Source organism: Enterococcus sp. AZ103 (assembly GCF_051714685.1).
Classification (GTDB): domain Bacteria; phylum Bacillota; class Bacilli; order Lactobacillales; family Enterococcaceae; genus Enterococcus_A; species Enterococcus_A alishanensis.
On the sequence record NZ_JBIOSI010000001.1, the window covers coordinates 346,029 to 403,699 of the forward strand.

The 57,671-nt window shown below is 37.9% G+C and carries 59 protein-coding genes, 2 tRNA genes, 1 pseudogene and 1 other annotated feature (2 of these 63 cut by a window edge); of the genes and pseudogenes, 5 read left to right on the forward strand and 57 right to left on the reverse strand.

All coding sequences use genetic code 11. From position 1 onward, the window contains the following. The 14 genes and pseudogenes from pstA to ID741_RS01760 all read right to left on the reverse strand — a co-directional run. Nucleotides 1–442, reverse strand: partial view of a phosphate ABC transporter permease PstA gene (gene pstA / locus ID741_RS01695; RefSeq protein WP_218324201.1) — the 5' end (the start) only. It extends 446 nt beyond the left edge of the window; only the first 442 of its 888 coding nucleotides appear in the window; it begins with the start codon at nucleotides 440–442; the stop codon falls past the left edge of the window. After that, entirely contained in the window at nucleotides 435–1,367 is a 933-nt protein-coding gene (pstC, locus tag ID741_RS01700; RefSeq protein ID WP_218324200.1) for a phosphate ABC transporter permease subunit PstC, read from the reverse strand. Before pstC ends, pstA begins: the two co-directional genes overlap by 8 nt. Nucleotides 1,368–1,529: 162 nt before the next feature. Further along, a complete protein-coding gene (locus ID741_RS01705) occupies nucleotides 1,530–2,384 on the reverse strand; it encodes a phosphate ABC transporter substrate-binding protein PstS (protein WP_438718866.1) in 855 nt (284 codons plus the stop codon). A 72-nt stretch (nucleotides 2,385–2,456) separates the two neighbouring features. Beyond that, nucleotides 2,457–3,905, reverse strand: a complete 1,449-nt coding sequence (gene cls, locus ID741_RS01710) for a cardiolipin synthase (RefSeq protein ID WP_218324198.1) — start codon at nucleotides 3,903–3,905, stop codon at nucleotides 2,457–2,459. 62 nt (nucleotides 3,906–3,967) lie between these two features. Next, the gene (locus ID741_RS01715; protein ID WP_218324197.1) at nucleotides 3,968–4,288 is read right to left on the reverse strand and encodes a DMT family transporter; all 321 of its coding nucleotides are present in this window, start codon (nucleotides 4,286–4,288) and stop codon (nucleotides 3,968–3,970) included. 220 nt (nucleotides 4,289–4,508) lie between these two features. Next, nucleotides 4,509–5,393, reverse strand: a complete 885-nt coding sequence (ftsX, locus tag ID741_RS01720) for a permease-like cell division protein FtsX (RefSeq protein ID WP_218324196.1) — start codon at nucleotides 5,391–5,393, stop codon at nucleotides 4,509–4,511. Beyond that, complete coding sequence (gene ftsE / locus ID741_RS01725; RefSeq protein ID WP_218324195.1) at nucleotides 5,386–6,075, reverse strand: cell division ATP-binding protein FtsE; 690 nt, start codon at nucleotides 6,073–6,075, stop codon at nucleotides 5,386–5,388. The genes ftsX and ftsE overlap by 8 nt, the downstream gene beginning before the upstream one ends. Before the next feature lie 93 nt (nucleotides 6,076–6,168). Beyond that, nucleotides 6,169–7,282, reverse strand: a protein-coding gene (gene prfB, locus ID741_RS01730; protein ID WP_218324194.1) for a peptide chain release factor 2 whose coding sequence is annotated in 2 segments (ribosomal slippage) — nucleotides 6,169–7,209 and nucleotides 7,211–7,282 — 1,113 coding nt in all. Because the reading frame shifts where the segments join, the coding sequence is not laid out codon by codon here. A 76-nt stretch (nucleotides 7,283–7,358) separates the two neighbouring features. Beyond that, complete coding sequence (locus ID741_RS01735) at nucleotides 7,359–7,451, reverse strand: SEC-C metal-binding domain-containing protein (RefSeq protein WP_425514592.1); 93 nt, start codon at nucleotides 7,449–7,451, stop codon at nucleotides 7,359–7,361. A 98-nt stretch (nucleotides 7,452–7,549) separates the two neighbouring features. Then, nucleotides 7,550–9,923: pseudogene (gene secA, locus ID741_RS01740) on the reverse strand (preprotein translocase subunit SecA); the annotation flags it as partial. A 191-nt stretch (nucleotides 9,924–10,114) separates the two neighbouring features. Then, nucleotides 10,115–10,663: a ribosome hibernation-promoting factor, HPF/YfiA family gene (gene hpf / locus ID741_RS01745; RefSeq protein WP_218324192.1), complete on the reverse strand. Its 549-nt coding sequence runs from the start codon at nucleotides 10,661–10,663 to the stop codon at nucleotides 10,115–10,117. A 140-nt stretch (nucleotides 10,664–10,803) separates the two neighbouring features. Continuing rightward, entirely contained in the window at nucleotides 10,804–11,472 is a 669-nt protein-coding gene (locus ID741_RS01750) for a ComF family protein (protein WP_218324191.1), read from the reverse strand. Further along, nucleotides 11,462–12,763 (reverse strand): helicase-related protein, encoded by a 1,302-nt coding sequence (locus ID741_RS01755; protein WP_438718867.1) that lies wholly within the window; start codon nucleotides 12,761–12,763, stop codon nucleotides 11,462–11,464. The genes ID741_RS01750 and ID741_RS01755 overlap by 11 nt, the downstream gene beginning before the upstream one ends. Nucleotides 12,764–12,853: 90 nt before the next feature. Continuing rightward, complete coding sequence (locus ID741_RS01760) at nucleotides 12,854–13,135, reverse strand: DUF7662 domain-containing protein (protein WP_218324189.1); 282 nt, start codon at nucleotides 13,133–13,135, stop codon at nucleotides 12,854–12,856. A 37-nt stretch (nucleotides 13,136–13,172) separates the two neighbouring features. Here ID741_RS01760 and ID741_RS01765 point away from each other — a divergent pair, with 37 nt between their 5' ends. After that, nucleotides 13,173–13,811: a YigZ family protein gene (locus tag ID741_RS01765; RefSeq protein ID WP_438718868.1), complete on the forward strand. Its 639-nt coding sequence runs from the start codon at nucleotides 13,173–13,175 to the stop codon at nucleotides 13,809–13,811. Here ID741_RS01765 and ID741_RS01770 read toward each other — a convergent pair whose 3' ends face one another. Further along, nucleotides 13,812–14,516: a GntR family transcriptional regulator gene (locus tag ID741_RS01770; protein ID WP_218324187.1), complete on the reverse strand. Its 705-nt coding sequence runs from the start codon at nucleotides 14,514–14,516 to the stop codon at nucleotides 13,812–13,814. It lies immediately after the preceding gene. 132 nt (nucleotides 14,517–14,648) lie between these two features. Continuing rightward, nucleotides 14,649–18,893 carry a 2-hydroxyacyl-CoA dehydratase gene (locus ID741_RS01775; RefSeq protein ID WP_218324186.1) on the reverse strand — a complete coding sequence of 1,415 codons (4,245 nt, stop codon included), beginning with the start codon at nucleotides 18,891–18,893 and terminating at the stop codon, nucleotides 14,649–14,651. A gap of 175 nt (nucleotides 18,894–19,068) precedes the next feature. Here ID741_RS01775 and ID741_RS01780 point away from each other — a divergent pair, with 175 nt between their 5' ends. After that, on the forward strand, nucleotides 19,069–19,677 hold the full coding sequence (locus tag ID741_RS01780) for a TetR/AcrR family transcriptional regulator (protein WP_218324185.1): 609 nt from the start codon (nucleotides 19,069–19,071) through the stop codon (nucleotides 19,675–19,677). Between the two features lie 36 nt (nucleotides 19,678–19,713). On the opposite strand, the gene ID741_RS01785 is transcribed toward ID741_RS01780, so the two are convergent. The 34 genes from ID741_RS01785 to ID741_RS01950 form a co-directional block, all read right to left on the reverse strand. Then, the gene (locus ID741_RS01785; protein WP_218324184.1) at nucleotides 19,714–19,887 is read right to left on the reverse strand and encodes a hypothetical protein; all 174 of its coding nucleotides are present in this window, start codon (nucleotides 19,885–19,887) and stop codon (nucleotides 19,714–19,716) included. Between the two features lie 114 nt (nucleotides 19,888–20,001). Next, nucleotides 20,002–20,073: transfer RNA gene (locus ID741_RS01790), tRNA-Gln, on the reverse strand. A 1-nt stretch (nucleotide 20,074) separates the two neighbouring features. Further along, nucleotides 20,075–20,158, reverse strand: a tRNA-Tyr gene (locus ID741_RS01795). A gap of 78 nt (nucleotides 20,159–20,236) precedes the next feature. Further along, nucleotides 20,237–20,464 carry a DUF2969 family protein gene (locus tag ID741_RS01800; protein WP_218324183.1) on the reverse strand — a complete coding sequence of 76 codons (228 nt, stop codon included), beginning with the start codon at nucleotides 20,462–20,464 and terminating at the stop codon, nucleotides 20,237–20,239. Nucleotides 20,465–20,548: 84 nt separating this feature from the next. Next, complete coding sequence (locus ID741_RS01805; protein WP_438718869.1) at nucleotides 20,549–21,193, reverse strand: CBS domain-containing protein; 645 nt, start codon at nucleotides 21,191–21,193, stop codon at nucleotides 20,549–20,551. A gap of 3 nt (nucleotides 21,194–21,196) precedes the next feature. Beyond that, nucleotides 21,197–21,898, reverse strand: a complete 702-nt coding sequence (locus tag ID741_RS01810) for an ABC transporter ATP-binding protein (RefSeq protein ID WP_218324181.1) — start codon at nucleotides 21,896–21,898, stop codon at nucleotides 21,197–21,199. Between the two features lies 1 nt (nucleotide 21,899). Further along, nucleotides 21,900–22,664 (reverse strand): ABC transporter ATP-binding protein, encoded by a 765-nt coding sequence (locus tag ID741_RS01815; RefSeq protein WP_218324180.1) that lies wholly within the window; start codon nucleotides 22,662–22,664, stop codon nucleotides 21,900–21,902. Beyond that, nucleotides 22,645–23,619, reverse strand: coding sequence for a branched-chain amino acid ABC transporter permease (locus ID741_RS01820; RefSeq protein ID WP_218324179.1), 975 nt, complete (start codon nucleotides 23,617–23,619; stop codon nucleotides 22,645–22,647). Before ID741_RS01820 ends, ID741_RS01815 begins: the two co-directional genes overlap by 20 nt. A 9-nt stretch (nucleotides 23,620–23,628) precedes the next feature. Further along, nucleotides 23,629–24,507, reverse strand: a complete 879-nt coding sequence (locus ID741_RS01825) for a branched-chain amino acid ABC transporter permease (protein WP_218324178.1) — start codon at nucleotides 24,505–24,507, stop codon at nucleotides 23,629–23,631. A gap of 69 nt (nucleotides 24,508–24,576) precedes the next feature. Continuing rightward, nucleotides 24,577–25,755, reverse strand: a complete 1,179-nt coding sequence (locus tag ID741_RS01830; protein WP_218324177.1) for an ABC transporter substrate-binding protein — start codon at nucleotides 25,753–25,755, stop codon at nucleotides 24,577–24,579. Nucleotides 25,756–25,943: 188 nt separating this feature from the next. Continuing rightward, nucleotides 25,944–26,399, reverse strand: a complete 456-nt coding sequence (locus ID741_RS01835) for a GNAT family N-acetyltransferase (RefSeq protein WP_218324176.1) — start codon at nucleotides 26,397–26,399, stop codon at nucleotides 25,944–25,946. Continuing rightward, nucleotides 26,386–26,664, reverse strand: coding sequence for a membrane protein insertion efficiency factor YidD (gene yidD / locus ID741_RS01840; protein ID WP_218324175.1), 279 nt, complete (start codon nucleotides 26,662–26,664; stop codon nucleotides 26,386–26,388). The genes ID741_RS01835 and yidD overlap by 14 nt, the downstream gene beginning before the upstream one ends. A gap of 52 nt (nucleotides 26,665–26,716) precedes the next feature. Next, complete coding sequence (locus ID741_RS01845; RefSeq protein WP_218324174.1) at nucleotides 26,717–26,893, reverse strand: DNA-directed RNA polymerase subunit beta; 177 nt, start codon at nucleotides 26,891–26,893, stop codon at nucleotides 26,717–26,719. 11 nt (nucleotides 26,894–26,904) lie between these two features. Next, nucleotides 26,905–28,206 (reverse strand): UDP-N-acetylglucosamine 1-carboxyvinyltransferase, encoded by a 1,302-nt coding sequence (murA, locus tag ID741_RS01850; RefSeq protein ID WP_218324173.1) that lies wholly within the window; start codon nucleotides 28,204–28,206, stop codon nucleotides 26,905–26,907. Between the two features lie 45 nt (nucleotides 28,207–28,251). Then, entirely contained in the window at nucleotides 28,252–28,485 is a 234-nt protein-coding gene (locus ID741_RS01855) for a DUF1146 family protein (protein ID WP_218324172.1), read from the reverse strand. Between the two features lie 168 nt (nucleotides 28,486–28,653). After that, a complete protein-coding gene (locus ID741_RS01860; RefSeq protein WP_218324171.1) occupies nucleotides 28,654–29,085 on the reverse strand; it encodes a F0F1 ATP synthase subunit epsilon in 432 nt (143 codons plus the stop codon). Between the two features lie 13 nt (nucleotides 29,086–29,098). Further along, nucleotides 29,099–30,499, reverse strand: a complete 1,401-nt coding sequence (atpD, locus tag ID741_RS01865; RefSeq protein ID WP_218324170.1) for a F0F1 ATP synthase subunit beta — start codon at nucleotides 30,497–30,499, stop codon at nucleotides 29,099–29,101. 22 nt (nucleotides 30,500–30,521) lie between these two features. Continuing rightward, nucleotides 30,522–31,424 (reverse strand): F0F1 ATP synthase subunit gamma, encoded by a 903-nt coding sequence (locus ID741_RS01870; protein WP_438718871.1) that lies wholly within the window; start codon nucleotides 31,422–31,424, stop codon nucleotides 30,522–30,524. 15 nt (nucleotides 31,425–31,439) lie between these two features. Continuing rightward, a complete protein-coding gene (gene atpA / locus ID741_RS01875; RefSeq protein ID WP_218324168.1) occupies nucleotides 31,440–32,966 on the reverse strand; it encodes a F0F1 ATP synthase subunit alpha in 1,527 nt (508 codons plus the stop codon). Nucleotides 32,967–32,982: 16 nt separating this feature from the next. Continuing rightward, entirely contained in the window at nucleotides 32,983–33,525 is a 543-nt protein-coding gene (gene atpH / locus ID741_RS01880) for an ATP synthase F1 subunit delta (RefSeq protein ID WP_218324167.1), read from the reverse strand. Next, complete coding sequence (gene atpF, locus ID741_RS01885; protein ID WP_438718872.1) at nucleotides 33,515–34,036, reverse strand: F0F1 ATP synthase subunit B; 522 nt, start codon at nucleotides 34,034–34,036, stop codon at nucleotides 33,515–33,517. Before atpF ends, atpH begins: the two co-directional genes overlap by 11 nt. 66 nt (nucleotides 34,037–34,102) lie before the next feature. Then, entirely contained in the window at nucleotides 34,103–34,315 is a 213-nt protein-coding gene (atpE, locus tag ID741_RS01890; protein ID WP_218324165.1) for an ATP synthase F0 subunit C, read from the reverse strand. A 28-nt stretch (nucleotides 34,316–34,343) separates the two neighbouring features. After that, nucleotides 34,344–35,063, reverse strand: coding sequence for a F0F1 ATP synthase subunit A (atpB, locus tag ID741_RS01895; protein WP_218324164.1), 720 nt, complete (start codon nucleotides 35,061–35,063; stop codon nucleotides 34,344–34,346). A gap of 286 nt (nucleotides 35,064–35,349) precedes the next feature. Then, complete coding sequence (smpB, locus tag ID741_RS01900; protein ID WP_218324163.1) at nucleotides 35,350–35,814, reverse strand: SsrA-binding protein SmpB; 465 nt, start codon at nucleotides 35,812–35,814, stop codon at nucleotides 35,350–35,352. Nucleotide 35,815: 1 nt separating this feature from the next. After that, nucleotides 35,816–38,179, reverse strand: a complete 2,364-nt coding sequence (rnr, locus tag ID741_RS01905) for a ribonuclease R (protein WP_218324162.1) — start codon at nucleotides 38,177–38,179, stop codon at nucleotides 35,816–35,818. Then, a complete protein-coding gene (locus tag ID741_RS01910; protein WP_218324161.1) occupies nucleotides 38,179–38,916 on the reverse strand; it encodes an alpha/beta hydrolase in 738 nt (245 codons plus the stop codon). Before ID741_RS01910 ends, rnr begins: the two co-directional genes overlap by 1 nt. 100 nt (nucleotides 38,917–39,016) lie before the next feature. Continuing rightward, complete coding sequence (secG, locus tag ID741_RS01915) at nucleotides 39,017–39,256, reverse strand: preprotein translocase subunit SecG (protein WP_218324160.1); 240 nt, start codon at nucleotides 39,254–39,256, stop codon at nucleotides 39,017–39,019. An 81-nt stretch (nucleotides 39,257–39,337) separates the two neighbouring features. Then, nucleotides 39,338–39,613: a GNAT family N-acetyltransferase gene (locus ID741_RS01920; RefSeq protein WP_218324159.1), complete on the reverse strand. Its 276-nt coding sequence runs from the start codon at nucleotides 39,611–39,613 to the stop codon at nucleotides 39,338–39,340. An 8-nt stretch (nucleotides 39,614–39,621) separates the two neighbouring features. After that, entirely contained in the window at nucleotides 39,622–39,885 is a 264-nt protein-coding gene (locus ID741_RS01925) for a (4Fe-4S)-binding protein (protein ID WP_218324158.1), read from the reverse strand. A 127-nt stretch (nucleotides 39,886–40,012) separates the two neighbouring features. Beyond that, nucleotides 40,013–40,504 carry a gamma carbonic anhydrase family protein gene (locus tag ID741_RS01930; protein ID WP_218324157.1) on the reverse strand — a complete coding sequence of 164 codons (492 nt, stop codon included), beginning with the start codon at nucleotides 40,502–40,504 and terminating at the stop codon, nucleotides 40,013–40,015. A 159-nt stretch (nucleotides 40,505–40,663) separates the two neighbouring features. Continuing rightward, nucleotides 40,664–41,893 (reverse strand): aminopeptidase, encoded by a 1,230-nt coding sequence (locus ID741_RS01935; RefSeq protein WP_438718873.1) that lies wholly within the window; start codon nucleotides 41,891–41,893, stop codon nucleotides 40,664–40,666. 11 nt (nucleotides 41,894–41,904) lie between these two features. Beyond that, complete coding sequence (gene yjeM, locus ID741_RS01940) at nucleotides 41,905–43,407, reverse strand: glutamate/gamma-aminobutyrate family transporter YjeM (protein WP_218324155.1); 1,503 nt, start codon at nucleotides 43,405–43,407, stop codon at nucleotides 41,905–41,907. Between the two features lie 459 nt (nucleotides 43,408–43,866). Further along, nucleotides 43,867–45,621 (reverse strand): ABC transporter ATP-binding protein, encoded by a 1,755-nt coding sequence (locus tag ID741_RS01945; RefSeq protein ID WP_438718874.1) that lies wholly within the window; start codon nucleotides 45,619–45,621, stop codon nucleotides 43,867–43,869. Then, a complete protein-coding gene (locus ID741_RS01950; protein ID WP_218324153.1) occupies nucleotides 45,618–47,348 on the reverse strand; it encodes an ABC transporter ATP-binding protein in 1,731 nt (576 codons plus the stop codon). The genes ID741_RS01945 and ID741_RS01950 overlap by 4 nt, the downstream gene beginning before the upstream one ends. A gap of 434 nt (nucleotides 47,349–47,782) precedes the next feature. Here ID741_RS01950 and ID741_RS01955 point away from each other — a divergent pair, with 434 nt between their 5' ends. The 3 genes from ID741_RS01955 (at nucleotide 47,783) to ID741_RS01965 (ending at nucleotide 50,471) form a co-directional block, all read left to right on the forward strand. After that, entirely contained in the window at nucleotides 47,783–47,995 is a 213-nt protein-coding gene (locus ID741_RS01955) for a DNA-directed RNA polymerase subunit epsilon (RefSeq protein WP_218324152.1), read from the forward strand. 2 nt (nucleotides 47,996–47,997) lie between these two features. After that, on the forward strand, nucleotides 47,998–49,671 hold the full coding sequence (gene rnjA, locus ID741_RS01960; RefSeq protein ID WP_438718877.1) for a ribonuclease J1: 1,674 nt from the start codon (nucleotides 47,998–48,000) through the stop codon (nucleotides 49,669–49,671). 287 nt (nucleotides 49,672–49,958) lie between these two features. Next, on the forward strand, nucleotides 49,959–50,471 hold the full coding sequence (locus tag ID741_RS01965; RefSeq protein WP_218324150.1) for a TetR/AcrR family transcriptional regulator: 513 nt from the start codon (nucleotides 49,959–49,961) through the stop codon (nucleotides 50,469–50,471). 43 nt (nucleotides 50,472–50,514) lie between these two features. On the opposite strand, the gene ID741_RS01970 is transcribed toward ID741_RS01965, so the two are convergent. From ID741_RS01970 to thiI, 7 genes are all read right to left on the reverse strand, one after another. Then, a complete protein-coding gene (locus ID741_RS01970; protein WP_218324149.1) occupies nucleotides 50,515–50,715 on the reverse strand; it encodes a cold-shock protein in 201 nt (66 codons plus the stop codon). Nucleotides 50,716–50,872: 157 nt separating this feature from the next. Further along, complete coding sequence (gene radC / locus ID741_RS01975; RefSeq protein ID WP_218324148.1) at nucleotides 50,873–51,559, reverse strand: RadC family protein; 687 nt, start codon at nucleotides 51,557–51,559, stop codon at nucleotides 50,873–50,875. A 49-nt stretch (nucleotides 51,560–51,608) separates the two neighbouring features. After that, nucleotides 51,609–52,268, reverse strand: a complete 660-nt coding sequence (locus tag ID741_RS01980) for an HAD family hydrolase (protein ID WP_218324147.1) — start codon at nucleotides 52,266–52,268, stop codon at nucleotides 51,609–51,611. Continuing rightward, the gene (locus ID741_RS01985) at nucleotides 52,255–53,571 is read right to left on the reverse strand and encodes a bifunctional folylpolyglutamate synthase/dihydrofolate synthase (RefSeq protein WP_438718878.1); all 1,317 of its coding nucleotides are present in this window, start codon (nucleotides 53,569–53,571) and stop codon (nucleotides 52,255–52,257) included. The genes ID741_RS01980 and ID741_RS01985 overlap by 14 nt, the downstream gene beginning before the upstream one ends. A gap of 77 nt (nucleotides 53,572–53,648) precedes the next feature. Next, nucleotides 53,649–56,294 (reverse strand): valine--tRNA ligase, encoded by a 2,646-nt coding sequence (locus tag ID741_RS01990; RefSeq protein ID WP_438718879.1) that lies wholly within the window; start codon nucleotides 56,292–56,294, stop codon nucleotides 53,649–53,651. 54 nt (nucleotides 56,295–56,348) lie between these two features. Next, nucleotides 56,349–56,553, reverse strand: a binding site (T-box leader). 37 nt (nucleotides 56,554–56,590) lie between these two features. Then, nucleotides 56,591–57,238 (reverse strand): redox-sensing transcriptional repressor Rex, encoded by a 648-nt coding sequence (locus ID741_RS01995; protein WP_218324144.1) that lies wholly within the window; start codon nucleotides 57,236–57,238, stop codon nucleotides 56,591–56,593. 119 nt (nucleotides 57,239–57,357) lie between these two features. Beyond that, nucleotides 57,358–57,671: the final stretch of a tRNA uracil 4-sulfurtransferase ThiI gene (gene thiI / locus ID741_RS02000; protein WP_438718880.1), read on the reverse strand. It continues 901 nt past the right edge of the window; 314 of the gene's 1,215 nt are visible here — the last part of the coding sequence; its start codon lies beyond the right edge, outside the window — the gene reads right to left on this strand; the stop codon is at nucleotides 57,358–57,360.

Below are 57,671 nucleotides of genomic sequence, written 5' to 3' on the forward strand. Positions count from 1 at the left end.
ACGGTAGGTTGAACAGCGTTAACGCTAAAGCCCCTGATAAAATCGAGAAGCCATAGCCAAATTGAATAACAAAAATCAAGAAACCGAACAAACCAACTACTACTGAAGGTAACGAACTTAAAATTTCAATTGATGTCCGAATGACATTCGTGATCCAGTTTTTCTTGGCGTACTCAGATAAATAAATCCCAGCACCTAAAGAAATTGGAAAACTAATCACCATGGTAACCAATAATAAATAGATTGAGTTAAATAATTGAATCCCAATCCCGCCACCGGCTTCATAAGCTTTTGACGGTGAAGTCAAGAAGCTTAGTGAGATATTCGGTAAGCCTCGAACTAAGATATATAATAGTAGGAAAGCCAAAATACAAACGATTAGGCCAGAAATAAAATAAAGGACTCCCGTCGCAATTTTGTCTGCGCGTTTTGCTTTATCCATTTGTTATTTCCCCCTTTTTTCCAATGTAGCGAATCAAAATATTAAAGACTAATGACATGAATAATAGAATCAATGCCAATGACCATAAGACATTATTTTCAACAGTACCCATAATAGTATTTCCGATACCCATAGTTAAGATTGAAGTTAAAGTTGAAGCTGGGGTAATTAAACTTGTTGGCATCAATGCGGCATTCCCGATGACCATTTGAATAGCCAAAGCTTCACCGAAAGCTCGCGCCATACCGAAAACAACAGCTGTTAAAATCCCAGGAATCGCTGCCCGCAACACCACTTTATAAATGGTTTGCCAACGTGTCGCTCCTAAAGCTAGAGAAGCTTCACGATAATATCGTGGCACTGATTTTAACGTATCGACGGTCATTGTGGTAACTGTTGGTAAAATCATTACAAACAAGACGAAGGTTCCAGATAAAATCCCAAAACCAGTCCCACCAAATACTGAACGAATCATTGGAACAATTACTGATAAACCAATAAAACCGTATACTACTGAAGGAATTCCTACTAATAGTTCAATGACTGGTTGTAAAAAGCGTTGACCTTTATTAGGTGAAATCTCAGTCATAAATACAGCCGCACCAATCGCAAATGGTGTTGCCACAATCGCCGACATGAAAGTAACGACAAAAGAGCCGACAATCATGGGTAAAGCCCCTACCATTGGTTTGCCATCAGGACCAGTGGCACTTGGATTCCAATCAGTTCCAAATAAGAAATCCATTACGTTTATTTTATCTACAAAAAATGTTGCTAAACCTTTGCTGGCAACAAAATAAAAAATCGCTGCTACCACAAAAACAATTAGTGCAATACAAGCAAAACTAATCAGGCGCCCCCGTTGTTCAATTCTTGCACGTTTAGATTTTGTTGTGAGTGCTTTTTTCACATCTTCATTATTCATTTCTTTACTCCCTCAAAAAAAATAATCTAACACCGCTATTTTACAAGGCGAAAATCAATTTCTCTTTAACCTTCTATGTTGTTTTTGTAACAATTGTAAATTTTGTGTAAATATGTAAATAAATAAAAAATCCAGTGAAATTTCATTCACTGGAAATCATTTTTATAATTCAGTTGTATCGCCGGCGGCATTGCGTTCGACTTTCATTTGAGAAATCGAAATATAACCTAATTTTGAAACAATCGTTTCTTGAACATGCTCAGAAACCATATAATCAAGAAATTCTTTGGTTAATTTTGTTGGTTCACCTTTAGTATACATATGTTCATACGCCCAGATTTTCCAAGCATTATTCGCCACATTTTCATCCGTTGGTTCAACATTATCAATACTTAATGTTTGCACATCATCTGTCACATAAGAAAAAGCAGTATAGCTGATTGCGCCTGGTGTATCTGTAACAATTTGTCGCACCATGCCGCTGGAATCTTGTTCTTGTGCTTGAATCGCAGTTTGTCCATCCAATACCCATTTTTCAAAAGTCGAACGGGTTCCACTTCCAGATGCACGGTTTAAAATGACAATCTCTTGATCCTTGCCGCCAACATCCTTCCAGTTCGTGATTTCACCTAAAAAGATTTTACGTAAATTATTTAGACTGATATTTTTTACGCCAACTTTTTTATTTACAATGGGTGTGATACCTACTACCGCTACCCGATGATCAACTAATTTAGAGGCATCGATGCCATCTTTTTCTTCAGCAAACAAATCTGAATTCCCAATATCGACCGCACCAGATTGGACTTGGCTCAGACCAGTCCCACTTCCTCCCCCTTGAACATTGATAAATTCGCCGGGATGATCGTTTTGATATTCATCAGCAACTGTTTCTACAAGCGGTTGTAACGCCGAAGATCCCACCGCTGTAATCGATTCTCCGCGGTCAATCCATTTTGCACAACCAGATAATATAAGGACTGTACCTAATAAAATAGGCAGTAACCATTTTTTCATAATATTCTCCTTTGACAAAAAAATAAGCTAGTTCATTTTAACATGAACCAGCCAAACTGAAAATTAAAAGTTTTATAACAATGGTGAAATCAGACGAGCGATTCCTTCTTTGAATTTTATCAACAGTCCTCGCTCTTGATAAATCTTTTTTGTCAGCAAGTGAGATTTCTCTGAATCCTCAAAAAATGCATCTCGAACTTGCTTAGCAAAACCACTATCGTAAATAATCGTATTAACTTCAAAGTCCAATCTAAAAGAACGAACATCGATATTGGCTGAGCCAACAGAGGCGATCCCTTCATCAATAATCATTGTTTTAGCATGAATAAATCCTGCTTCATAAGTCTCAATAATTGCCCCATAATCCAATAATTCTGCCGCAAAAGAATAGGTCGCCCAATAGACCAAAATATGATCTGGCTTATTAGGAATCTGCAAACGAACTTTTACACCTGACAATAATGCCAACTTAAGCGCCTCATGAATCGAAGCATCTGGAATATAATACGGCGTCTGAATCAAAATTTCTTTTTTTGCCAAATTAATCATTTTTAAATAAGTCATCTTAATCTGTTCATGTTCACTATCAGGACCACTAGAGACGACTTGACTAGCATAATGACCAATCGAATAGTTTTCCGGGAAATATTTTACATCATAAGCTACTTCATGCTTATGCTGAGAGTTCCAATCCATCATAAAACGATTTTGCAAAGTGTAAACCGCATCACCGACTATCCGCAAATGATTGTCCCGCCAATAGCCAAAAGTCGAAACCAAACCTAAATATTCATTTCCTACGTTAAAACCGCCAGTGTAGCCTATCGTTCCATCAATCACAACAATCTTGCGGTGATTGCGATAATTCATCCGCGGATTTAAGTAAGGGACAAATAATGGGAAGAAAAACTCCACCAAACCACCAGCTTCAATCAGCGGCGCAAAAAACTTATTATTTACTTGAGTGGATCCCCATGCATCTAAGAGTAATAAGACTTTCACACCACGTTTAGCAGCTTCAGTCAAGGCATCCCGCACTTCAATCCCCAGTGCATCACTCCGATATATATAATATTCCATATGAATATGAGATTTTGCTTGATGGATATCAGCGATCAGAGCGTCAAACTTTTCACGTCCATCCGTATACAGCTTGATATCATTATTCATCGTATAAAGAGAGCTTTCAAACATCGTTAACATATAAATCAATTGCTGAGAATCTACCAAATTCGTATTCGGCTTCGGAAAAAGTCCCCGCTCTAGCGCACGTTGCTGATCAGCAATCTCAATATTTAACCCTAATTTATTTTGCATCCGCAAATCAAAAATCTTTTCTTTGGAAATCCCCTTACCAATAAATATATATAAAACAAATCCCAAAACAGGAATAAAGGTCAAAATTAATAACCAAGCCCACGTGTGGACCGTATCTTTACGTTCACGAAACACAATAATCAACGATAAGATTGTATTAATCACTAAAAAAATTGTCCCAATATTGTTCCACACAAACCCCACACGCCTCACCCCTTAGAGTTAAGCATAGCAAAAAGCCGCCACTGGGTAAATATAAAAAACAATTAATGCCCGCTAGTCACCTTAATTCCGATGATGCCTATAATCAATAAAGCCACAAAAAATTCTGTCCACAAAGATAAATGATCCTTGAAAAAAAAGATCCCAATCAAAATCGAACCCACGGCTCCTATCCCTGTCCAAATAGGGTAAGCCAAGCTCATGGGCATAACCTTAATAGCTTTCGCCAAAAAATAAAAACTGGCGATCATTCCGACAATTGTTAAGACCGAAAAGCTTAACTTACTAAAACCATGACTCAACTTCATCGTCGTCGCCCAAAAAACTTCAAACACACCTGCAATAATTAATTCAATCCACGCCATCAAAAATCCCTCCTAAAAAAATACAAAAAGAGAGCCACCAATTTCTTCATCGACCTAACGAAATTGGCACTCTCTTAACTACTCGGTAGCAGTTTTTTATTTACTTAGCTATTTTAGTCCTAGATTTTTTTAAAGGCAAGCTCTGTAAAAAAATTCTTACAATTTACACCAGCATTTCTTACAAAAAAAGACTGGAACAAAAGATTCCAGTCTAAAACTTTTATATTTTTAAGAAACGGCGCATTGACATCACTGAGCCTAATGAACCAATCAAATAGCCTGTTGCTACCATCGCGACATCTAACTGCCAGACAATCTGACTTGGTCGCAATAAATCTAAACCAGATTGCACCAAGTATTGAGCAGCTAATTGATAGACTTGTTCGTAACCATAAGTGACAATCAGAACTGGGATAATGGCACCGATTAAGCCAATCCAACCACCTTCTAAGAAGAATGGCCAACGGATGTAACCATTTTTAGCACCTACTAAACGCATAATTTGAATTTCTTGTTTACGGGATAAAATCGTAATTCGAATCGTGTTGGAAATCAGGAAGACTGCTACAAAGACCAGCAATAATGCTGCTCCTAAGCCCCACGTTCGCACGACTCTTGCGATACGAATTAATTGATCTGCCGAGGCACCGCCATAATCGGCTCGATAGACATTGGCTAAATCACCTGCATCATTGGCAACTGAGCGCACATATTCGGCGTCGGTCGTTTGTACCACATATACATCAAACAATGGGTTGTCATCGCCACTGAATAGGCTCCAAGCATCACCATATTGTTTCTTGATATTTTCTAGCTGATCTTCTTTACTAGAGAAGGTTACTTTGTCTACATGATTTAAATCACGTAATTGGCTGGCTAGCTCATCACGGTCATCCTTACTGGTTTCAACGTCAACAAATACTGTTACATCAACATCGCCTTCTGCATCTTGTGCCAGTTTGGCTGCATTTAAGATAACTGCTAAAAAGACACCTGCTAAGGTTAAAGTAATGGTAACTGCTGAAACAGAAGCAATCGTCATCCAACCATTGCGTTTAATATTCTTAATACTTTCCCACCAATGCCGGAAAAAATTTCTAATCATCAAACTCGTATTCTCCTTCCGCTTCGTCACGTACAATCAAGCCATTTTCAATACCAATAACCCGATGACGCATCGTATCTACGATGGTTTTATTATGGGTTGCCATAACGATTGTCGTGCCTTGTTGATTAATACGATCTAACAATTTCATAATTTCCCAAGAAGTATCAGGATCTAAGTTACCAGTTGGTTCATCAGCGATTAAAACTTTAGGCGTGTTCACAATTGCTCGGGCAATCGACACCCGTTGTTGTTCCCCACCAGATAGTTGATTAGGAAAAACTCGGACTTTGTGTTTTAAGCCAACTAAGTCTAGCACTTCCATCACTCGTTTTTTGATATCTCGCGGTTTACGTCCAATAACTTGCATGGCATAAGCGACATTTTCGTAAACTGTCTTACGAGGCAACAATTTAAAATCTTGGAAAACGACACCGACATCGCGGCGCAAATAAGGGACTTCTTTGTTTTTGATTTTCAATAAATTATGACCAGCAACTTCTAATTTATTACCAGAAGTAGCTTTTTCTTCACGATACATTAATTTGATAAAAGTTGATTTCCCACTACCAGAAGGACCGACAACATAAACAAATTCACCGCGGTCGATGTTTACTGAAATACCACGAACAGCGGTTGTTTTATTAGGATATTTCTTTACTACATCCTGCATTTCAATCATGGTTATCTCTCCAAATTCTCTATAAAATTCTTTGCTATTATAACACGCTAACATTGCAAGTGGCTTTCATAAGGTTACATTTTCATTTCATTTTTAATTGTTGCCTTGAGCTAAGTGCCATTTTAAGTAGGCATCAATGAATGGATCTAGGTCTCCGTCCATCACTGCTTGAACATTTCCGGTTTCATAATTGGTTCGGTGATCTTTCACCATTGAATAAGGATGGAAGACATAAGAACGAATTTGTGAACCCCAACCGATGTCCATTTGATCGCCACGTAAAGCCGCCGCTTCTTGTTCTTTTTTCTCTAATTCTAACTGATACAGTTTTGCCTTTAACATATTCATAGCTGTTTCACGGTTATGAAATTGGGAACGTTGGGCTTGGCTAGCCACGACTGTTCCAGTGGGTAAATGAGTAATCCGTACTGCCGAAGAAGTCTTATTAATATGCTGACCACCAGCACCACTTGCCCGATATACATCCACCTTTAAATCATCTGGGTTAATTTCAATATCAATATTATCATCCAGCTCTGGCATGACATCTAAAGAACAAAAAGAAGTATGGCGACGGTTAGCCGAATCAAAGGGAGAAATTCGTACCAAGCGGTGAACGCCTTTTTCAGATCGCAAGTAGCCGTATGCATTAAGACCTTTAATCATTAAAGTCACGCTTTTAATTCCAGCTTCATCACCCGCTTGATAATCAATCGTTTCAACAGAAAATTGATGTTGCTCTGCCCAGCGAGTATACATTCTTAGTAGCATCGAACCCCAATCTTGCGACTCGGTACCACCAGCGCCAGGATGAATTTCGATAATGGCATTGTTTTTGTCATAGGGACCATCCAACAAGAGCGCCAATTCAAAACTTGCCACTTGGCTGTTGATTTCTTTTAGCCGTTCTTCTAATTCAGTCTGCATCAAAGGATCAAATTCTTCCTGCTGCATGTCCATCATTAGATTTAATTCTTCTACTTCCTCACTCAAATGGGTGAATTGGTCGTAGGTAGCTTTATCGGAATTATTTTGATTGATTAAGGTTTGGGCTGATTCTTGATCATCCCAAAAATCTGGTTCTGACATCTTTTGTTCTGCTTCAGCAATCGCTTCTTCTAGCTGATCGAGGTCAAAGGGACCCCCTAAAGCTGACTACTTGTTCCTGCAGTTGGTCAAGCATGTTACGAATTTCTGCATTTTCCAAAAGGTTTCCTTCTTTCTTTAAAAAAGAACCGGAACACCGTTATTCACAGTGCGCCGGGTTCTAGAGCTTCTTTAGCTTATACTTCTTTGCCGTGGCAATTTTTGAATTTTTTACCGCTGCCGCAAGGACATGGATCATTTCTGCCAGCATGTTTGAATTGTTCAATCATTTCTGGTGTTAGATTTGTTGGTGGCACGCCACGCGTTTGGCTGTTTGCAGGTGGTACTTGATCACCGTCTGCTTCAACTGGATGCGTTTCTTGGGTTTCACCGACTTGTTCCCGTTGAACATTTTGGCGGATTTCAGCTTTCATGAATAGACGAGTTACTTCATATTCAATCGCGCCGACCATGTCTTCAAACATTTTGTAGCCTTCTGTTTGATATTCAACCAATGGATTATTTTGACCATATGCCCGCAAGCCAACTGATTGACGTAATTGATCCATCGCATCGATGTGATCGGTCCATTTAGTATCTACTACTCGTAGAATAACTACTTTTTCAAATTCCAATAATTGTTCTGGGCTTTGTAGCTGTTCGACTTTCATATCAAAAATTTCTTTTGCTCGTTCAAACAAGTAATCTTTGATTTCTTGAGGTTTCTTACCTTCTAAGTCACTAACGGCAATCTTGTCTTCATGGACTAACGCATTACCAGCAAAATCTTTAATTCCTTCAAGATTCCAATCCTTTTGTTCCCCTTGGGTATGTCCATCAACTACCCGCGAGATTGAGCGGCGAACCATATTTAATAATTGTGGCGATAAATCTTGTTCCGCCATAATGACATCTTGTCTTTGTTTGTAAATAACTTCCCGTTGTTCCCGCATTACATCATCGTATTGCAAGACATTTTTACGTGTATCGTAGTTATTACCTTCTACCCGTTTTTGTGCTGATTCAACTTGACGAGTTAACATTTTACTTTGAATAACTGCATCTTCATCTTCAACATTTAAGCGATCTAAGAAAGCTTTGATTCGTTCTGAACCAAAACGTTTCATCAAGTCATCTTCCAATGATAGATAAAATTGTGAAACCCCTGGGTCACCTTGACGACCAGAACGTCCCCGTAGCTGATTATCAATCCGGCGTGATTCGTGACGTTCAGTACCAATAACGGCTAAACCGCCAACTTCGATAACACCTAAGCCTAATTTAATATCGGTTCCCCGACCGGCCATATTGGTAGCGATGGTTACCGCGCCTTTTTGACCAGCATTCATAATAATTTCAGCTTCTTTAAAGTGATTCTTCGCATTTAACACTTCATGAGGAATGCCATCTTCATTTAACATGTTAGAAAGTAATTCAGAAGTTTCAACGGCAACAGTACCGACTAGTAATGGTTGACCTTTGCGATGGCGTTCTTTGATATCTTGTACCACAGCATGAAATTTACTTTCCAAAGTTGGGTAAAGTAAATCTGGATGGTCTTCCCGTATAACTGGTTTGTTGGTTGGGATTTGAATAACTTCGATATTATAAATTTCACGGAATTCTTCTTCTTCGGTTTTCGCCGTACCGGTCATCCCAGATAATTTCTTGTACATCCGGAAGTAGTTCTGGAAAGTGATGGTTGCCATTGTTTTGGTTTCATCTTCAATTTCCACGCCTTCTTTGGCTTCAATCGCTTGGTGTAAACCGTCAGAATAACGACGACCATCCATGATCCGACCAGTAAATTGGTCAACGATTAAAACTTTGCCTTCTTGAACCACATAATCAATGTCTCGCAACATAATGTAGTTTGCTCGTAAAGCCTGATCCATATGGTGAGTCAAGGCAGTATTTTCGATATCATATAAGTTTTCTAAGTTAAAATTCTTTTCAGCTTTGGCAATTCCTTGTTCCGTTAAGCCAATTGTTTTTGATTGGACATCGATCTTATAATCATCTTCTTCTACCAATCGTTTGACAAAGTTATCTGTCCGATTGTATAGCGCTGTTGATTTTTCAGCTGCACCAGAAATAATCAATGGTGTCCGAGCTTCATCGATTAAGATTGAGTCGGTTTCATCGACGATGGCATAATTTAATGGTCGTTGTACCATTTGGTTACGGTAAACTACCATGTTGTCCCGCAAGTAGTCAAAGCCTAATTCATTATTGGTACTATAAGTAATATCACAGTTGTAAGCTTCACGCTTTTCATCACTGCTCTTAGAGTTAATATTTAAACCAACTGTTAAACCTAAGAAATTATACAGTTCACCCATCTCAGTTGAGTCACGGGTTGCTAAATATTCATTCACGGTAACTACGTGAACCCCTTGACCAGTGATCGCATTTAAATAAACTGGCATAGTCGCTGTTAAAGTCTTACCTTCACCTGTTTTCATTTCAGGGATATTGCCATCATGCAATACGATCCCACCCATTAATTGGACGTGGTAAGGGTATAAGCCTAAAACGCGTTTTGCTGCTTCACGAACTGTCGCAAAAGCTTCGGGTAATAACTCATCTAAAGTTTCTCCCGCTTGATAGCGTTGTTTGAATTCGTCAGTTTTTCCTCGCAGTTGTTCATCTGATAATTTTGCCATGTCTTCGGAAAATTCTTCAATCTTGTTTGCAATGCCATCTAAACGTTTTAATTCTTTTTTATCATTTTCGATTAATCTTTTAAGCACGTTCGCCATTTTTTACAGTACTCCTTTAGCCTCATTCGTTTATACGTATAAACTCGCTAGTATATTCTATCATTAGTTCCCTTGAAAAGAAACTTTTGATTCATAAAATCAGCTATCTTTTAGAAATACTAAGGATTTTTTCTTGAAAATAAAAAAAGACCTGTCAAAAAATCAAAAGATTTTCTAACAGGCCCAATTTTTTAGTCTACATCTGTTTCAATTAATCCGTATTTGCCATCTTTACGACGGTATACGATGCTAGTGCCATTTGTTTCAGCATCTTCAAAGATAAAGAAGTTATGACCTAACATATTCATTTGTAATACGGCTTCTTCGCTACCCATTGGTTTTAAAGAAAGTCGTTTTGTACGAACGATTTCTAATTCAGCATCGTCAGTTTCTTCTTCCATCAAAACAGCAACTTCGCGATCTGGTAATGATGTTTCTCGTGCTTTGCGGTTAATTTTTGTTTTGAACTTGCGGATTTGACGTTCTAATTTATCCACAACCAAATCAATACTTGCATATAAATCTGGTGAAGTTTCTTCGGCACGAAGCACTAAGTATGGAAGTGGGATTGTCACTTCTACTTTTGCAGTTTTTTCAGTGTAAACCTTCAAGTTTACATGCGCTGTTGCATCCGGCACATCAGTAAAGTAGCGTTCTAATTTACCTACTTTTTTTTCTACATAGTCACGGATTGCTTCAGTAACTTCGATGTTTTCTCCTCGAACGTTATATCTAAACATACAAATTGCCCCTTTCATCTAACCAACTGAAGATTTCGGAAAGGACCACTCTTTCCATCTCTTCTTAATTTCATTATACCTAATTCTAATCTCTTTGGAAAGTGAATCGCTAACAAAATTCAATAAATGTAACCCTTTTCCTAGCGAGCGAAAGTGAAACTTGTCACGCTTTTTGCACCGTTTTTCAGTAATAATTCCGCCCCATGATACAGGGTTCTGCCGGTAGTATAGACATCATCGATGAGAATAATTTTTTTGTTTTTTATTTTTTCTGAGGAAACTCTCATAACAAAGGGTTGTGGTAATTTTAACCGAGCTAATCGTTTTTTATTGGCTTGCGGCAAATCATTGGTTGGCCGCAGTAACAATTCTTGATAGTCTATTTTTGCTGCTGCGAGACAGCCACTCACTTGATTAAACCCTCGGGACTCAAAACGTTCGGGACTGATTGGCAAAGGACAGATGATGGTCTGCTTGACCTGTTTCAACTGATAATGAATTTCTCTAGCAAAGGCACTTTTCAAACGATAATCACCTTTATATTTATAATCTTCAATCCACTGGGCAAAACCGTCATCATAATGAAACAATGCTCGATTTCCAATTAAAAAGCCTAATTGTGCTTGCCATTGTTGACAGTCTTTACAAATTTTTTCGGAAGTTTCTCGACCACAACCAAGGCAGCATTGACGATTTTTAATTGGTCGAAACAATTGCTGACAACGAAAACAGCGTCCCCTAAATGAACTAAAAAAATCTATTAAGGTCAAAGTCTCACAATATTCCTCATGGCAGCAGCTACATTTCATTTAACAGTCCTCGTGTAAAAGCCAATTGATTATTTTCTTTAATTTCTGCCAATGCTTTTTTTATCGTCAGAGTCATTTCGCTAGTAACAAACACAACCTCTGCCTCATGAAAATCCCCTTTACGATCTGCCCGTCCAGCAATTTGCACCAAAGCAGCTTGATTAAATACCCGATGGCTGGCTTCTAAGACAACGACGGAGACTTTTTCAAAGGTGACTCCCCGTTCTAAAATAGTAGTCGTTATCAGCAGTTGATATTTTCCTTGGCGCATCCCGTCTACTTTCATTGCCCGCTCTTGGTCTTGTGCATGAACGGTGGTCATTTGACAATCTGGAAATGCCTTTTGTAAGAATTGTGCAACGGCTAATAGGCTGCCGACACTAGGACAAAACAGCAAGACATCATTTTTCCCCAACCGCGCCAATAATCGGCTTAAAACTTTTTGTGGCAACCGCCCACGGTACATTTTTTTTGCTAAAGTAACAGCAAGTAAAATTTCCGGGACTGGTAAAGGACGGCGATGAAATCGTGCAGGCAAACGATAGCAAAAATCTACGGCTTTCTTCAATTCAGCATTCGGTGTGGCACTTAAATAGACCCGCTTGCCAGATCTAACTTGTGCTTTTTCGACCGTTGCTTGCAATAAAGGATTATTCGCATAGGGAAAAGCATCTACTTCATCGACTATCATCAAATCAAAATAATCTCGGTAACGTAACAATTGATGGACGGTACAAATAACGAATTGACCCGCGCCTTCGATTCTTTTTTGCCCATGATATAAATTAATTTCTTCTTTAGGAAAAGCCTGAAGCATTCGTAGATGGAGCTCATTACAGACATCCACACGCGGACTTGTTAAACAAACTCGGTTGCCGACGGCTAGATTTCTTTGAATCAGTTGAAACAACATTTCGGTTTTGCCTGCTCCTGTTACTGCCCACAGTAAAAAGGATGCGCCTTTTTTTTGGTCTGCTTGTAATTGTTCCGCTATTTCTTGTTGACTTATCGACAGAGTTTTATCCCAGTTTAAAAAAATTTCTCGTGACTTTTTTTCAGGAACAGGAAAAAAATAAAGATCTTTTTGGCTGGTCATTCGCCCTAAAGTTATGCACTGATAACAATAAAAAAAGCCCGCTGGTACTTGCTCCTGACAAATGGAGCCGCAACGGTTACATCGATAAGAATCAACTGAAATCTGATTCATCGCTGGCAGTTGATGCGCCTGTTCCAGTGAGACTTTCGGATAAAAAGTTTGCCATTCTTCCAATGCTAAATACTGACCCCACATTTTGTTCACCTCATTAAATAAATACGTAAAAAAAGACCACGTCATTTTGACGCAGTCACTAAAATCAACGAAATATTTTTTCATGCATGTTTATATCAACCAACTGGATTTGACTAATTTATTGAAAACAATGAATTCTTTTGCTAAGTTTATAGAAACGACTTCATAACTGGCATTCAGCCAACCGTAGGCGCCTTTTTCGGGATGACGATAATCATTGGCCCACCAATCTTTTTCTGTTCGTGCCGTCTTAGGTAAGCCAGAGCTGGGAAACAATAGCTCGTCAATCTGAGTAAAAGTCAAGGTCACTTGTGAGCCACCGTTGGTTTTTAAATAATGGGTGATTACATCATATTTTTTAGTTTGTGCCATGTGCCATCTACTCCTATCCTAACAATGAGGTGAAACGATGTTAGCTACTTATCGAACGATTCAATCAGACAGTATTCATGAAACGGAGATCAAAAAATCTCGCTTTATTTGCCATTTAAAACGGATCACTTCTGAAGCAGAAGCCAAAGAATTTATCAATCAAATTAAAAAGGAACATTGGAAAGCCAATCACAATTGCAGTGCCTTCGTTTTAGGCGAACAAAACGAGATTCAACGCAGCTCTGATGATGGTGAACCTAGCGGAACCGCTGGTGTTCCAATGTTGGAAGTCTTGAAAAAAAATAATTTAATTAATGTTTGCGCTGTTGTTACTCGCTATTTTGGTGGCACAAAACTAGGTGCCGGCGGTTTAATTCGCGCTTATTCTGGAGCTGTCGCTAATGGCATCGCCGAGACTGGTATCGTTGAAGGCCGTCTACAACAAGAAATTTCAGTGACGATTCCTTACAATCATTGGGGGAAACTAGAAAAATTTCTGGAGACCCAAAAAATTGTAGTAAAAGATACCTTGTTTACCCATGAGGTCACTGCGATATGCTTTGTTGATGAAGATCAAGTCGCCAATTTCGAAGCCCAAGTCACCGATTTATTAAGCGGTCAAGCGACTTTTGTTGCTGGAGAAACCAGTTATTCCGAACAATTAATCGAAGAATGATTATTTCTCTAAATAAAACTCGAAACGACTGCCGACGTATTGAGTCCGGACATATTCAAAAGGACGCTCGTCAACCAAATAAGAAAGTTGACGTAGCCGCAAGATTGCTTCGCCACGTTTGATTTCTAAATAATCAGCAATTTGTTCAGAAGCCAACACTGCAGAAACCGTTTGATTGGCATGACCGATCTCCATACCTCGTTCTTGTAGAGAATGATAAAAAGATTCGGTAATCTCTTCTTTACTGAAGCCTTCTACCAATTTTGCCGGAATACTAGCGACTTCAAAGCAAATAGGTACATTGTCAGCATAACGAATCCGTTCCATTCTTAAGACTCGTTCTCCTTTAGTCAAGTTTAAATTTTCAATCTCACTTGAGCTGGCGGGGGAATTAAAATAAGAAATAGTTTTGCTGGAAGGGACTTTGTTTAAAGATTCCATAATATCAGTGAAACTGGTGGTTCCAGTCATTTTTTCTTGGACTTTTTCGTTGGCGACATAGGTTCCTGAGCCGATTTTTCTTTCTAAAATCCCTTCATCTGCTAAAGTTTGGATGGCTTGTCGTAAAGTCATTCGACTCACGCCAAAGGTCACCGCTAATTCTCTTTCAGAAGGCAAGCGGTCGCCCACTTTCCAGACGCCTGTTTCGATTTGATTTTTTATTTGGTCATGAATCTGAATATACACGGGCACTTGATTTGCCATCTTGAATGCCTACTTTCTTATAATCTAAAAAAAGCTCTTGTTTTCTTTCCATTATAACTGGTATATACCTCCGCGACAATCAAAAAGTAGACCATTTCGGAAAAAATGGTCTACTTACTTGTGATTACTTGTTTAATTTGTTCTTACCTCTTCGTCCAACATTTTATTGGCTGTTGCCATCATTAGTCGGATTCGGTTTAATTGATTGACAATGGAAACACCTGGATCATAATCAATCGCTGCAATATTGGCTTTCGGATATTGATGGCGTAATTCTTTGATCACACCTTTACCCACCACATGATTTGGCAGACAGCCAAACGGTTGCATGCAGACAATATTATTTACGTCACTCTTCAATAAATCAATCATTTCACCAGTTAAGAACCAGCCTTCACCTGTATGATTACCGATAGAAAGAACTTTGCTGGCATCCTCAGCCAATTGATAAATTGAATGAATGCCGTCAAACCGATCAGAAGCCCGTAGTGCTTTATCCATCGGTTTTTCAACCATTTCGATTAGTTTAATCACAAATTCTGCCATGGTTTTATTTTTCTTCGGCATCCCCAAATTATCATATTTCCAAATTTGGTTATACAAGGAATAATTCATAAAACCGATTAAATCTGGCACAACAGCTTCTGCACCTTCTTCTTCTAATAAACGAACGATGTCATTGTTGGCAGTTGGTGAATATTTCACCAAAATCTCGCCTACTACCCCAACTTTGGGTTTGACTTCATCAGATAATGGCACCGTATCGAAATCTTTAACGATTTTTTTCATGTTGCGATTAAATTGCGTCAATGAACCATTACGCACATTATTAGCAACTTTTGCCAACCAATCTTGGTGCATTTGATCAATCTGACCTTTTTCTAATTCATAAGGTCGCGTCCGATAGACTAAACGTTCAAATAAATCACCATACAGAACTGCTACAACAATCCGTTTCACCATTGGCAAAGTAAATTTAAACCCAGGATTACTTTCGACCCCTTTATTTCCCAGTGACACTGAAACGACTGGAACTTGCGGGAAGCCAGCATCATTTAAGGCTTTGCGCAACAGTGGAATATAGTTGGTTGCCCGACAGCCACCACCAGTTTGACTCATCATAACACTGACATTGTTTAAATCATATTTGCCACTTTGTAAAGCTTCCACAAGCTGTCCAATTGAAATAATCGCTGGATAACAAGAGTCGTTATTCACATATTTCAAACCAACATTAGTGGCTTCTTTATCCATCGCTGGTAAGCAGACAACATTGTAGCCAGAAGCTTCTAAAGCTAAATCGAACAAACCCGATTGGTGAATTGGACTCAACATTGGTAACAATAAAGTGTGGGTCTTTTTCATTTCTTTAGTGAAAACAATTTTTTCTGGTTCTTCAAATTTTTGGGTTGGTACATAATTAACTTTTTGTCGCTCTTGAACAGCTGCTTTTAAGGAACGTAAACGAATCCGAACTGCTCCTAAGTTTGATCCTTCATCAATTTTCAAAACGGTATAAATTTTTCCATATTGATCCATGATTTCTTCCACTTGGTCAGTGGTTACCGCATCTAAACCACAGCCAAAGGAATTTAATTGCACCAATTCAAGATTTTTTGATTTAGCAACCACTCGTGCAGCTGCATATAATCGAGAATGATAAACCCATTGATTGACTACTCGTAAATTACCTACATCTCCTAGATGAGAAATCGAGTCTTCTGTTAATACATGGAAGCCTTCTTGCGTGATAACGTCAGCAATCCCGTGATTAATTTCTGGGTCAACATGATAAGGACGACCAGAAAGAACGACGCCCCGTTGACCTTTCATATTTAACATCATTAGGGTTTCTTCGCCTTTTTGTCGAATATCTTCTTTAAAGGCTTCTAACTCTTCGTAACCATGATGTAAAGCTTTAGTAATTTCTTCTTTAGTAATACCTAAATCTTTAAAAGTTCGGTACAACACTTCTGCCACCGATGCTTCATTGGCAAGATTTAAGTAAGGATTGCGATAATCGACTTTCCCTTCACGAATATCATCCACATTATTACGAATCACATCGGGATAACTTTGCACAATCGGGCAATTAAAATGATTGTCGGCCTCTGCTGATTCTTGTCGTTCAAAAACCACACCAGGATAAAAAATCATCGGTACACCTTGATCGATTAAGGCTTGAATATGTCCATGAGCAATTTTTGCTGGATAACAAGCCGTATCGCTAGGAATAGTTTCCATACCTTGTTCATACAAATCTTTATTCGACCGAGGAGAGAGTTTGACTCTAAAGCCTAAATCAGTGAACAATGTATGCCACAAAGGATAATTTTCATACATATTTAAAACTCGTGGAATCCCAATCTCACCATGGACCACTTCTTTTTTCCGTAATGGTCGGTAATGGAATAAACGACGATATTTATAATCCACCATATTGACTTTGCGGTCTTCTTTTTTGACTTTAATTTGTGCGCCTCGTTCACAGCGGTTACCGGTCACAAATTTACGTCCATCAGAGAAAACCGTCACCGTCATCATACAATTATTTTCGCATAAGCCACAGTGGGTAAACTCTTTGTCAGCAGAAAAATTGTTTAATTCGTCTAGACTTAAAGTCTCTGTCAGTTCACCGATTTGATAGTTTTCTGAGGCAATCAATGCTGCTCCAAAAGCACCCATCAAGCCAGCAATCGAAGGTCTGACTACTTCACGACCTGAAACCAATTCAAAGGCCCGTAAAACTGCTTCATTATAGAAAGTTCCCCCTTGGCAGACAATTTTTTCGCCAAGTTCTTCTGGACGACGAATCTTAATCACTTTATAAATCGCATTTTTAATCACTGAATAAGACAAACCAGCGGAAATATCACCAACTGAAGCCCCTTCTTTTTGGACTTGTTTGACTTTCGAATTCATAAAGACGGTACAACGAGAACCTAAATCAACTGGCTGACGAGAATGAACTGCCGCTTCTGCAAAATCTTGCACAGAATATTTCAATGATTTAGCAAAAGTTTCAATAAATGAGCCACAACCAGAGGAGCAAGCTTCATTTAGCTGAATCGAAGATAGGGCGCCATCTTTTATAGTCATGGCCTTCATATCTTGCCCACCAATATCTAAGATAAAATCGACACCTGGTAGGAAATGATTGGAAGCTTTGTAATGGGCCATCGTTTCTACTTGACCGATATCCACTTTCAAGGCATTTTTTATTAATTGTTCGCCGTAACCAGTCACTGCTGCTTTACCGATATAGACATCATCCGGTAATTTTTCGTATAAATCTCGCAATACAGACATGGTTGTTTCTAGCGGCTGTCCTTGATTATTGCCGTAAAAAGAAAACATCAAACGACCAGTTTCATCGATTAAAGCAACTTTTGTTGTAGTAGAGCCGGCATCGATTCCCAGAAAAGCTGGTCCTGAATGATCTGCCAAATCTTTGGTTTCAACAGTTGCTTGTTTATGACGGTCACGAAAATCCGCTAGTTCTTGATCGTCTTTAAATAAAGGCGCCAATGTATCAGAAGGCGACAAGCTATTTTTATTGGCTGTATTTAATTTATTTAATAGTTCTGCTAAGGTATGCTCACCAGTCTTTTCTGAATAGAAAGCGGCACCCATCGCGACAAATAATTGCGGGTTTTCTGGAAAAACGACATCCTCTGGTGCGATATCTAGAGTTTCAATAAATCTTTTCCGCAATTCTGACATGAAAAATAATGGTCCACCTAAAAAGGCAATTTTACCGACAATTTTTCGACCAGCTGCTAAACCGGCAATCGTTTGATTGACAACTGCCTGAAAGACACTGGCTGCAATATCTTCTTTGGCCGCTCCTTCATTAATTAACGGTTGCACATCTGTTTTAGCAAACACACCACAACGAGAAGCGATAGGATAAATTGTTTGATAACCTTTCGCCAGTTCGTTTACACCATTGGCGTCAGTTTTCAACAAAGCTGCCATTTGATCAATAAAGGCGCCGGTTCCGCCTGCGCAACTACCATTCATCCGTTGCTCTAAGGCACCTTCAAAGAAAGTAATTTTCGCATCTTCTCCGCCTAGTTCAATCACGACATCGGTTTCGGGAATAATTTCTTCAACTGTTTTGGTACAAGCAATCACTTCCTGAACAAATGGAATCTCCAACACGTCTGCTAGGCCCATTCCTCCTGAGCCTGTAATATTAATCGTAATCACTTGATCTCTAATAATTTCTTGCGCTTCTGCTAATATTCTTTTTGTGGCGGCTTTCACATCTGAAAAATGACGTTCGTATTTCGAAAATAAACTCTCGTTATTCTCATTTAGAATCACTAATTTCACAGTGGTAGAGCCGACATCGATCCCTGCTTTTAATGTCATACTTGATACCCACCTTTTCTTTTTTACAACATGTGTTGATTATCTGACAGTGTGTTTGTTATACTACTCACGTATATTTTAGAAAGATTTTAAATAATATGCAACAACCAAAAGTGAGAAAAGTGTGAGATAAACAACAGCTATCTTAATAATGTTGTCAAAAGAAGGGAAAAAAATGACAAAAAAAACTGATTTACGTGTAAAACGTACCCATAAAATGATAATTGAAGCATTTATTCGTTTAGTCGAAGAAAAAGGCTACGATAATTTAACCGTCCAAGAGATTGCTGACGAAGCGATGATTAATCGTGCAACTTTCTATGCTCATTTTAAAGACAAGCAAGATTTATATGACTTCATTTTTCATAACGCTATCGATGCTTTCGTCTCGGTTTTAGATCCTGATCAGATTGTCCAAGGCAATCGACTAAAAGTGAAACAAGTCGAGGTGGTATTAACAAACATCTACAAGCAAATCCATAACAATAAACAATTCTTTTTAACGGTCATGGATTCTTCCGGAAATGAAATGATGCGCAAAGAAATTGCGGACATTTTAGATGAAAAATACGCCCATGTCTTTCAACGGCTAAAAATTACCGAAAATGATATTGAGGTTCCGATGGATTTTATTATTGAATACATGACCTCAATCTTCGTTGGGACACTTCATTGGTGGATTACTAGCGAGACAACGATGGATGCCAACAGCTTGGCGAAGTTAGTTATCAAGTTGGTGGGAAATGGTCATTTGACGATTTTAGGCATTGAGATTGATCATTAAAAAAAGCCTGCTGAAGAAATTCAGTAGGCTTTTGCTTTAATGATTTTTAGCTTTCCATTTGATTGTATGGCGAGTAGGGCGCTTTTTGTTTAGTTTTACGCCTTTGTTCTTATTAGTCAGCTCTACCATTACGTCATATTTATCATCTTTGACAATGTCATATACACGTTCTGCTGCATCGCTAATGATTTCAGTCATTTTCTTTTTCATTTGTTTCCCTCCTATTTAACCATCTTGTTCCTTTAAATTTAGCGCAAATCTGGTTTGGCATCAAGCAAAAAGAAAAAGAGATGCCGATCCGAAGACCTGCATCTCTTAAAATGACTGGGGTAGCTGGATTCGAACCAACGCATGAGGGAGTCAAAGTCCCTTGCCTTACCGCTTGGCTATACCCCAATGGTGGAGGAGAGTGGATTCGAACCACTGAACCCTAAGGAACGGATTTACAGTCCGTCGCGTTTAGCCACTTCGCTACTCCTCCAAAAATCAAGTTTTCTGAAAAACCCGACTCAGTTATAATACCCAACTTTAAAATAAAATGCAAGACTTTTCTTTCAATTTATTGATGCAAATTATAGTTGGCAATGACTGCTTCAAAAGCATCATCAATTTTTTTGAAATTTCCTAATAAAGTTCCTTCAGCATAGGCTTGAAATCCCTTTATTTCTCTAATTTCGCCAATTTGTTTCTTGCCTGCAAAAAGCTCAGTGACACTGACTTTTTGTCCATCTAGCATAACTTCTTTTTCATTTCCTTTAATTTCAATATCTTTATTTTTTTTCGACATGTTATCCCTCCGCAGAAAACATTTTACCATAGCTGTAGGCAAAAAGAAAAAAATCCGAGACAAAAGATCGCCTCGGATCAAATATTATGGATTGGTCACAACTGCTCGTTGAACATTGAAGCCGGCGTCTGTTAAGACTTGAGAAATAGCTTCAGCATCTTTAGAAGATATTTGAAATTCCATCACAGTCCCAGTTTTTGCATGATCGATAATGACCGTTAAAATATCGTAGTCATGGTCGGCTAAAACTTTTGCTACTTCAGCTAATAAGCCTTTACGGTCTTCCTTTACAGCAATCTGAATCCGACTGCCACCTTCGTGATAACCAGTTATTTTTAAGAAGGCATCAAAAATATCGTTGTTGGTAATAATTCCCACCACTTGATCGTCTTTTAATACCGGTAAAACATTAACATTTTTTTGGCGCATCTTATAAATCGCGTCTTCTAATTGGGCATCTGGATCAATCGTTGCTACTTTTTCGATCATCACATCTGCCACCACAGTTTTATTTAATAAATAATTGGTTTCATAAACACTTAAACTAGTTGTCGTTGAAGGTAATGCTTCTTGAATCGTTCCTTCTGTAATTAAACCAACCAATTTATCCGCCTTAACGACTGGTAAACGATGAATATCGTGTTTTTTCATTAAATCTACCGCATCAAAAATTTTCGTTTGGGGATCAACTGTTACTAGCTCAGCTGCCATAAAATCTTTTACACTCATTTTTTATCCTCCTAAATATGCTTTGCGCACTTCATCACTCGCCAGTAACTCTTCACCAGTTCCGCTTAAAACAACTTCACCAGTTTCTAAGACGTAGCCGCGATCAGCAATTGATAAAGCCATTTTGGCATTTTGTTCAATCAATAAAACCGTCGTTCCTTGTGCTTGAATGGCTTGAATAATATTGAAAATCTCTTTGATAAAAATTGGCGCTAGACCCATTGATGGCTCATCTAATAATAGTAAACGAGGTTTAGACATTAATGCCCGACCCATTGCTAGCATTTGTTGTTCCCCACCAGATAGTGTTGAAGCATCTTGACTTAAACGTTCCTTTAAAATCGGGAAACGCTGATAAATCGTTTCGTACTCTTCACTTAGATTTTTTTCTTTCCGTAAATAGGCACCCATCTCTAAATTTTCCTGAACAGTTAGACCAGAAAAAACATGACGACCTTCTGGTACTTGCGAAATCCCTTTGGCAACAATTTTTCGTGGAGCTCTTTTTTGGATTTCTTCACCTTCAAAGGTAATTTTACCTGCAGAAGGCTGAATTAGTCCTGAGATTGTATGAAGAATCGTCGTTTTTCCAGCACCATTTGCACCGATCAAAGAAACAATTTCCCCTTGATTGACTTCAAAATTTACATCGCGAACAGCTTGGATGACACCATAATGGACGGCTAAATTTTCAACCTTTAACATCTTACAGGTCACCTCCTAGATACGCTTTGATTACTGCCGGATTACCTTTGATTTCTTCAGGTGTTCCTTCCGCTAATACACGACCATATTCCAGTACATAGATTCTTTCACAGACATCCATGACTAAACTCATATCGTGTTCGATTAAGAGAATCGTAATCTTAAATTCAGCCTGGATTTTACGAATTAATTCTGTCAAATCAGCCGTTTCTTGCGGATTCATCCCAGCAGCTGGCTCATCTAAAAATAAAATTTTAGGATTCGTTGCTAACGCCCGGACGATTTCCAGTCTACGTTGTTCACCATAAGGAAGGTTCTTTGCCAAATTTTGAGCTTTTTTCTCTAAACCAAAAATCGCTAATAATCGAAATGCTTCTTCTTCTAGTAACGCTTCTTTTTTATAAAAGCTTGGTAATCTTAAGACACTTGAAAGAAAACTTTCTTTATTTTTACTATTCATAGCAATTAGAACATTTTCCATCACTGTTAAATCTTTAAATAGACGAATATTTTGAAAGGTTCGGCTCAATCCTAAATCAGCAATCGTATAAGGCTTCTTGCCATTTAAACGTTGATTGTTTAGTAATACATCCCCTTCACTAGGTTCGTATACGCCAGTGATTAAGTTAAACAATGTCGTTTTACCGGCACCATTGGGTCCGATTAAACCAACTAATTGATTTTCGCCTAATTCCATGTTGACATTAGAGACTGCCGCAAGTCCCCCGAAATTTTTAGTTAACTCTTTAATTTCCAACAGAGGCATTTTGGTCATCTCCTTTTTTAAATTTATTGACAATTTTCTTCACAGAGAATTCTCTCGTACCTAGAATCCCACCTGGACGGAAAATCATTAATAAGATTAAGGCCAAGGCATAAATGATCATCCGTAATGCACCAAAATCTTGTAAATACATATTGATAATTCCTAAAACAATTGCTGCAACAAAACTACCAGTCACACTACCGATCCCACCTAATACTACCATGATTAAGACATCCACTGATTTAGTGAAGGCAAAATCTTTTGGTGCAATTGATTGAAGATAGCCGGCATATAACGAACCAGCAATCGCTGCGGTCATAGCTCCTAAAGCAAAAGCAACCACTTTAAATTTCGTCGTGTTAACCCCCATCGACTCGGCAGCAATTTCATCTTCACGAATAGCCATCGTCGCACGACCAGCACCTGAACGAATATAGTTCACTAAGATTAACGTAGTAATCGCCATAAAGCCGTAGACCATCTGCCAATTAACAAAAGGTAAGATTCCAAAGATACCAGAAGGTCCGTTAGTGATTTCATCAAAATTAATTAATAAAATTCGGATAATTTCGGCTACCCCTAGTGTAGCAATTGCTAAATAATCTCCACTCAAACGTAAAGTTGGTATTCCTACGGCTACAGCCACGATACCAGCAATCACAACACCAGCTGCCATCCCTAAGAAGAAGCCACCATAAGTTGGCAGTTGCATTGAAATTAAGGCTGCTGCGTATGCACCAATCGCCATAAAACCAGCGTGACCTAGTGAGAACTGACCAGAAAAACCGATAATTAAGTTTAAACCCACCGCTAAAATAACGTTAATGCCAATTTGAACCAAGACATTGTCTAAAAATAGATTGACCATCCCCGCTGAATAAGCTGCATACAAAGCAAAATATCCAAGAACAATGATGGCTAACCAGATAATATTATAAGTTAAATTCTTTTTCATAGAAGCCACCTACACTTTCTCTTTAATATTTTTGCCTAAGATACCAGCTGGACGAATCAATAGAATAATAATCAAGACAGCATAGACCGCTGCATCTTTGAAATCTGAAAAACCTAATGCAGTCGTAATTGTTTCAATCAAGCCAATCGCGAAACCACCGATTGCTGCCCCTGGAATAATCCCAATACCACCTAAAACGGCTGCGATAAATGATTTCAAGCCAGGAATATAACCCATCATTGGTTCGATTGAGTTATAGTACAAACCAATCATCATCCCGCCGGCAGCTGCTAAAGCTGAACCTAAAGCAAAAGTAAATGAAATCGTCCGATTCACATCAATCCCCATTAATTGAGCCGCTGAAGCATCCACACTAACTGCCCGCATGGCTTTCCCCATTTTGGTCCGTTGAACAATTAAATTTAATAAGATCATTAAGAATAAAGAAACAAATAAAATCATTAATTGAATATTTGAGACTTGTAAAAAGCCTAAACGATAGGTATGCATTTCAATCACTTGCGGGAAAGGCCGCGTATTTGAGCTGAAAAAATAAATCATAGTATTTTGTAGCAAATATGAAACCCCAATTGCAGTAATTAAAGCGGCAATCCGCGTAGAATTTCGTAATGGTCGATAAGCTAAAAATTCGATCACGACACCTAAGGCCGCACTACCAATCATCGATAAAATCATCGCTGGGAAAAAGCCCATATTAAATTGATTAATTAAAAAGTAACCGATGAAGGCACCGATCATATATATTTCCCCATGGGCAAAGTTAATCAGCTTAATAATGCCGTAAACCATCGTGTAGCCTAATGCCATCAAAGCATAAACACTACCTAGGAATAAGCCGTTAACTAGTTGTTGTATGATAACTTCCATTGTCTTCCTCCAAATTTTTGTCTAAAAAACGGCAAGACAAGCAAACTTGCCTTGCCGTACAGGATTCTTCTAAGGGTTCACAGTTTCTGCTGAACTTTCTTTTCCATCTGTTAAGCCTAACACTACTGCTTGTTTTTCAGGGTTATGATCTTTATCCATAGTCATAGTACCTGTTACACCAACGAAATCTTTCAAGTTAGCCAAGCCTTCTTGAATCGCTGTTGAGCTTGCTTCACCTTGATCTTCGATAGCTTGTTTAATCATGTAAACTGAATCGTAAGCTAAAGCATTGAAGGCAGATGGTTCTTTGCTGTACTTCGCTTTGAAAGCATCAATAAATGGTTGAACTTTATCATTTGAAGGAGCATTCACTGAGAAATGACCAGTGTAATAAACATTGTTTACATTTGCTGCACCAGCTGTTTCAACTAATTTTTCATCACCGAAACCATCTGCACCGATGATTGGTTTGTCGATACCCATCTCACGCGCTTGTTTGATGATTAAGCCAGCTTCAGTATAATAAGCTGGGATATAAAGTACATCGTAGTCTAAATCTTTTACTTTTGTTAACATCGCTTGGAAATCTTTGTCTCCAGCAGTAAAGTTTTCTTCAGCAACAATTTCACCTTTATAAGTATCTTTGAAGGCTTTGGTTAAACCAATTGCATAGTCACTAGAGTTATCACCCAAGATGACTGCTTTAGTCGCACTTAAGTTTTCTTCAGCGTATTTCGCTAATACAACCCCTTGGAAACTATCTTGGAAACAAGCCCGGAAGATATAGTCTTGTACTTTATCCTTTTGTACTGTGATTGAATCATCTGTACCAGAAGGTGTTACTGCTGGTACTTGTGCTTTTGTAATATTAGGTAAAGTAGCTTTAGTCGCTCCTGATGTTGCTGGTCCGACGATAGCAACCACACCATCATTAGTAGTTAAATTAGCTGCTACTGATGCTGCTTCATTGTTATCAGATTTGTTATCTTTTGAAACATACTCGATTTTTTTACCGTCAATTCCGCCAGCGTCATTAATTTCTTCAATCGCTAACTTGACTCCTTCATTTTCAGCTTCACCATAGGCTGCTACTGCACCTGATAATTCAAAGTTACCACCGATCTTGATTGTGTCGCCGTCTGACTTGTTGCCGCCTCCTGAATTGTCATTTGTCGCTGAAGGTGAGCCACAAGCACCGAATAAGAATAAGCCGGCTGCTAGGGCCGCTACCAATGTACTTTTTTTCATCTTTTTTCCCCCTAATTGAATTATGATAATTGGATAAGATAATTAAAAATATATAAGAAATCAGAAGTAATGTCAATTGAATTTTCTGAATTTTTTTACAATTTGTCGGAAATTTTCCGATTATTCAATCAAATTGAATAAAAAGCAGATTTTTGCACAAAAAAAGCTATAACTCATTATTTTTTGAGTTATAGCTCTTTTCGTAAAATAATTTGATCTCTTAATTGTTTTCCGTCTTCAATAATTGGTTCTTCGTAATGAAGCACAAAATAATCTTTTTGAACTTCGACAATTTCAAAACCAAATTTTTGATACAGTGCCAATGGTATCGGCGGATAATCACCAGTTTTTACTATGGCACTTTGATAGTTTCCTCGCACTTCTTTAAAAAATGCAGTCAAAAGTTGACTAGCAATTTTTTTATTTTGATAGGCTGGTGCGACTGCCAAATTTTTTATCTCTACTTCATTTTCACTAATCCCTTGATAAACTAAGACCCCAACGATTTCTTCTAAACGATAAACTAGTAGCTGGCTCTCTGATAAATAGTTTTGGATCATTTCTTTACTAGGATCTGCTAACAATAATAAATCCCACGGCACAGGTTCTTTCGGATCTAGTAGTTGAATTTTATTTTTTTCCATAATCAGGCTCCTCTTCATCAATTTTATTTTTGTGAAGAGAAAATTTCACAGGAACATAATCGATTCCACCTTTTGCAAAGGGCTGACATCTTAAGATACGCGAAATACCCATTAATAATCCTTTGAAGGCTCCATGTACTTGAATGGCCTTAATCATATAGCTTGAGCAGGAAGGATAATAACGGCAGCTAGGGGCAAATAACGGTGAAATAAATTTCTGATAGCCTCTAACCAAACCAACCATTGCTTTTGATAGTATATTCATTGCCTTTCCCTTTCTAACAAAAAAGCCGAGACAATTGCGTCTCAGCTAAAATTTATTGCATGAATTCTAAAATGTGACGCCATACCCCGGGTAATAGGACACTAAATGGATTGCCATCGCCTACAACACCAAAACCAATCATACTACCAATAATAAATAGCAAGACACCCGCTAATAAAATGGCGACAATTTTGATTAAATTTCGTAAGATATGTTCACTTGCACTCATTTTCTAACTCCTTACGCCATTACTTTAGAAACTTCTTTAACGACGTTTCCTTCAGCATCTACTCGTTCAATATCAGCACCTAATGCAGCCAATTTAAGATGGAATTGATAGTAACCACGGTCTAAATATTTTAAGTTGCGGACTTGTGTTACACCATCTGCCCGTAATCCAGCCAAAACTAAAGCGGCAGCAGCTCTTAAATCAGTTGCGTAAACTTGCGCACCTTGTAAGTTTGTATTGCCAGAAATAATCGCAATATTATTGTCAATCTTGACTTGTGCGTTCATCCGACGCATTTCTTCCAAATGTTGGAAACGATTTTCAAATACCGTTTCAACTGTTCGGCTGTTTCCTTCAGCTACTAATTGAATCGCAGTCATTTGCGCTTGCATGTCTGTTGGGAAACCAGGATGTGGCATTGTTTTAATATCTGTTGCTTTCAAATGTTTTGGTCCAATAATCCGAACCCCGTCATTTTCATCAATGATATCAACGCCCATTTCAGATAATTTAGAAATCAAAGGACGATTATGCTCAGAAATTGCGTCTTCAATCAAGACATTTCCTTGAGTCATAGCAGCGGCAACCATAAAGGTACCAGCTTCAATCCGGTCTTGCACGATTGAGTGCGTCACAGCATGTAACTGTTCCACTCCTTCAATCCGCATAGTTTCAGTACCCGCACCATAAATGTGGGCACCCATTTTATTTAAAAAGTTGGCTAAGTCAACGATTTCTGGTTCTCTTGCCACGTTTTCAATGTAAGTTGTTCCTTTGGCTTTAACAGCTGCCATCATAATGTTTTGTGTGGCACCCACACTTGGAAAATCCAAATAAATTCTTGCGCCGATTAATTGATCTGCAACAGCCTCAATATAGCCGTTCTTTTGAACAATTTTCGCGCCTAGAGCTTGAAAACCTTTCAAGTGAAGATCCACCGGGCGTTCACCAATGGCACAGCCGCCTGGCATAGCAACTTTAGCATGACCATTACGTGCTAATAATGGGCCCATCACAACGATTGAAGCCCGCATTTGACTAACATATTCATAAGGTGCTTCAACAGCTAAATCCTTTGTCGCATCAATTGTTACTGAGCGATTAGCTTGATCAAAAGCAACTTCAGTGTTTAAGTGACGAATCACTTGGTTCATTGTAAATACATCTGATAAAATTGGTACATTATTTAAAGTAGTTATGCCTTCTTCGGCTAATAAGCTTGCTGCTAAAATTGGTAATACTGCATTTTTCGCGCCTTCAATTTTGACTGTTCCTTTTAGTTGTCTGCCGCCACGAACAATAATCTCTTCCATTGTGGTCCCTCCAAAAAATCTCGCTAACGAGTCCTTTTTATGTACTTAACGATAAGTTAAAAAAATGTTGCGACACAGTGCGATAATTTCTAAAAAGAAATTACTACAAGTAAAGCCTAAAGCAATCGCAATCATCATGATGCCCATCCGTACTTGCTGCACGTGATAAGCCTTAAATAAGTTTTCAACTCGCAATGATTTTAATGCCCAAAATGCCAAATAAATAAAAGCAAAATGTGACACAATCCGAATCATTGCATCTATCCCAAAAACCTGCATCTGTTGTCTTCCTTTCGTGAAAATCAACATAATGGATTATAGCATAAAATGTTTTAGGTGAGTATGTTTTGCAGACTATTAAGGTTGTTTAAAGTTTTTTAAAAATCTTTTGAGAAAAAATTACAAAAAAAGTCAGGTTTACAATAAATGTCAACCTGACTGTTAATATTAATTATGTTTTGATACTTTCAAACGATTCATCGCACGGTGCAAGGCAACTTCCGCTCTTCGTAAAGAATCGGCATCTTGCGTTGCTTTGGCTTCTTCAATCGTTCTTTCAGCTCTTTGTTTTGCACGTTCAGCCCGTGAAACATCGATATCCCGTTCCCGTTCAGCTGTATCGGCAATAATTGTCACTACGTTGTTTCTCACTTCTAAAATACCACCATTGACAGCAATCCAATCGACATGAGTTTCATCGTCTACACGACGCACTCGTACTTCATCGATGGCTAAAGGCACAATAATCGGTGCATGGTTAAGTAGAATTCCGAGCTCGCCACTAACAGTTCGCGCAACCACGATTTGTGCATTGTGGTCGTAGATTAAACCATCTGGCGTCACAACGTTAACAGTCAAAGCCTGTTTTTTCTCTTCCATTGGGCACCTCTTTCTAGTTGCCTAAAGTTTTTGCTTTTTCAATCACTTCATCGATGGTTCCGACACTTCTAAAAGCATCTTCTGGCAGATCATCGTATTTACCTTCAAGAATTTCTTTGAAACCTTTGACAGTTGATTCAACTGGAACATAAGAACCTGGTTGTCCGGTAAATTGTTCTGCAACGTGGAAGTTTTGTGATAAGAAGAATTGAATTCGACGTGCCCGCGAAACAATCACTTTTTCACGGTCAGATAATTCATCCATCCCTAAAATAGCGATAATATCTTGTAATTCACGGTAACGTTGTAAAATTCTTTGGACTTCGGTTGCTACTTGGTAATGTTCTTCTCCAACAATTTCTGGTGCCAAAGCACTAGAAGAAGAAGCTAACGGATCTACCGCAGGATAAATCCCTTGTTCGGTTAATTTACGTTCCAAGTTAGTCGTTGCATCCAAATGGGCAAAAGCAGTTGCTGGTGCCGGATCGGTATAGTCATCGGCTGGTACATAAATCGCTTGGATTGATGTAATAGAACCTTTTTTGGTTGAAGTAATCCGTTCTTGTAATTGACCCATTTCAGTCGCTAAGGTTGGTTGGTACCCAACGGCAGAAGGCATCCGACCTAATAAGGCAGAAACTTCTGAACCAGCTTGAGTAAAACGGAAAATATTATCGATAAATAATAATACGTCTTGACCAGCTTCATCACGGAAGTATTCCGCTAAAGTTAAACCAGTTAAAGCAACCCGCATCCGCGCACCTGGTGGCTCGTTCATTTGACCGAAGACCATCGCAGTTTTTTCAATAACGCCAGAATCTTTCATTTCAAAATAAAGGTCATTTCCTTCACGAGTCCGTTCACCAACACCAGTAAAGACCGAAATCCCACCATGTTCTTGAGCGATATTATGAATTAATTCTTGAATCAAAACGGTTTTACCAACACCGGCACCACCGAACAATCCAACTTTCCCCCCACGTAAGTAAGGAGCTAATAAATCAATAACTTTAATCCCAGTTTCTAAAATTTCATTACTGGTACTTAAATCTTCGAAGGCAGGAGCTTTTTTATGGATACTTGAACGTTCTGTATCTTCTGGGAAAGGTTCTAGCGTATCAATTGTTTCACCTAAAACATTAAAGACACGTCCTAATGTTTTTTCTCCCACAGGAACAGAAATGGCTTTTTCCGTATCAATTACTTCCATTCCACGTTGCAAACCGTCAGTGGATTCCATCGAAATCGTCCGAATCACACCGTCTCCAAGTTCTAACGCTGCTTCTAAAACAACTTTTGTTTTATCATTTTTATAAACAACTAAGGCATTGTTAATATCTGGTAAGGATTGATCTAAAGAAAATTCCACATCGACAACGGGACCAATAACCTGAACAATCTTGCCTGAACTCATATTTTTTCCTCCAATCTCGAAATTATTCTAATGCGGAAGCTCCGCCGACAATTTCGGTAATTTCTTGAGTGATCTCCGCTTGTCGTGCGCGGTTATAAGAAATTGTTAAATCACCAATAATATTTTTGGCATTATCTGTTGCTGTCTTCATCGCAGTCATTCCAGCAGCGTGTTCGGCTGTTTTGGCGTCAATAATAGCACCATAAATCAAGCTTTCTGCATACTGTGGTAATAACTGATCCAAAATGGCTTCTTTGGAAGGTTCAAAAATATATTCTTCTTGATATTCTTTGGCTTCGGTTGGATCCAAATCAGAAATCGGCAGCATTTTTTCTACGCGATATTGACTAGACAATGAATTTACATGATGGTTGTAACAAACATACAATTCATCAAATACTTGATTTTCATACATACTAGTCGTCATAGAAACAATCTTACGAACTTCATCAAAACTCGGATTATCCGATAAATTTCTTAATTCATAAGCTACTTTCATGTCCCGAGTCTTAAAGAAATCAGCACCTGTTCCACCAATTGCTAATAAAACATATTCATCGGAAGCATCATGATCGCTTTCCAACATACTCATTGTTTGTTTCAAGATCGAACTATTATAACCGCCGACTAAACCACCATCAGAAGTGATGACGATATAGCCAGTCTTTTTAACTGGTCGACTTTGCAACATACTATGATAATTAATATCACTGTTGGGACTATCAGAATTTGCTAATTCTGCCAATTCATTGGCGGTCAAATGAGTTAATACTTCACGAACTTTTGATGCATAAATTTGAAAGCGCGCGGAATATCCTTCAGATTTAGTTAGTTTAGCAGCTGAAACCATCTGCATAGCACTGGTGATTTGACTAGTTTTTTTAGTCGATGCAATCCGTGTTTTTATTTCATTTAAGGATGCCATTTACTTTCACCTCACTTATGCTTTTGGCACATTTTGGCTGGCTGTATCAAAAATATCTTTAAATTCTTGAATGGCCGCGTCGAATTTTTCTGTATCTGGTAAGTCTTTGGTTTCTTTTATGATGTTAAATAGATCAACATGATTGGTATCAAAGTAATCAAACAGTTGACTTTCAAAATCTAAAATACTGTTGACTGGCACACTATCTAAAAATCCATGGGTCAACGCGTAAAGAATTGTTACTTGTTTTTCCACAGCTAAAGGAGCATGTAATTTTTGTTTCAACACTTCAACTGTTCGACGTCCACGATTTAATTTTGCTTGCGTTGCAGCATCTAAATCTGAACCAAACTGAGTAAAGGCTTCTAATTCACGGTAACTTGCCAAATCTAAACGCAAGGTACCAGCAACTTTTTTCATGGCTTTAATTTGCGCATCGCCACCTACTCGTGAAACCGATAAACCGGCATCAACGGCTGGACGATTCCCTGCATAGAACAAATCACTTTCTAAGAAAATCTGTCCATCAGTGATAGAGATTACGTTCGTTGGGATATAAGCTGAAATATCTCCAGCTTGTGTTTCAACAAATGGTAAAGCTGTTAATGAACCGCCACCTAACTCATCAGAAAGTTTAGCTGCCCGTTCTAACAAACGAGAATGCAAATAGAAAACATCCCCTGGATAAGCTTCACGACCTGGTGGCCGACGTAATAGTAAAGACAGTTCACGATAAGCAACCGCTTGTTTTGATAAATCATCGAAAACAACTAACACGTGTTTACCGTTATACATAAATTCTTCACCAATCGCTGTACCAGCATAAGGTGCAATATATAACAACGGCGCTGGTTGAGACGCCCCGGCATTAACCACGATGGTATAATCCATTGCGCCATAACTTCTTAAAGTTTCAACTTGTGAGCGGACAGTTGATTCTTTTTGACCAATCGCCACATAAATACAAATTAAATCTTGGCCCTTCTGATTAATAATTGTATCGATCGCAATTGATGTTTTCCCAGTTTTACGGTCACCAATAACTAATTCCCGTTGGCCACGACCAATTGGTACCAAAGCGTCAATCGCTTTTAAACCAGTTTGCATTGGTTCAGAAACTGATTTTCTTTGCATAACGCCAGGAGCAACTGCTTCAACTGGACGAGTATTGGTCGTTTCGATTGGACCTAAGCCATCAATTGGTTGTCCTAAAGGATTCACAACCCGACCAATCATTTTTTCACCGACTGGCACTTCCATAATCCGGCCAGTTCGTTTTACTTTATCGCCTTCACGAATGGTTTCAAATTCTCCAAGGATAATAATCCCTACATCATTGCTTTCCAAGTTTTGTGCCATACCGTAGGAACCATTGGTAAATTCCAAAAGTTCGCCACTCATGGCATTTTCTAACCCGTGAGCGCGGGCGATACCATCACCGACATAAGTGACTGTTCCGATTTCTTCAACAGAAAGTTTATTGTCGTAGTTTTGAATCTGTTCTTTGATTAAAGCACTGATTTCTTCTGCTTTGATGGCCATTTCTTTCACCTCTTCTTTATTTACCTAATGCTGCCCGCAATCCTGCCAGTTGACTTGCTAAGCTACCGTCTAATACGCGATGGTTGGCTTCAACCACGACACCACCTAAGATGCTTTCATCAATTAACGGTTTTAGCAAAGCTTTTTGATAGCCAAAAACTTCCGCCACTTTCGCTTCAATTTCTGCTTTTTTTTCTGGTGTAATTGCAACAGCTGTTGTAATCGTACCTTCTGCAATTTTATTTTTGATATCGTAACGACGATTGAATTCTTCAATCATAAAAGGCACATCATCTATTCGATTATAGTCAAAAACAACTTTTAAAAAGTTTTTAACTAGACCATCAAAATTTTGCAATAAACGATTCATAATGGCTTCTTTTTCGTCTCCTGTTAAGCGCACATCAGTTAAAATATTGCCTAAATCAGGAATCTCGTCAAAGACACCATCAAGAATTATTAAGCTTTGGTAGACTGCATCGGTTTCACTGCCTTCTTCCGCCAATTCGAATAAGGCTTTGCCGTAACGTTTACCAACTGTATATTTATCAAGCTTCATGTTTTGTTTTTCCTAATTGATCAAGATATTGATTGATCAAGTTTTCATGCGCATCAGCAGATAATTCTTTTGATAAGATTTTTTCTGCGATTTCTAAAGAAAGGCTAGCCACATCATCTTTCACTGAAGTAAGCGCGTTTTCGCGTTCATCATTGATTTCCGCTTTTGCCCGTGCTTTTCGAGCAGCTACTTCAGTGTCAGTATCATTTAAGATACTTTGACGGGTCAATTCGCCATTTTCTTTGGCATTTTTGATAATTTCTGCTGCATCACTGCGAGAATTTGCCAGCTGGTCTTCTCGTTCTTTTTCAAGCTGGGTTGCTTTTAGCCGTGATTGTTCAGCAGAATCTAAATCATTGGCGATTTTATCTTCTCGTTGTTGCAGAATATTTTGGACTGCGTCCCAAGCAAATTTTTTCAATAGTATTAGTAGGATGATGAAGGCAATTGTGACAGCCATCAAATTCCCTAAGGTCGTATTGACTTGGGCAACTACTAGATGATTCAGCATACTGGTCTTCCTTTCTTTTGGTTTCTCCTACATAAAAAACAGCAACGACCTCCCGTTGCTTGAATTTTATTGGAATACCATCAATAGACCTAAAACGACACCTAGAATGGGCACAGCTTCAATTAAACCAACCCCGATAAACATTGTTGTTCTTAATTGTCCAGCCATTTCTGGTTGACGTGCCATAGATTCGATTGTTTTACTGATAACTTGTCCGTTACCAATACCAGCACCGATAGCTGCTCCTAAAATTGCAATCCCTGCACCGATAAAGTTCATAATAAATTTCCTCCTAATTGGATAATAGTTAATCTTCTAACTCAATTTTGTGACTAATATAAACCATTGACAAAGTAGTAAAGACAAACGCCTGGATACTACCGATAAATAATGAAAATGCAATCCAAATCATTTCAAGCGGAATCGCCAATGGTAAGGCAATCCAACCTGCACTGGTTACCATGCTGGCAATTACTGTCAGCAAAACTTCACCAGCATAAATATTACCGTATAGCCGTAGACCTAATGTAATAACATTGGTAAATTCTTCCAAAATCTTAATTGGAAACAGTGCTGGCATCGGTGCAAAAAATGAATTTTTCACATATCCTTTAAAACCAAAACGATCTGCTCCTAAGAAGTTGGCTAAGACCAAGACAAGTAAAGCTAAGCCCATCGTCACTAGCGGATCAGCTGTTGGACTCTTCCAATACGAGATCTCACTAGGCGAAACGATTTTTGTTACCAAACCAATTTGATTTGAGACAAAAATAAATAAAAATAAAGTGAATGAAAAAAAGCTAAAATTGCGAACCTCTTTTTTAGGCATGTTATCTCCGACAATGTTCGCCGTGAAATCAACCACCCATTCTATTGCGTTTTGTTTCCCAGTGGGTTTCATTTTTAAATTTCTGGTAAAAATAAAAACAATCAGAAAGACAATTAACACCGTCAACGCTAACATTGTCGTTACTGTACCATCAAACCATACCGGACCGATATGGAAAACCCAAGACTTTTCATCCAATCCATTTCACCTCTTTTCCCATTGACGTGCGTCTAAGTTAATGTGGCATTTGGCTATCAGTCAAAATACTACGCTATGTTACCACCACAAAAGGAAAATTTCAAAGAATTTTCGTGAAAATAGTTAAATAATCTTAAAGTATTATTCTAAGAAATATTTAATCTTTTTTTTATAGCGTTTTCTTACAATTTTACTTAAAACAGCCATCCTAAATTCTAAACAATCCTATCAAAATTCAAAGTGAAGTAAAGAAATTTTCATCAAATATGCGAAAAAGAATATTCTGTTAACGACTGTAGTTTTTTAATGTTCGGCTGATTTGTCGATCAACGTCTTTACGTTTTAAAGCTTCCCGCTTATCATATTGATGTTTCCCCTTAGCAACCCCGATAAGTACTTTGGCAAAGCCATTTTTCATGTAAACTTTCAGGGGTACTAATGTGACACCAGGACTTTTCACTTCACCAGTTAAACGAGCAATTTGCTTTTTGTGTAGCAGTAGTTTCCTAGTTCTTAACGGATCGTGATTAAAAATATTGCCTTGCTCATACGGGCTGATGTGAACATTGTATAAGAAGGCCTCACCATTTCTAATACGGGCAAAGCCATCTTTTAAATTAATTCGGCTATTGCGAATCGACTTTATTTCTGTTCCTTGTAACACCATCCCTGCTTCAACGGTGTCAGTGATGGTGTAATCATGGCGGGCTTTTTTATTTTGGGCAATTAATTTCCCTTCGCCTTTTGGCATACTATCCCTTCTTTCGACCTTTTTTCTTTGGTTTTTTAGCTACGCTTTGATAAAAGGCTTTTTTATTTTTCGGTTTTTTCTTTTTACCTGAACCAGATTCTCGGTTGGGTTTCTTTGAATTAGATTGCTTTTTGTTAGTTGGTTTATCACGGCGACGACGGCGGTTTTGTGGTTGGTGACTTAGTTCCACCTCTGCCACTTCTTCTGCCGATAACAACTCAAAATCAATTTCTCTGGTTTCAGGATCAGCTTTAGTTACTTTAATGCGAACTTTTTGACCAATTTTAAAGGTTTGACGGGTTCTTTCCCCCACTAAAGCCAGTTGGTTTTCGATAAATTGGAAATAGTCTTGTTTCAACTCATTAACGTGTATCAGCCCTTCAACAGTGTTAGGTAATTCAATGAACAAACCAAATTTGGTCACTGAGCTAACAATACCGTCATATTCTTCACCGATTTTATCTGCCATGTATTCGGCTTTTTTCAGGCTATCTACATCCCGTTCAGCTTCTACTGCTCGGCGCTCCATTTGCGAGCTATGATCGGCAATTTCTGGCAAAGCCTCAGCCCAAACAGCTTTGGTTGTTTCACTTTGATCTTGACTATACGTCCGAATCAAACGATGAACAATCAAATCTGGATAACGTCGAATCGGCGACGTGAAATGAGTATAGTATTCTGCTGCTAAGCCATAATGTCCATAATTATCTTCAGAATAGCGCGCTTGTTGCATACTACGTAACAACATCGTGTTAATCACTGGTGCCTCAGGTTTATCTGCTACTTGATCAATCACTTTTTGTAAATCTTTTGGCGTAATGTTTTCTTTTGTTCCTTTGACTAAAATACCCAGTGCAGAGGCAAAATCAAAAAAGCGCTGCATTTTTTCTTCTTTTGGTTGTTCGTGGATTCGATAGATAAATGGAACTTTCAAGCGATTAAAATGTTCGGCAATCGTTTCGTTGGCTGCTAACATGAAAGATTCAATTAAGCGTTCACCCACACCACGTTCTCTTAATTGAATTTCTAACGGTGTCCCTTCAGGATCAACTAAGATTCGCGCCTCTTGATCATCAAAATTAATGGCGCCACGCTTGGTGCGCATCGCTTCTAAAATTTGGTGTAATTCCTTCATTAATTCAAACATCGGCACCAATTCTTGATATTGTGTCATCAACTCAGAATCTTGCTCCTCTAAAATGCCATTAACAGCACTGTAAGTCATCCGCTCTGTCGTTTGAATCACACTTGGGAAAATCTCATGTGCTACGACTTGACCGTTAGGTGTAATCTCCATCTCACAACTCATTGCCAAACGAGGTACTTTAGGATTTAACGAGCAGATCCCGTTTGATAAGCGTTGCGGAATCATCGGAATTACACGGTCCGTCAAATAAACGCTAGTGCCTCGTTCAAAAGCTTCTTGATCTAATAAACTGTCTTTTTCAACATAATAAGAAACGTCAGCGATATGGACACCTAGAAAATAATTACCATTGTCTAATTTTCTAACCGTCACAGCATCATCTAAATCTTTTGCATCAGCACCATCTATCGTCACAATTTGCTGATCCCGCAAATCTCTGCGACCAACTAAATCAGCTTCACTAATTTCATCTGGGACTTCATCAGCTGCTGCCATTACTTCGTCAGGAAAGCTAGTGGGAATCCCCAATGCAATAACAACTGATAAAATATCCATGCCGGGATCATTTTTATGACCAATCACTTTTGTGACTAATCCTTCTAAGCTAGTTGCGTAACCTTCTTCGGGAAAATGAGTAACTTCCACAATCACAATACTGCCATCCACCGGTTGAATTCCTTCAGCAGGAATATAGACTTTAAATTGACTGCTTTTTTTATCTTTAGGGATGACGAAACCATAAAGATCGGACTCTTTCATTTCATCTACATCAAAAGCGACAAACTCTCCGACGATTTGAGTGATTGCTCGTTGTTTAATCTTTAGGACTCGGCCTTCAGCACCACGCTCTGAAAAAGGATCGGCTGTCTTGATAATCTCGATTTCAACAGTATCACCGTTCATGGCGTAATGTGTTTCTTCTTTAGCGATATAGACATCCGGCTCTTCTGGGTCAATCGTAACAAAGCCAAAGCCTCGTTCGTTACTGCGGAAAATCCCCTCTATCGTGACTGCTTGCAGCGGCAATTTAATTTTCCCTTTTTGATTCAATGCGACTGATTTTTCTCTTTCCATCGCAGCAATTGTTTGGACCAATAATTTATAGTCCGCACTTTTTTGCATCTTTAAGGCTTCCGCAAGTTCTTCCATCGAAAAACTTTTCTTATTGGCCGTTTGCAAAAAAGTTAAAATTTCTTGTTTCATTGTTTTTCTTTCCATTATTCTCTCCATTCAAGTGTTGCTAAAAAATCAGCAACATCTCTTTCTAACTGATGGCGATCTACGCCGACAGTAATCACATGCCCGCTTTTCGGGTACCATTTCAATGTGAATTTAGTATTGGTTAATTTTTCAGCTGTCTTTAAAGCGCCTTTAGGATCAATCATCTCATCTTTTCCTGCTTGTGCTAAAAAGAAAGGTTGGCTTACTTGCTCTAATTGTTCATGGGTTATTTCTGCCTGCTTTTCAATCAGACTTAATTGTTTCTCAACTAAAGGCCGATAATCGATTAATAGTTGTTCCGTTGGTTGTTGATTTTTTTCCAAAACTTTCTGGGTATATAATAGGAAGTTTTCGACAACAGTATTTTTTACCGGCGTAATTGGTGAACAGAAAAAACCGCCACCTACCAGATCATTACCATATTCTGTCAAAGCTCGTGTAGCAAACACGCCACCCATCGACAAGCCAAAGACCGCCACTTGGTGACCTTTTTCTTGTAAAAAACTGATCGCTAAGCGAGTTTCTTGCCACCACTGCTCAGGATCTTTTTTCAAAATATCTAAAGGGTCTGCTGTTCCATGCCCTTGAAAAAGCGGTGCATAAACAGTGTAATCATATTTTTCTAAAGCTCGTGCCAGCATTCTTACGTCATTAGGACTGCCTGAATAAGCATGTAATAATAAAACGGCTTTATTTCCATGGGGAAAATAAAGCGCTTGTCTTGTTTGCGCCATAAAACAATTCCTTTCTGCGTCTTTACCTTTATACTATTGATAATCATACTTGATTTTTGCTAGAAAACAAAATAAAAAAAAGCCTCTCATCATGAGAAGCTTAGTTACTTGAAATATACATTAGGGCAAAAAGTAAAATCATCCAGACAGCACCTAAAATAGCTGTTGATCGCTGCATGACTGCTTCAAATCCGCGGGCTTTTTGTTTGCCGCCGAAAAGTTGATCCGCACCGCCAGTAAATGCACTAGCTGCACTATTCTGTTTACTTGGTTGCATCATAATCGTAATCACAATGATAACTGACAAAACCAAAATAGTTCCTAAAATAATATTATACAAAAAAAGAGACCTCCTTTTTTCAAACTTTCTCAATGATACTTTAGCATAAATCAATAAGTTTGGCTAGAGGACTCTTTTTGATTATTTTCTTAAGACGTCGTCGTATTCAGGTTTTTCAGCAAATTCTTTTTTTGCAAATGGGCATAATGGAATAATTTTTTTGTTGTCACGACGAGCTTTTTCTACACCAGCAGCAACAAGTTTTTCTGCTAATTTTTGACCACGGTAAGTTGGATCTACGAAAGTATGGTCAATAATCATAATTTCTGGGCCTGCATCAGACCAAGTCATTTCACCCGCTTCAATACCATCATCATTAATTAAGGCAAAACGATTTTTTTCTTCTTTGATTTCCATCTTGTTTCCTACTTTCTAATATATTTTAGCGCACCACTGGGACAAGTATTTACTACTTGAACCGCATTTTCTGCTGGACCATTGTCGGCAATAATCCAAGGACGGCGGCCTACTTCAAAAATTTCGGGATTTCCCCGTACACAATTACCAATGTGGGCACAGATATCTTTATTGTAATAAATGTCGACATCTTTACCAACATATTTACGGTAGCCATTTTCTAGCAAACTTTCTTCTGTAACTGGTTCTTGATCAAATTTACTTGCATCCATTCAGGCTCACTCCTTTTTTTTCATTATAGCAGACCCAAAAAAAAATGAATAACAAACGTCCTCATAATCTGAATCAATTTTAGGAATCTTTTTTCAGAAAATCTGAAGAAAAATAAGGATATTTCACTCATTGATTCTGATATTTTGGATAATTTCCATTTTTATAAGCTTCACCAGCCTCATAATAATGTTGGGCATTTTCTCGATTTTTGGTTATTTCTTCTGGCGTGAGTGGACGAATGACTTTAGCTGGCCGACCAAAAGCCAAGACGTTTGGTGGAATCACTTTGCCTTCCGTTACTAAAGAGCCTGCACCAATCAAACTATTCTCACCAATTACCGCCTCATTTAAAATGGTCGACCCCATGCCGATTAGCGCACCTGATTGAATTTCACAACCATGAATAATGCAACCATGGCCAATTGTTACGTAATCATCAATTTTAACCGGTGCATGATGATCGACATGAATAACTGTCCCATCTTGGACATTTGTCATTTCACCAATTTCAACTTTATTACTGTCACCGCGTATCACACTTTGAAACCACACTGTGCTTCCCCGGCCAATAGTTACGTCACCATAGATACTCGCATTCTCAGAAATATAATTTTTCATGTCTTCACCTCATTCTTATCATACAGCTTTCTAGTGATAAACAAAACGGTTAGCTTAATCCCAAAAACTTTAGGAGAAATTAAATTCCCCTCCTCAATCTAACCAAAAAAGCCACCGACAAAATCTTTTACAATTTTGCCAGTGGTTTATCAATTAACTTTAAGCCCAGTTTCCGTTACGGAAAATCGGTACTTTTGTTCCATCGTGACGAATACCGTCAACATCCATCTTATCTGAACCAATCATAAAGTCTACGTGGTTTTTCGAACGATTCAAACCTTTGGCATCTAATTCTTCTTCAGTCATGTCAACGCCGCCTTGTAAGTTAAAGGCATAAGCATTTCCAATCGCTAAGTGATTCGAAGCATTTTCATCAAATAAGGTACTAAAGAATGTAATACCTGATTGCGAAATTGGGGACGGATCTGGTACTAAGGCTACTTCACCTAAATGTTTTGAGCCTTCATCCATTTTCACTAAGTTTTTCAGAACTTCTTCCCCTTGATCAGCTTTTACATCGACAATTTCACCATCTTTAAAGGTTAATTTAATACCGGTAATGACTTGCCCTGCGTAAGCTAACGGTTTTGTTGAAGAAACGACACCATCAGCCACACGCGCATCAGGAGCAGTGAATATTTCTTCTGTTGGCATATTTGCCATAAATTCAAAACCTTTTTCATTAATACTACGGGCGCTATCCCAAAGATGGCCTTCTGGTAAGCCAACCGTCATATCCGTCCCAGGTGCTGTATAATGTAACGCTTTGAATTGTTCTTTGTTCATCATATCAGCTTTTTCCCGCAATAATTTTTCATGGGCAACCCAAGCTGCGATTGGATCGTCTTCATAAACTTTTGTCGCTTTAAAAATTGCGTCCCATAAGGCATCTACTTGTTGATCTTCTGGTAAATCTGGAAAAACTTTTTTTGCCCAGCCAGCTTCAGAAGCTGCTACGACTGTCCAAGAAATTTTATTAGCAGCTGCAACTTGGCGCAAACCAAACAATAATTTACGATCATAATCTTGATAAGCCGTAATTTTGTCAGTATCAACTCCGGCAAAAACACCCGGGTCTTGTGAGACTACACTGATACGCGTCATTCTTTGGTCAACTAATTGATCCATTTCATCCATCTTATATTGGGGAACTGCTCGTAAATCTTCAATGTCCATACTTTCTACTTGGGCTTTCAAGATCACATCATCATTCCAACGAATAATCACTTCTTTGGCACCTAATTCATAAGCTTTTTTGACAATTAAACGTGCCAGTGGTGCTTGATTTACAGAAATATCCAGTTGAATCAAATCACCTTTTTGAATGTTGACCCCTGTTTTAACAATTAGATTCGCATATTTTTCTAAATTCTTTTGAAAATTTTCCATTCTTTACACCTCTAGTTTTGGCTAGCTTGTTTTTTTTCATAGCGACTAAACATGACTAAGGCAATCACACCAAAGATTACCGGGCCGGCAATTGACCAGATTGTATCTGAAATCATTCCTTGAGTAGCTGGTTGAATGATTGTAAATACATTGGCAAAACCTACCACGAAAGTAACCACTACTACAGCCAGCGTCGTCATACTCTTCGTTTTATAAATTTCAAATGGCTTATGAATTTCTGTTTTCTTCTTAAATCCTAAGAAAGCAATTGATAAGAACATATAAGGAATTGTCATCGACACGTTAGTCATCGAAACCAATACTTGGAAGAAGGCTTGCGCGCCACGTCCCCCAAATGATACTAATGCGATCATTGCGATTACAATACCTGCTTGTACTCGCATAGCGTTAATTGGCATATCATTTTTAGATTTGGTTAAGAATTTAGGCCAAACTTCTTTTGGTGTTCCTTCGATCAACTGTTTTAATGGAGAGAAGATCAATGTGAAGAAGGCACCAGTTAGAGATAGGAACATTGAAAGACCCATGTAACGAGATACCCAGAGACCAATTTGTACAGCCGCAGCTTCAGATACGCCTAATGCGTGACCTAATTGGTAACCCATATTGTTCATCATGATATACGCTACGTTTCCTAACGTTACTTCTGTATCACCAGGAAATTGGGTAAAAGTAAATTGCCAGTTAGTAAATGTACCAACCATGAAAATACCGACTGCGTAACCTACCGCAATAACGATTGCCGAAATAGTTACCCCTTTAGGGAAAGTCTTTTCTGCATTTTCAGTTTCATCAACTAAACCACCAACAACTTCTAGTCCCCCATAGGCGAAGATAGCAAATACCAAGAAACTAAAGACAGAAATCATACTAGTGTAGTTGGCATTTGGTGAAGTCACGAAAGCTTGCGCTGAAACAGGCTCAGCCATTTGACCATTTAAAACTAAGATAACCAATCCACCAACAAATAATACAACGTTAATCAATGCTACGGCAGTTCCGCCGATTGAGGTTACCTTTTTGATACTATCCAAACCTTTTGAGGATACAACTGTAATTAAAATAATCCATAAAATACCTAAAACACCTAATGTTTGCACCCCAGATAGACCCAGTGGTGACCAAGTTTGGGTTTGGTCAGTTCCGAAAATAGCATTAGATAATGGAATCCAAATCCCTGTACCAACGTTTACCATCCAAACGATATAAGATGCATACCACATGAATGTTCCAACGAAAGCGAATTTTGGATTAAAAGATTCTGCCATCCAAACATAAATACCACCTTTACTGTCTTTAAAAGCAGCACCATACTCAGACAACATAAAAGCAAATGGCAAGAAGAAAGTGATGGCCGCTAAAATGTACCAAAGAATTGATGCGTAGCCCATTAAATAAAAGGCCCGTGTAATATTAGTGAAACCAAATACTGAAGTAAAAATCATTAAGATTAGAGAAATCAGAGTCAGTTTCTTTTTCGTTCCATTCGACATAATTAACCCTCCAAATTATCATAATTATTGCATGAGTCTTTTTAAATAAAATCCTCCTTTTTAAAAAATTTGACTCATTTTATTGCTGATTTAATACTAAATAAATTTTACCCTTTAATTGTAAGGGCTTTCAAGGTTATCCGCTGACTTTTTAGCAAAGCATAATCGAAGTAAATAAAGCGATTATAGTTTTCTTTAAATTGAACTTGTTATCATTCGCTTTTTCTATCTTAAGTTATTTTTAAATCTTTCAAAAATCCCGAATTGATGAGCTTTTCAGAATACTGAAAAATATTTAGAAAATTTTGGAAATAGAGAACGGAAAACTTACAAAAAAATGAAACCTTATCACGAAATACTCATAAAAAAAAGAGTTAACCATATTTTCTTATGATTAACTCTAAAAATAATTAAAATATTTTTATTTTTTAAAACTCCTGGTTAGAATCGCTTATTTTTTTAATCTTCCGCAAACTGGCTGTTATAAAGTTTTTCATAGAAGCCACCCTTTGCTAATAAACTTTCATGTGTCCCATGTTCTATGATAGAGCCCTCTTGCATCACTAAAATTAAGTCTGCATCACGAATCGTTGATAAACGGTGGGCAATCACGAAGCTTGTCCGCCCCTGCATCACTTTTTCCATCGCTCTTTGAATCAGACCTTCTAGTCGTGTATCAACTGAACTAGTAGCCTCATCTAAAATCAAAATTTTCGGATCAGAAATAATCGCTCGTGCAATCGTTAATAGTTGCTTTTGCCCCAAGGAAACATTGTCACCTTCAGAATTGATTTCCATTTCATAGCCACCTGGCATTGTACGAATAAAATGGTCAACGTTAGCCGTTTTTGCTGCATCAACAACTTCATAATCAGTTGCGTCTAAACGACCAAAACGAATATTATCAGCAATCGTTCCTTCATACAGCCAAGCATCTTGCAACACCATACCAAAGATAGATCGAACATCAGAACGATTCATTTCTTGAGAATTCACGCCATCAATTAATATTTGACCACTGTCGATATCGTAAAAACGCATTAATAAATTAATTAAGGTTGTTTTACCAGCACCAGTCGGACCAACAATCGCGACCGTTTCACCGGCTTTTACTTCAAAACTCAAGTCCTCAATCAATGGTTTTTTCGGATCATAACAAAATTGCACGTGATCAAAAACAACATTCCCAGAAATTTTTTCTGGTAGCGGCAAATCATGGGCATTTTCAATTTCTTCTGGTTCATCCAAAATGTCAAAGACCCGTTTGGCAGAAGCGGAAGCACCTTGGATCATTGATGACAATTGCGTAATTTCACCCATTGGTTGGCTGACTTGCCAAATATATTGGATAAAAGCTTGTAACTGACCTACTAAGATCACACCACTAATAACATTCCAGCTACCTAAGACAGCCATGGCAATATAAGTGCCGTAAGCTGTTAATTGAACTAGCGGCTGCATAATAGAAGAGACAAAGTTTGCTCTGAATCCATATTTACGCAGACGGTGATTGACTGTATTAAAACCTTGCAAGGCTTCTTTTTCACGACCATAAACCTTCAATACATTAAATCCAGTCATATTTTCTTGAACATAGCCATTCATATCCCCAAGTGAGTTTTGCATTTCTTGGAAATCTTTTTGAGAAATTTTCACAATAAAGGTTGAAATTACTAATGATGCTGGAATCATAATCATTGAGATTAGAGCCATCGTCGGATTGATGTAAAACATCATCGCCAGCCCAAAAATGATTCCTAGAACAGCATTGATACTTCGGATAGTTGCTTGTTGCATCGCGTTACTTACTGCATCTACGTCATTAGTTACCCGTGACAAAATATTTCCTTGTTGATTGCGATCAAAATAAGAAACTGGCAAGCGATTGATTTTTTCTTCAATTTCTTCCCGTAAATCTCGCATCGCACTTTGGACAATATTTGCCATCAGCCAGTTAGAACCCAACTGAGTGCCACTGTAAATGAGACCGACAACGATGATCCAAACGATAATTCTAAAAATATAATCGAAGTTAACACTTTCACCTTCACTAATATTTTTAGCAATTTCAGTTGTTGGCAAGCCAGATAAATAAGGACTTAATGTTCCTAAAACTAAAGCTATCACGGTTAAAATTAAAACGATAATAAACGTAAATTTGTAAGGATTCAAATAGCTGAAGAGTCGTTTTAGTGAATGAATTGATTTTCTCATGCCAATTCCTCCTCTGATAATTGTGAAGAAGCAATGTCATAATAAATTTCACAAGATTTCAATAATTCTTGATGGGTCCCTTCCCCCACTACAACACCTTCGTTTAACACAATAATTTTATCTGAATGCATAATTGTTCCGACCCTTTGCGCCACAATCAGAACAGTTGATTCAGTGGTTTCTTTTTTCAAGCGGGCTCTTAAATTCGCATCAGTTTGATAATCTAAAGCAGAAAAACTATCATCAAAGATATAAATTTCTGGTTGGCGAATCACTGCTCGGGCAATCGCTAGCCGTTGCTTTTGACCACCAGAGAAATTGCTACCGCCTTCAGATAATTTTTCATCAAAGCCTTTTGGTTTTTTACTGATGAAGTCTGTTGCTTGGGCAATATCGGCTGCTCTTTGCATCTCTGCTTTAGTAGCATCGTCTTTCCCAAAGCGTAAATTATCTGCAATGGTTCCAGTAAATAACTGGGCCTTCTGTGGAATATAACCAATTTTTTGCCGTAAATCTTTTAATTTATAATCTCGCACATCGATGCCATCTACTAAAACTTGACCATCTGTAACATCATAAAAACGTGGAATCAATTGGATTAATGTAGATTTCCCAGAGCCTGTACTCCCAATAAATGCTACTGTTTCCCCTGGTTTGGCTGTAAAGCTGACATTTCTAATCATCGGACTTTCTGCATGTCCAGGATAAGCAAAGGTAACATTTTTAAACTCTAAATATCCTTTTTCAGTTGACTGAGTAATTCCTTCAGGATTGTCTTGCACATCTGGAATCATATCAAAAGCTTCTTGAATCCGTCCGGCAGAAACATTTGCACGAGGGTACATCATGAATACTGAGGCAAACAACATAAATGAAAACAGTGCGTGGAAGATATATTCAATAAAAGCGATCAAGGTTCCGACTTCTAGTGAACCGACATTGATTTGAATTGATCCATTCCAAATAATCAAGACCATCACGATATTAAATAGGAAGTAAAATCCCGGTTGTGCCACAGCCATTAAATGGAAGAGACTTTTTGAGCTATTAGCATAATCATCATTTACTTTTCTGAAACGTTTTTCTTCGAATTTTTCGTTTACAAATGCACGAATTACTCGTAAGCCTGACAAGTTCTCCCGTAAAATACCGTTAATGTTATCTAGGTTTTTTTGTTGCTTGGTTGATAAAGGTTCAGAGTATTTCGCAATTAGCACTACAGCTAAAAGTAAAATTGGCAGAGCTCCTAAAACGAAAATCCCTAGACTCGGACTAGTTCGAACAATTAAATACAAGCTGGCACCAAACATCATCGGCGTCATGAATCCTGTATTTAGAATATTTTGCATAAACAACATAATTTGATACGCATCATTTGTCGTTCTTGTAATTAATGAAGAAACACCTAATTTTTCAAATTCACTATGAGAAAAAGTTTGAATTTTTTCAAATAGGTCATCTCGAATATCCGCTACTATATTAGAAGTGATTCGAGAACTAAAATAGCGTAATCCAATATTCATTAATACGCCAAGAATAGTAATGGCGATCATCCAAAGGCCCATTTTTTGAACATAGTTAAAATCATTTTGATTGATCCCTTTATCAATCATCATCGCCAAAATTGTTGGCAAACCTAATTCAATTAAAATGAAACCAAACACACAAATAAAATCAAACAACAGCAACTTCTTATAACGCCAAGTATAGCGCCACATTAATTTCATCAAATTCCTCCTTTTTCGATCAAATAAATCTTTTCCATTGATTTATTCTCTTTTTTAAGGCGGGAATACCCCAATTATTTGAGATGAAAAATCAAAAATTGAAGCCAAAAAATCTTTTCTACCGCAATATTTCCAATATATCACAAAAAATATCGGAATGCTCACAATTTTCCCAAATGAAATTATTTCTGAAAATTTTCTTAAATTCCATTTGACCCGCCTTGTTTCTATACATCTAACAACTTCTATGCTAAAATACACTTACTTGTTGTATCAAACAGACAACACAACGGTGAAAATATTTTTACAAATAAGAAGCAAAGACGAGGCTTCTTCTCAACTCTTTAGTCTACTAAAAGTCTGAGTATAAAAAATTAGGTGGCCGACGCCCCTCATTTTGTCGTGGATAAATTTATTTAAAAGGAGATTTTCAAATGATTTACAAAGTTTATTACCAAAAAACCAAGGATCGTAATCCAAAAAGAGAACAAACTTTATCACTTTATATTGAAGCTGATAACGAAGAACGCGTGCACGATTTAATGCGCGAAAATACCCCATTTAACGTGGAATACATCCAACTTTTAGAAGGCAATCATTTAACTTACGAGCAAGAAAATGCCGACTTTAAGCTAACGGAGTTTTAATAATGAAACTCTCGCTTAAAAATAATGAAACTGGGGTTTTTGCCCTAGGTGGACTTGGCGAGATTGGGAAAAATATGTATGGGGTTCAATTTCAAGATGAAATTATCATCATTGATGCTGGAATAAAATTTCCGGAAGATGATCTTTTAGGAATTGATTATGTCATTCCCGATTACAGCTATGTCGTACAAAATATTAACAAAGTTAAAGCTTTAGTCATTACTCACGGACATGAAGATCATATCGGTGGTGTACCTTACTTATTAAAACAAGTAAATATTCCAATTTACGCAGGTGCTTTGGCATTAGCATTAATCAAAAATAAATTAGATGAACATGGTCTATTACGGGATGCTGAATTACATGAAATTGATGAAGATACGGTGATTCGTTTCCGTAAAACTTCAGTCAGCTTCTTTAGAACCACTCATAGTATTCCAGATCCATTAGGCGTAGTTGTTAAAACACCTTCAGGAAACATCGTCGAAACCGGTGACTTCAAATTTGATTTCACGCCGGTTGGACAACCTGCCAACTTACACAAAATGGCTCGTTTAGGTGAAGAAGGCGTCTTATGTTTAATGTCTGATAGTACCAACGCGGAAGTGCCAACCTTTACAAAATCAGAACAAACCATTGGTCATTCAATTTTGCGAATCGTTGAAAAAGTTCCTGGCAGAATCATATTTGCCACTTTTGCTTCAAATATCAATCGTTTGCAACAAGCCGCTGAAGCTGCTGTTGCGACAGGTAGAAAAATTGCCGTCTTTGGACGGAGTATGGAAAATGCGATTGTTAATGGTCGAAACTTAGGCTATATTACAGTGCCAGAAAATACTTTCGTTGATGCTTCCGAGATTAATCGGATGCCAGCCAATGAATTATTAATTTTATGTACTGGCTCACAAGGAGAACCGATGGCTGCTTTGTCACGAATCGCTAACGGTACCCACCGACAAATTCATATTCAACCTGATGATACAGTAATTTTTTCTAGCTCACCGATTCCAGGAAATACGACAAGTGTCAATCATCTGATCAATTTACTATCAGAGGCTGGCGCTGAAGTGATTCACGGAAAAGTCAACAATATTCATACCTCTGGTCATGGGAGTCAGCAAGAGCAAAAATTAATGTTACGTTTAATGAAACCAAAATACTTCATGCCAATTCACGGTGAATTCCGGATGTTAAAAATTCATACTGGCTTAGCCCAAGATACTGGTGTTCCAGAAGAAAATTGTTTCATGATGGAAAACGGCGATATGTTGGCATTAACAGCTGATTCCGCTAGAAAAGCTGGTCATTTTAATGCTAGTGATATTTATGTTGATGGTAGCGGAATTGGCGATATCGGTAATGTCGTTTTACGTGACCGCCGAATCTTATCTGAAGAAGGATTAGTTTTAACTGTGGCGACTATCGATTTAGAAAAACGTGAAATTTTAGCAGGACCGGATATTTTGTCTCGCGGATTTGTTTATATGCGTGAATCAGGTGATATGATCAATGAAGGTCAAAGAATTTTATTCCGCGCATTAGTAGATGCTTTAAATGATCCAAATTGTACGGAAGCAAAATTAAAAGAGGCGATGGTAGGTGCCATTCAACCATTCTTATTTGAACAAACTGAGCGTCATCCGATGATTTTACCAATGATTATGACTCCAGATTAATAATAATTCTAAAAAACACTAATTGCTATCAAGCACTAGTGTTTTTTATTTGTTTTTTGATATTTTTAAAAAACTCTAATCTACTACGCGATCCTTTATTTTATTGTAGGATATCTGCTGATTAATCGGTAAATTAACTACACTACGCAATTTTTATCTTTAATTCATTGAAAACTTTATTGACAAATTGCAAAAAAAATTAGAGAATAAAAAATAAGAATGAGATAGATTTCATAATCTTGTTATTTTTTTGAATTATTCTAGAAAAGTTTAGGAGATGATTGTTCATGGTAAGGACCAAACGTGTGCAACGAAATCATATTATTGATGGCGCATACAAATTAATTATCAAAGATGGTTTCAAAAAGTTTCATGCTCGTAATATTGCTCAGCAGATTCCTTGCTCCACACAACCAATTTATCGCGAGTTTGAAAATTTATCCGAATTAAAAACAGTGCTAACCAGTCGTGTTTTAGCTAAATACACTGATTTTTTAGATGATCACCTACCAAATTCTTTAGATCAACTAACGAATGTAATTGTTGATTACAGCCTTGATTATCCTGAGGAATTTCAACGTTTCTTTTTACAAGATAATGAAACAATGATTCAAATCAAAGAGGCCACTAAAAAATACTTTGATCAGCTAGATTTAAAGCATTCTTATGATAACACGCAAGCATTTGATTTATATTGGCAATATATCATTGGTAAAGCTGCTTTAGCTGGCCAAGACAGATATTATGCCAACTGCGACGAACGTAGCCAAGAATTGATCAAACTTTTATTGAGCAATTAAAAAAACCTTAGGAAAATTCCTAAGGTTTTTTGATTGCATTAGATTATGCTTTGTTAACGTTAGTTGCTTGAGGTCCGCGATCGCTATCTTCAACGTCGAATGTTACTGCTTGACCTTCTTCTAAAGTTTTGAAACCGTCGCCTTGGATAGCTGAGAAATGTACGAATACATCGCTACCGTCTTCGCGAGTGATAAAACCAAAACCTTTTTCTGCGTTAAACCATTTTACTGTACCTTGTTCCATGAATAATATCCTCCTCGTGCTAAAGCACTAATGATTGTAAAGTTTGCCCGTGTACGATAGAGGTAATACCTGTATACCAACTCTCATCCAAACCAAACAAAAAATTACATTTATAGTTTAACATTTTCTATTGTGACATTGCAAGGGCTGTCATCAATCATTCCCAATAATTTTCTTCACGTAAACTAAAATATTTTAAGTCTCCTACAATAATATGATCCAAAATCTCAATCCCAATCAGTTCTCCACATTGCCGAACCCGTTTAGTAAATGCCAAATCATTCTGAGATGGTGTAGGATTTCCTGAGGGATGATTGTGAGCCAAACAAATTTTTGCTGCACTTATTTTGACTGCTTCACGAAATATTTCTCTTGGATGGGCAATCGATTGATTCAACGAACCAATAAAAATAGTTTTTTGACAAATGATTTCATTTTTAGTATTGAGATACAACGCCATTAAGTGTTCTTGCTGGAAATCTTTTAACTCATTAATAAAAAGCTGACCCATTGCAAAACTCGATTGGGCTTTACCTAGTTTAGGCTGTAAGGAGCGATTGATCCGAAAACCAAATTCCATAACAGCCTTTAATTCCACCGCTTTAGCCTTTCCGACCCCTTTAAATTTCATTAATTCCGTAATACTTGCTTGTTTCAGCTGATATAAATCTGGGATTTCTCGTAAAATTTCGCCTGCCAAATCCATCACGTTTTGATCTCTTGAGCCACTTCGCAAAATAATTGCTAATAATTCTTGATCCGTTAAATAGCGTTCACCCACTTCAATCAAACGTTCTCTCGGCCATGAGCTTTCTGGTAGTTCTTTCAGTAAAAATTTTGCCATCAAAAAACCTCCTCTACGTCTTTAATAAAGTACGCAGAAGAGGAACTGTTTAATTTTTCAAATAAGTGATCACTTCATGCAAACTTGGTAAGACTTCTAAGGTCTTTTCAGCTAATTCTTCCGTTGGTGGAATTAAATCTGGCACCATAATTACTGGAATATTGGCGCTATTGGCTGCTAAGATTCCATTTTTTGAATCTTCCAAAACTAAGGTCTTAGCTGCATCTGTCCCTAATTTCCCCAAGGCATTCAAGAAAATTTCAGGATCTGGTTTAGCATAACTAACATCATCTGCTGACACAATATCAACAAAATAATCGCGAATCTGCGCATGCTCTAACAAGGATTCAATCACCGATCGTACATTGCTGGAAGCCACAATCTTAGGAATTTCTTGTTCTGTTAAATAATCCAACAATTCAATTACACCTGGCTTTAATTCAACTTTTCCAGCAAAGAAAAGTTCTTTGGCATCGCCCCAGCTTTTTTCGATGAAAGCATTGACCACTTCTTTGCCATGTTGGGCATAAACTTTATGCAAATCTTCCCAGACTTCTTCATCGCTAATACCGATATAACGATTATAGATATTCTTATCAAAAGGCAAACCAAATTGATCAGCAGCAACTTGTTGCGTCTCATAATAAATCGTCTCCGTATCAAACAATAAACCGTCCATATCAAATATTACTCCGTTAAATTTCTTCATCTGCGCCTCCTAAATTTATTAATAATTCCCGCACTTGCGAGATAAAATACAATGATCCAGTGACTAGCAATAAGTCGCCTTCTTCCATATCCTCCAACAATTCAGCTAAACCAAATTGCCACAATGAAACGACTGAGAAATTCTTGTTGTTAAATTTGGCATAACGACTCAAATCTAAGGCTTTTGGATATTCAAAAGTAGTTAGATACACTCTGGAACGAGGAATTTTCGCTAGTAGATTTAACATTTCATCAACATCTTTGGTTTCTAAAGCTGAAAATAAAATTTTTATATTAAAGCCTCGAAATTCAGTTTGAATATTTTCCACTAATCGTTCAATCGCGTGACTATTATGGGCACCGTCCAAAATGACTAGTGGTTCATCGCTGATTTTTTCCATCCGACCAGGCCAGCTAGTTTGTGCTAAACCAGTTTGGATATTTTTTTCTATAAAAGGGAGATTCTTTAGCTGGCAATATAAATGATAAAGCTGAATCGCTAAACCAGCATTTTCCACTTGGTGCCGACCTAACAAGGGAACCTTCAAACGGTTTATTTTTCCTGCACCATCAAGATAATTAAATTGTTCACCCCATTGGTTATCTGGTCGTAAATATTCCACTTGATATTCTTTTTGATACTGATAAAGGGGGGCTTGATTCTTTTTAGCAAACTCTTCAATCACAGTTAACGCTTCGGTTGGAATATTTCCAGTCACGACTGGTACCTGTGCTTTAATGATTCCAGCTTTTTGGGCAGCAATCTTTTCCAAGGTATTTCCTAGAACATCCATATGGTCATAACCAATCGTTGTAATTGCGGTTAAAATCGGAGACACCACATTAGTAGAATCTAACAAACCACCTAAACCGACTTCTACAATCGCCACATCGACTTGTTTTTCCAAAAAATAATCCAACATCATTGCGGTAATTACTTCAAACTCGGTGATTCCTTGGATCTCTGGCTGCGCATCCAATTCAGCGACTAGTGGTTGATATTTTTCGACTAAAGCAATCAAATCCTCATCGGCAATCGGCTGATTATCAATCGCAATCCGTTCGTTGAAACTAGTAATATAAGGAGATGTAAAACTCCCCACGGTAACCCCTGTTGCCCCTAACATATTCCGTAAATAAGTAACAGTAGAACCTTTGCCATTTGTACCGGCGATATGAATCACGGGAACTTTTTTTTCAGGATTTCCTACCTTATCTAATAAAGCTTGCACTCTTTCTAACCCAGGTCGTTGTCCAAATTTTACCCGATTATGAATCCAAGCAATCGCTTCTTCTATTGTCAATCTGACTCACCTCATCTTCAGTATAGCAGAAATGTTCAATAGAAAAAGGATTTGCTTTACGCAAATCCTTCGCTTATTTATCCAATTGTTCGTAAACTTTCGATTCGTTCACTTACAGCTGCTTGTTTTTCTAAATAATCTTTTTCTTTGGCTTTTTCTTCAGCCACAACTTTTTCTGGCGCATTAGCAACAAAGCGTTCATTGGCTAGTTTACCTTGCACCCGTTTCACTTCACTGGTCCATTTTGCCAATTCTTTTTCTAAACGTTTGATTTCTTCATCAATATTAATCAAACCAGCTAAAGGTAGATAGATTTCCGCACCGGTTAACACCGCAGACATCGCCAAATCTGGCGCAATAATATCTGCCGAAATCGTCAATTCTTCTGGATTACAGAAGCGTTCGATGTAATTAGTATTTTCCACTAAGAATGTATCAATTGCTGGGTCATTAGTTTTGATTAACAAAGTAATTGGTTTTGATAAAGGTGTATTTACTTCAGCTCGAATATTCCGTACTGAACGAATCACTTCTTTTAAGACTTCCATTCCTTTGGCCGCATCGGCATCATCGTATTCTGGATGAACCACAGGATATTCAGCGACTACTAATGATTCACCTGAATGCGGAATCTTGCCCCAAATTTCTTCTGTCACAAATGGCATAATTGGGTGTAAAAGACGTAATGTTTGATCTAAGACATAAACTAAAATGCTCTTGTTGGTTTTCTTAGAAGCATCATCTTCACCATATAAAACTTCTTTACTCATTTCAATGTACCAGTCACAAAAATCGTCCCACACAAAATTGTACAATTGACGACCTGCTTCACCAAATTCAAATTGATCAAACAAATTCGTTACTTTTTCAACTGTTTGGTTCAAACGAGTTAAAATCCAACGGTCAGCTACTGTTTTTTCACCAGTTAAATCAATTTCTTCAACAGTCATGCCTTCTACATTCATCAGGACAAAACGAGAAGCATTCCAAATTTTATTAATGAAATTCCAAGCCGCATCCATTTTTTCATAACTAAAACGCACATCTTGTCCAGGCGCTGAACCATTAGATAAGAACCAACGTAAAGCGTCAGCACCATATTTTTCAATCACGTCCATCGGATCAATTCCGTTACCTAGTGACTTACTCATTTTGCGGCCTTGTTCATCACGAATCAAACCATGGATCAAAACATTTTCAAAGGGGCGTTCTTCAGTAAATGCCAAACTTTGGAAAATCATGCGACTTACCCAGAAGAAAATAATATCGTAACCAGTCACCAATGTATTGGTTGGGAAATAGCGTTTGAAATCAGCAGCTTCAGTATCAGGCCAACCCATTGTTGAAAATGGCCATAAAGCCGAAGAAAACCAAGTATCTAATACATCTGGATCCTGTTCCCAGTTTTCAGCATCTTTGGGTGCTTCCATCCCAACATACATTTCACCAGTTTCTTTATGATACCAAGCTGGAATCCGATGTCCCCACCAAAGCTGACGAGAAATTACCCAGTCATGGACATTGTCCATCCAAGATAGGAAGGTTTGATTGAAACGTTCAGGGAAAAATTTAACTGCATCTTCTGTTTTTTGATTGTCGATGGCTTCCTTTGCTAAAGGCTCCATTTTTACAAACCATTGTGTCGATAATCTTGGTTCAACTACCGCACCACTACGTTCAGAATGACCAACACTATGAGTCATTTTTTCAACTTTGATTAGTCGACCCATTTCCTTCAAGTCAGCAACAATCATTTTTCGGGCAGCAAAACGATCCATGCCAGCATATTTGCCAGCTAAATCATTCATACTACCATCGTCATTCATTACATTTACTCGTGGTAAATCATGACGGTTACCAATCTCAAAGTCATTCGGATCATGAGCAGGAGTGATTTTTACTGCCCCAGTACCAAAATCCATATCCACATAGCTATCGGCAATAATTGGAATTTCTTTATCTACTAACGGTAGAATTGCTGTTTTACCAATTAAATCTTTGTATCTATCATCGTCAGGATGAACTGCAATCGCAGTATCCCCTAACATTGTTTCTGGTCGAGTTGTCGCAATTTCTAATACACCGCTGCCGTCAGTTAACGGATACGATACATGATAAAACGCACCTTCTAAATCTTTATGAATAACTTCAATATCAGATAAAGCTGTCCGCGCTTGTGGGTCCCAGTTAATAATATATTCTCCGCGATAGATTAAATCTTTTTCGTACAGTGAAACGAAAACTTTTTTAACGGCGTCAGATAAGCCATCATCAAGAGTAAAACGTTCCCGTTTATAATCCAATGATAAACCAAGCTTGGCCCATTGTTCCCGAATATGGCCGGCATATTCTTCTTTCCAATCCCAGACTTGTTCCACAAATTTTTCCCGACCTAAGTCATAACGAGAGACACCTTGTTCTTTAAGTTTTTCTTCTACTTTGGCTTGGGTTGCAATCCCGGCATGGTCCATCCCAGGAAGCCATAAAGTATCAAAGCCTTGCATTCTTTTTTGACGAATAATCATATCTTGTAAGGTTGTATCCCAAGCGTGTCCTAAATGTAATTTCCCGGTTACGTTTGGCGGTGGAATCACAATTGAATAAGGTTTTGCATCGGGGTTTTCTGATGGTTTAAATAAATCTTGGTCTAGCCATTTTTGATAACGACCCGCTTCCACTGCTTGTGGATCAAACTTTGTCGCTAAATTATTTTCTTCTGTCATATTTATCGCTCCTTTTTTTCTGATCAAACAAAAAAGCCCTAAAACATCGAAATGTTTTAGGACGTAATTTACGCGGTACCACCTAATTTGCAGACTTGCTGCCTCTTTGACATGAGTTAACGGTCATGACGCGAATCAGCCTACTAATTTCAGCCAATTTACTCACAAGCTACCTTCCAACTGTTTTTGAAAATGTTTCAGCCAGGCATTTTCTCTCTGAAAAGCGTACAGTCGTACTCCTCTTGATCATCGTATGACCAATTCTACAATGAAGTATACAACTTGTAAAGACCAAGCTAGCTGGGATTGACCATTTCATCGAAATAAATTAACGATTGTAGTTCCGAAGTCAAATCAATATAGCGAATATTAACATTTTCTGGCACATTTAAAGGATCAGGAGCAAAATTTAAAATTGCTGTTACACCGTTTTTAACAACAATATCAATCGCTTCTTGCGCATACCGACTTGGCACGGTTGAAATTGCCACTTGAATATTTTCTTTGACAAAAACTTCCGGTAACTCTGATAAATCATGGACCAAAAAACCATCAATAATTTGACCGATTTTATTAGGGTCGTTATCAAATGCACAAACAATATTCAAATTATCATTTCTGCGGAAATTATTTTTTAGCAATGCTTGACCAAGATTACCCACACCAATCAATGCAATCTTTTTTTCTTCTTTCGTATCTAAAATACCACTAAAAACGGTGATCAAATCTTTTACATTATAACCATAACCACTGCGACCTAACTCACCAAAATGGGAAAAATCTCGTCGAATTGTTGCAGAGCCCACTTGCGTCAAATTTGCCAATTCAGAGGATTTTATTCGGGTAATATTTTTTGCATTTAATTCCTTTAAGCAACGTAAATATAAAGAGAGTCTTTTCGTAGTGGCTTTTGAAATTGCAGGTTTTTCCTTCATTTTTTCCATTTCAATCCACTCCTTGTTATTGTTTTCACATATTATCATAACATGTATCAAGAATCGTTACAAATAAGATTTCAAATAAAAAAACCACCAAATTACGAAAATTTGATGGCAAAAACTTTTTATAATAAATCAGCAAAGGCGTCAACCATTTCTTGCTGACTCTTCTCTGGTGTGATGGCTTCTATTTTTAAACCAGTTAACGCACGAGCTATCATTCCTTCAATATCTAAGCGGGTCTCTAATGCTTGGACTTTATCAAGTTTTGGTCGGGTTTTTGGTTGTGGCGGTGCAAAAATCGTACAGCAATCTTCAAAAGGTTGGATTGCTAACTCAAAAGTATCGATTTTTTCGGCTAATTCGATAATTTCTGTTTTATCCATTGTTACCACTGGACGAATAATCGGTGTCGTCGTCACTTCATTAATTGCCAACA

Bases quoted from the DNA above. Each gene is read 5' to 3' on its own strand.
- pstC (WP_218324200.1), bottom strand. From the start codon at position 1,367: ATGAATAATGAAGATGTGAAAAAAGCACTCACAACAAAATCTAAACGT.
- ID741_RS01705 (WP_438718866.1), bottom strand. From the start codon at position 2,384: ATGAAAAAATGGTTACTGCCTATTTTATTAGGTACAGTCCTTATATTA.
- ID741_RS01715 (WP_218324197.1), bottom strand. From the start codon at position 4,288: ATGGCGTGGATTGAATTAATTATTGCAGGTGTGTTTGAAGTTTTTTGG.
- ftsX (WP_218324196.1), bottom strand. From the start codon at position 5,393: ATGATTAGAAATTTTTTCCGGCATTGGTGGGAAAGTATTAAGAATATT.
- ftsE (WP_218324195.1), bottom strand. From the start codon at position 6,075: ATGATTGAAATGCAGGATGTAGTAAAGAAATATCCTAATAAAACAACC.
- ID741_RS01735 (WP_425514592.1), bottom strand. From the start codon at position 7,451: ATGATTGAACAATTCAAACATGCTGGCAGAAATGATCCATGTCCTTGC.
- hpf (WP_218324192.1), bottom strand. From the start codon at position 10,663: ATGTTTAGATATAACGTTCGAGGAGAAAACATCGAAGTTACTGAAGCA.
- ID741_RS01750 (WP_218324191.1), bottom strand. From the start codon at position 11,472: ATGAAATGTAGCTGCTGCCATGAGGAATATTGTGAGACTTTGACCTTA.
- ID741_RS01755 (WP_438718867.1), bottom strand. From the start codon at position 12,763: ATGTGGGGTCAGTATTTAGCATTGGAAGAATGGCAAACTTTTTATCCG.
- ID741_RS01760 (WP_218324189.1), bottom strand. From the start codon at position 13,135: ATGGCACAAACTAAAAAATATGATGTAATCACCCATTATTTAAAAACC.
- ID741_RS01765 (WP_438718868.1), top strand. From the start codon at position 13,173: ATGTTAGCTACTTATCGAACGATTCAATCAGACAGTATTCATGAAACG.
- ID741_RS01770 (WP_218324187.1), bottom strand. From the start codon at position 14,516: ATGGCAAATCAAGTGCCCGTGTATATTCAGATTCATGACCAAATAAAA.
- ID741_RS01775 (WP_218324186.1), bottom strand. From the start codon at position 18,893: ATGACATTAAAAGCAGGGATCGATGTCGGCTCTACCACTGTGAAATTA.
- ID741_RS01780 (WP_218324185.1), top strand. From the start codon at position 19,069: ATGACAAAAAAAACTGATTTACGTGTAAAACGTACCCATAAAATGATA.
- ID741_RS01785 (WP_218324184.1), bottom strand. From the start codon at position 19,887: ATGAAAAAGAAAATGACTGAAATCATTAGCGATGCAGCAGAACGTGTA.
- ID741_RS01800 (WP_218324183.1), bottom strand. From the start codon at position 20,464: ATGTCGAAAAAAAATAAAGATATTGAAATTAAAGGAAATGAAAAAGAA.
- ID741_RS01805 (WP_438718869.1), bottom strand. From the start codon at position 21,193: ATGAGTGTAAAAGATTTTATGGCAGCTGAGCTAGTAACAGTTGATCCC.
- ID741_RS01810 (WP_218324181.1), bottom strand. From the start codon at position 21,898: ATGTTAAAGGTTGAAAATTTAGCCGTCCATTATGGTGTCATCCAAGCT.
- ID741_RS01815 (WP_218324180.1), bottom strand. From the start codon at position 22,664: ATGCCTCTGTTGGAAATTAAAGAGTTAACTAAAAATTTCGGGGGACTT.
- ID741_RS01820 (WP_218324179.1), bottom strand. From the start codon at position 23,619: ATGAAAAAGAATTTAACTTATAATATTATCTGGTTAGCCATCATTGTT.
- ID741_RS01825 (WP_218324178.1), bottom strand. From the start codon at position 24,507: ATGGAAGTTATCATACAACAACTAGTTAACGGCTTATTCCTAGGTAGT.
- ID741_RS01830 (WP_218324177.1), bottom strand. From the start codon at position 25,755: ATGAAAAAAAGTACATTGGTAGCGGCCCTAGCAGCCGGCTTATTCTTA.
- ID741_RS01835 (WP_218324176.1), bottom strand. From the start codon at position 26,399: ATGGAAAAAAATAAAATTCAACTACTAGATCCGAAAGAACCTGTGCCG.
- yidD (WP_218324175.1), bottom strand. From the start codon at position 26,664: ATGAATATACTATCAAAAGCAATGGTTGGTTTGGTTAGAGGCTATCAG.
- ID741_RS01845 (WP_218324174.1), bottom strand. From the start codon at position 26,893: ATGAGTGCAAGTGAACATATCTTACGAAATTTAATCAAAATTGTCGCC.
- murA (WP_218324173.1), bottom strand. From the start codon at position 28,206: ATGGAAGAGATTATTGTTCGTGGCGGCAGACAACTAAAAGGAACAGTC.
- ID741_RS01855 (WP_218324172.1), bottom strand. From the start codon at position 28,485: ATGCAGGTTTTTGGGATAGATGCAATGATTCGGATTGTGTCACATTTT.
- ID741_RS01860 (WP_218324171.1), bottom strand. From the start codon at position 29,085: ATGGAAGAGAAAAAACAGGCTTTGACTGTTAACGTTGTGACGCCAGAT.
- atpD (WP_218324170.1), bottom strand. From the start codon at position 30,499: ATGAGTTCAGGCAAGATTGTTCAGGTTATTGGTCCCGTTGTCGATGTG.
- ID741_RS01870 (WP_438718871.1), bottom strand. From the start codon at position 31,424: ATGGCATCCTTAAATGAAATAAAAACACGGATTGCATCGACTAAAAAA.
- atpA (WP_218324168.1), bottom strand. From the start codon at position 32,966: ATGGCCATCAAAGCAGAAGAAATCAGTGCTTTAATCAAAGAACAGATT.
- atpH (WP_218324167.1), bottom strand. From the start codon at position 33,525: ATGAAGCTTGATAAATATACAGTTGGTAAACGTTACGGCAAAGCCTTA.
- atpF (WP_438718872.1), bottom strand. From the start codon at position 34,036: ATGCTGAATCATCTAGTAGTTGCCCAAGTCAATACGACCTTAGGGAAT.
- atpE (WP_218324165.1), bottom strand. From the start codon at position 34,315: ATGAACTTTATCGGTGCAGGGATTGCAATTTTAGGAGCAGCTATCGGT.
- smpB (WP_218324163.1), bottom strand. From the start codon at position 35,814: ATGCCAAAAGGCGAAGGGAAATTAATTGCCCAAAATAAAAAAGCCCGC.
- rnr (WP_218324162.1), bottom strand. From the start codon at position 38,179: ATGGAAAGAAAAACAATGAAACAAGAAATTTTAACTTTTTTGCAAACG.
- ID741_RS01910 (WP_218324161.1), bottom strand. From the start codon at position 38,916: ATGGCGCAAACAAGACAAGCGCTTTATTTTCCCCATGGAAATAAAGCC.
- ID741_RS01920 (WP_218324159.1), bottom strand. From the start codon at position 39,613: ATGGAAATCAAAGAAGAAAAAAATCGTTTTGCCTTAATTAATGATGAT.
- ID741_RS01925 (WP_218324158.1), bottom strand. From the start codon at position 39,885: ATGGATGCAAGTAAATTTGATCAAGAACCAGTTACAGAAGAAAGTTTG.
- ID741_RS01930 (WP_218324157.1), bottom strand. From the start codon at position 40,504: ATGAAAAATTATATTTCTGAGAATGCGAGTATCTATGGTGACGTAACT.
- ID741_RS01935 (WP_438718873.1), bottom strand. From the start codon at position 41,893: ATGGAAAATTTTCAAAAGAATTTAGAAAAATATGCGAATCTAATTGTT.
- yjeM (WP_218324155.1), bottom strand. From the start codon at position 43,407: ATGTCGAATGGAACGAAAAAGAAACTGACTCTGATTTCTCTAATCTTA.
- ID741_RS01945 (WP_438718874.1), bottom strand. From the start codon at position 45,621: ATGAGAAAATCAATTCATTCACTAAAACGACTCTTCAGCTATTTGAAT.
- ID741_RS01950 (WP_218324153.1), bottom strand. From the start codon at position 47,348: ATGAAATTAATGTGGCGCTATACTTGGCGTTATAAGAAGTTGCTGTTG.
- ID741_RS01955 (WP_218324152.1), top strand. From the start codon at position 47,783: ATGATTTACAAAGTTTATTACCAAAAAACCAAGGATCGTAATCCAAAA.
- rnjA (WP_438718877.1), top strand. From the start codon at position 47,998: ATGAAACTCTCGCTTAAAAATAATGAAACTGGGGTTTTTGCCCTAGGT.
- ID741_RS01965 (WP_218324150.1), top strand. From the start codon at position 49,959: ATGGTAAGGACCAAACGTGTGCAACGAAATCATATTATTGATGGCGCA.
- ID741_RS01970 (WP_218324149.1), bottom strand. From the start codon at position 50,715: ATGGAACAAGGTACAGTAAAATGGTTTAACGCAGAAAAAGGTTTTGGT.
- radC (WP_218324148.1), bottom strand. From the start codon at position 51,559: ATGGCAAAATTTTTACTGAAAGAACTACCAGAAAGCTCATGGCCGAGA.
- ID741_RS01980 (WP_218324147.1), bottom strand. From the start codon at position 52,268: ATGAAGAAATTTAACGGAGTAATATTTGATATGGACGGTTTATTGTTT.
- ID741_RS01990 (WP_438718879.1), bottom strand. From the start codon at position 56,294: ATGACAGAAGAAAATAATTTAGCGACAAAGTTTGATCCACAAGCAGTG.
- ID741_RS01995 (WP_218324144.1), bottom strand. From the start codon at position 57,238: ATGGAAAAAATGAAGGAAAAACCTGCAATTTCAAAAGCCACTACGAAA.